The sequence below is a fragment of the Paenibacillus timonensis genome, from assembly GCF_022427145.1.
Taxonomy (GTDB): domain Bacteria; phylum Bacillota; class Bacilli; order Paenibacillales; family Paenibacillaceae; genus Fontibacillus; species Fontibacillus timonensis.
In genome coordinates this window covers 1-57671 of sequence record NZ_JAKSXN010000018.1, presented here as the reverse complement: position 1 = coordinate 57671, position 57671 = coordinate 1, and the positions used below count along the sequence as shown (strand labels likewise).

Below are 57671 nucleotides of genomic sequence, written 5' to 3'. Positions count from 1 at the left end.
GCGTGCCGACGTACGACACGTTTGCATTCGAACCGCTGATGCCCAAATTGAATACCGAAAATCCGGAAGTCAAAGAATACTTGCTGAAGGTCGCCGAGTTTTGGATTAAGGAAGTCGGAATCGACGGCTGGCGGCTGGACGTCGCTAACGAAGTGGACCATGCTTTCTGGCGCGATTTCCGCAAAACGGTGAAAGCCGCCAACCCGGACGCCTACATCTTGGGCGAAATTTGGCACGAGTCGTCCGGCTGGCTGCAAGGGGATCAATTCGACGCCGTCATGAACTACCCGTTCACCGAAGCGGTGCTTGATTTCGTCGTGCGCGGCACGTTGGATTCCGAAGGTTTCGCCAATGCGATCGGCAAGCAGCTGTCCCGGTATCCGCTCCAGGCGAGCGAAGTGGCCTTTAATTTGCTGGATAGCCACGACACGCCTCGCCTGCTGACGTTATGCGAAGGCAACAAAGCCCAAATGAAGCTGGCGGCCCTGTTCCAGTTTACATACAGCGGAACGCCTTGCATCTATTATGGTGACGAAGTGGGCCTCGACGGCGGTCAAGATCCGGATTGCCGCAAGTGTATGGAATGGGATGTGAAACGCCAGGATCGCGACTTGTTCGCGTTCTATCAGAAACTGATCGCGGTTCGCAAGCAGCTGGCTCCGCTGCGTACCGGAAGCTTGAAGTTCCTACTCGCGGAGAAGGAAGGCTCGAAGCTGGCTTATGAACGCGTACTGAACGGAGAAAAGGTGCTTGTCCTGCTGAACAATTACGATGCCGGACAGACCCTCGAGGTTCCTGCGGCCGGGCAGGCTTGGCGCGACGCCTTCAGCGGTCAAACCTACAATACATCGGGCGGCAAGCTCGCCGTTAAGCTTCCGGCTTACGGTTATGCCGTGTTGACCATGAATAACTAACCGATACGAACGCATATATAAGCTACCGAAAAAGTGCAGGGGTGACCCCTGCACTTTTTCTTTTTCCCCATGTGCCCGTTAATGTAATAATAGCGAACATCAGTTATTGTCGAAATTTGCATTTACGTCATATTAGTTTACATTTTTCAACACATCCTATTGTCCCTTCTGAATTAACGTGCTATATTCCGAATAAATATTTGCGATATATCGCTAAAACATCATGAGTACAGGGGGTAACTAACATTGAGTGTTATTTTAGTTCACGGGAGTGTTGAGACGAAAACGGATCCCCCTTACATGCTTGGCCTTGAAGCTGCAGCATTAACCGCATACCAGGAGCTGGCCCGCGGACATGACCGATTAACCGCTGCGGAGAAAGCTGTTAATGAACTGGAGAACAACCCGCTTTACAATGCAGGGCTCGGCTCCGTCCTGAACCGCGACGGTTATGTCGAGGTCGACGGCGCCATCATGGACGGCGTAACTGGAAAATTCGCTGCTGTGGCGGCAATGCAGGAGGTTAGGCATGCCGTCTCCGTTGCCCGTAAAGTGATGGAGGAAAGCCGGCATGTCGTGTTAGCCGGAACAGGAGCCACCTTATTTGCCAGGGAACACGGCTTCTCTGCAGATAATTGCATCACCGCGGTGCAGCTTGCCTCCTGGGAAACGGCAATCCATCTAAAGCGCAGCGGCAAAGAAGTCGAATTCAGCGCCTTCACCGGGCTGATCAAGGAATCCGATACGGTCGGCTGCGTCCTTCTTGACGATCATGGAGGGCTGGCCGCAGCCTCCTCGACGGGCGGCTCCTTCCTGAAGCTCCCCGGTCGAGTCGGAGACACTCCATACATCGGCGGGGGCATTTTCGCCTCAAGTTATTGTGCAGTGGTATGCACCGGACGCGGCGAGGCATTTATTTCAACCTTAACTGCGAAATTTGTCGAGGAAGAAATCAAATCAGGCTCACATCCCCAAGAGGCGGCAACAAAAGCGATCCATAGACTCCACCGGCTCACCGGCGAATTCGGCGGGATCCTGGTCGTCGACAGTTCTGGGCGGGCAGCAGCGGTGCACAATTGCGTCAGCTTTCCTGTCGCCATGATTCGCAACGGTATTCTCGAGCAGGTACCTTTAGTACAACTGCCAAGCCATAACACCGATACGTTCGAGACATCCGATGTGACCTGATCCCAATTTCCAAGGAGAGATGCCCGTGAGCAAAGTGGAGAAAGCCTCACTGACCGATCAGGTATACCGGCGGTTAAAAGACATGATTGTCTATGGGGAACTACAGGCGGGAGAAACGATACACGCCGGAGATTTAGCCGAGCAATTCCAAACCAGCAAAACACCGATTCGCGATGCAATCAACATCCTGAATCATGAAGGACTAGTCGAAATCATCCCCTTCAAGGGATGCCTCGTAAGCCAGGTCAATTTAAAGGATCTGGACGAGTTGATCTCGCTTAGGCTGATTCTGGAAGGCGGCGCGGCGGAACTGGCCGCTTCCTACGCCTCACGCCAAGCGATCGACAAGATGGAACAACTTGTCGGAGCTGACATCCCTCCGCAGTCCGGAATCAGCGAGGTCGATTATATGCGACTGAACTTCGATTTTCACGCCGCCGTGGCCGAAGCGAGCAATAATGGCAGGCTCAAAAAGCTGATCATCAACAATCTAGATAACATGCAGCGCGTGCTCTACTTGGATATGAAAATCGGCAGCACGAACACAATGAATGACGAACATCGCGAGATCGTCGAGATGATCAAGAACAAAGATCCGCAAGCGGCGAGAAAGCGAATGATCGAACACATACTGGGTACACGAAACCGCATTTTCTCGTCCCAGCACACTTAATGCTTCTATTTCGATATTGGAGGTGTGCGTCATGATATTGGAAGCGACTGGCCTGACCAAAAAATACAAAGGCTTAACCGCCGTCGATTCTTATCGTATCCAAATAAAGCCCGGACAGATTCATGGATTGATTGGCCCGAACGGTGCCGGGAAAACGACGGTATTCAACATGTTAACTTCTCTCGTCCAGCCAACCGAGGGAAAGGTCTTTTTCCAGGGTAACGATATCTCCGGCAAAAGACCGGACGAAATCGCCGCGCTTGGCCTGGCGCGAACGTTTCAAAACATTCGCCTGTTCAAAGGATTGACCGTCTTGGAAAACGTGATGGTCGCGGCTCAAATCCATAAGAGATCGGGGTTGTGGGCTACCCTGCTTCGCTTTCCCAGCTTTGCCTTGGAAGAGAAGAACATTCGCTCGGAGGCGGAAAATTTACTGGAGTCGGTCGGACTAGAAGACGTCCGCGACGTCAAGGCAGGAAGCCTTCCGTACGGTTCCCAACGCAAGCTGGAAATAGCCCGGGCTCTCGCCCTGCGCCCTTCTCTCCTGCTCTTGGACGAACCCGCCGCCGGGATGAACCACAGCGAATCGGCAGAGTTGACATCCTTAATTCGGGATATTCGCGACCGCTATGATTTAAGCATTTTGCTCATCGAGCACGATATCCCGTTCGTCATGAACCTTTGCGATCATCTCCAGGTACTGAGTTATGGCAAACTGATCGCCGAAGGCGACCCACAAACCGTTCGCTCCCATCCCGAAGTGATCGAAGCTTATTTAGGGAGGTCGGCCGAACATGCTTAAAGTGAGCGGCATTAACGTTTATTACGATCAGATCCATGCGTTGAAGGATGTTTCTCTGGAGGTGCGGCAAGGCGAGCTTGTTGCCCTGCTCGGAGCGAACGGTGCCGGCAAGACGACGACCCTGCGGTCCTTATCGGGGTTGCTGAAGCCTAAGTCGGGCAGCATCGAGTATAGGGGGAAGGAAATCTCCTCCATACCGGCCCATAAGATCGTTTCTATGGGAATGGCCCATTCCCCCGAGGGCAGGCAGGTTTTCTCCCAATTGACCGTATTGGAGAATTTACGGATGGGCGCTTATACGCGTCCCAAGTCCGATGACCTCTCGGCGGATATCGAATGGATCTACAGCCTTTTCCCCGTCCTCAAACAACGGGAGAAGCTGCCCGCGGGAGCTCTTAGCGGCGGAGAGCAGCAAATGTTGGCCATGGGCCGGGCGCTCATGAGCAAGCCCAGTCTGTTATTGCTCGACGAGCCCTCACTGGGACTGGCTCCAATCATGGTCGAGAAAATTTTCGAAGTCATCCAATTATTGAAAAAGAGCGATATCACCATACTGCTCGTTGAACAAAACGCCTATGAATCGCTGCTGATCGCCGACCGGGCCTACGTGCTCGAAACCGGCAGCATCAAGCTTGAAGGGCCTGCCGAAGAGCTGCTGCACAATTCGGAAATTCAAAAGGCTTATCTGGGGGGTTAAACCGATGGTCTATTCTGCGGATTACATTATACAACAATTGGTGAACGGCCTTGGACTAGGCAGCGTCTACGCCTTGATCGCCATCGGCTATACGCTGGTCTACGGGATTCTTCGGCTGATCAATTTCGCACATGGCGACTTGCTGATGATCGGCTCGTATGCGGCCATGGCCTTCACGTTGAACCTACTTCTCCCCTTCCCGGTGGCGATCCTCCTCTCCATTGCGGTGACGGTCATGATCGGCCTGGTCGTGGAGCGAGCGGCGTACAGGCCGCTGCGAAGCAAGCCGGAAGAAACGACGTTGGTCACTTCCTTTGCCGTTTCCATCCTGATTCAGAATCTTGCGACCATGATCCTGTCTCCACAGCCGCGGTCTTTCCAGGTCCCGGCTTACCTTTCCAAGATGGTAGAACTGGGCGGCATCGATTTTTCCGTCATGAATATCGCCATCATCGGTTTATCGGCCCTGCTGCTGATCGCCCTCACCATGTTTATCAAAAAGACGAAGCTCGGCATCGCCATGCGGGCTACCGCGGAAAATATGAACGCTTCGGTGCTGATGGGCGTCAACATCAACTCCATCGTCCGTACGGCTTTCATTATTGGAGCCGCGCTCGCGGCCGTCGCCGGCGTCATGAACGCGGGACGTTACGGACGCATCGAGCCCATGATGGGCTTTGTGCCCGGACTCAAAGCCTTTGTCGCAGCCGTCATCGGCGGCATCGGCAGTCTGCCCGGCGCGGCGATCGGGGGGCTCATCCTCGGCTTCGGAGAAATATTGTTCGTCGGGTTTTTGCCGCCGGAGCTGTCGGCCTACAAGGACGCCTTCGTCTTCTTGGCCCTGATCGTCGTGCTGTTAATCAAGCCGACCGGGATATTCGGCAAGGCCGAGGATAGGAGGGTCTAACCATGAACAAACCGCTTGGGCTTGAAGCAACCCGTCACACCCGACTGCCCGGCATGAGGGGGCCCCTCTTCGCCGTTAGTGTCGGACTCCTGATTCTTCTGCTCATCATCGCCAATTTCACGCTGAACGATTACTATTTACGGCTGATTAATTTGGTAGGCATCAATATCATTCTGGTCGTCAGTCTTAATTTGACGAACGGGTACACAGGCATCTTCTCTTTGGGACATGCCGGATTTATGGCCGTGGGCGCCTATACGACGGCGCTGCTGACCTACCCCCTGGCACGCAAGCCGCTTTTGTTCCCGCAAATGCCGGGGTGGCTGCAGCAAACCGAGCTGCCTTTCTTCATCTCCATGCTGATCGGCGGATTGATTGCCGTGATTTGTTCGTTTGTGATCGGATTTTCCGTTTTGAAGCTGCGCGGCCATTACCTGGCCGTATCCACCATGGGTTTCATGGTCATTATCAACGTGCTGGCCTCCAACTTGACGGATATTACCCGGGGGAAAAGCGGCATTTCCGGCCTCCCCAAAATGTCGAATATTTGGTGGGTCTACGCCCTCGTCGCAATAACGATTTACTTCGTATGGCGATTGCTTCACTCCTCCTATGGCCGCGCTATGCTGGCCATCCGGGAAGACGATTTGGCCGCGGAAGCGATGGGCGTCAAGGTGGTGCGGCATAAAATGCTCGCCTTTGCCGCGGGTGCCTTCTTCGCCGCCATCGGCGGCAGTTTGTATGGCCATCTGATTACAAGCATCAACCCAAGCATGTTCTCCTACTCCATGACCTTCAATTTGGTGCTCATGCTTGTCATCGGCGGCTCCGGGACCCTTCCTGGAGCGGTTCTCGGCGCTATCCTGGTTACGTTGATCCCTGAGCTTCTGCTGAACAAACTGGAGCGAGGCATCGAGCTATTCGGCTTTCAGCTTCCGCAAATGTACGGCATCAGCCAGGTGCTCATGTCCGCAGCGCTCATTATCACGATAATCCTCAGACCGAAAGGTCTTTTAGGAAAATAAACCGTCCATTCATGCGGGGGTGAATCCCATGTAAGGCTCATATAGAAACAAACGTTGGAAGTCGGCTATGTCCTCTTAAAAACCACAGATGGGAGAGAAAATCGCTTATGAAAAAAATGATCGCACTTTTAACGGTTATCATGCTTCTTTTATCCGCTTGCGGCAACGGGGGGAATAGTGCATCCTCCAATGGAGACAAAGGCAACGCGGCACCCGCAGCAGGAGAGGAAAGCAATGCTGCGAGCAGCGGGGGCGAAATCAAGATCGGCGCTTTGTTTAATGTGACCGGCGGACAAGCCTCCCTCGACGGCCCGTCGCTGGCCGGGTTCCAACTGGCTGCGGAGGAAATTAACGCGAATGGCGGCATTAATGGCAAACAAGTCAAGGTTGTCTCGATCGATGCCAAAACAGAAACTCTCTCGGCAGCCAACGGCATGCAGGAATTGATCGACGTACAGAAGGTACCGGTCGTCGCCGGATTCAGCGATACGACTTACGTTCTGGCCGCAGGGCCCATTGCCCAAGAGGCCGGTATTCCTTTCATTACGTCGGGCGCGACTTCCCCGTTGATTCCGGATCAAGTCGGCGACTTTATGTACATGGCCGCATTTGGCGATGACGCTCAATCTTATGCGATTTCGGATTACTCGATGGACAAGCTGGGCGCCAAGACGGTTTGGGTGTTGACCGACACGTCCTCCGACTTTACCGTCAACGTTTCGACCTTCTTTAAAGACCGCTTTACCTCCAAAGGCGGCGAAGTCGTTCTGGAAGACAAATACGACGGTGCGGCGGACACCGACTTCTCCGCACAAATTACACGGTTGAAGAGTCTACCCGTGCTGCCTGACGTTCTGATGGTATCCGCCCTTCCTGATAAAGCGGGGATCGTCGTCAAGCAAATCCGCGAAATGGGCATCGACACTCCGATCGTCAGCGCCGACGGCTTCGATACCCCGGCATTGGTCGAAATGGGCGGTACACCGCAAACGAATAACGTCTTCTTCGCCACCCACGTCGCGCTGGAAAACAGCGATGAACAGGTACAAAGCTTCGTGAAGGCTTATACCGACAAAACCGGGAACGCACCGGAAAATGGCTTTGCAGCACTCGGCTACGACACCATGTATCTGATCGCAGACGCAATCACGCGAGCTGGCAGCGAGGATCCTAAAGCGATTCGCGACGCTCTGAACGAAACCTCCGGATTTAAGGGTGTCACGGGAGAGATCGGTTACGGCTCCGGACGCGTTCCTGATAAGAGCGTGACCATTATTGAAGTCAAGGAAGGAAAATTCGAATTCCGCGAAAATATTACTCCGGAAAAATAAGAAAGAGGTGCATTAGCTATGGCGTTGATCGGAACTAAAATGACGGGCAACCAGTACAGAAACAGTAAGGTCGATAAAGTCATTTTCGGAGTGGGGGCCTTTGAAAATCATGGCTACCATATGCCGTTCGGTACGGATGCCCTAATCTCCAACATTCTAAGCGAGAAGCTGGCCGAGCGCGTGGAAGGCTTAATGGTGTTGCCGCCGATCAATTACGGACTCAGCGAGCACTACAACAAATTCCCGTTCACCGTCAGCTTGACCCCGGAAACGATCACGAACGTCATTAAAGATATTCTGAACGAAATTGTCCGCAACGGCATCACCAAGATCATCATCATGAATGGCCATGACGGCAATATCGCACCGATTGAATTGGCTGCCCGGGCGGTCAAAGTTCAGCACCCCCATGTGACGATCGCCAGTCTTAACGACTGGTGGGTGGCCGCCGGGAAAATGGTGCCGGAAGGCACGTTTGAGGTATGGAACGGACTGGGTCACGCCGGCGAAGGCGAAACTTCCATGGGTCTGGCCTTGTTCGAAGATTGGATGGAGATGGAGCATGCCAAGGGCGTCGTTCCGGAATTGCCGGAATTCGTAGAGATCAAGTGGCGCTTCGAGGAGCTTACCGATACCGGTGCCTCCGGAGATCCAAGCGTCGCGACCAAAGAAAAAGGCAAGCTGCTGGAAGAAGCCGTTCTGAACGTCCTGGAAAATTTCATTCGCGAAATGGACAAGAAGGATTGGAAGTACGGTTTAAACAACTAAGCCAAACCTAAGAAGGCCGTCCCTCGGCTGCTTCATCCGGGGGCGGCTTCTTTTCGTCTCTTCTTTGCCGGCCCATAATGCGCAAACGTTTGTTCATTTTTCGGGGTAATTTCCCCGCTAATAGACGGTATTCCGGGCTTCATGACGGCCTTCAACCTGTTTTCTCTATTTACTTTCGGCAATCTTTAGATTAATATTACAGTGTAAAGCAAACGGTTCCACAGAGGAGGTTTTTTATGGCTGTCACCATTAAGGATGTTGCCAAAAAGGCCGGAGTATCGCCCTCTACCGTGTCCCGGGTGCTGTCCAATCACCCCAGAATCAGCGCGGAAACCTCGCGCAAAGTGAAGCTCATTATGGACCAGCTTGGCTACCATCCAAACATTATGGCCAAGAGCTTGGTCTCTAAAACGACAAACAGTATTTGCATCATGCTGCCAAAGTCCGCCGAGGAATTGTTCTCCAACTTCTTCTTCATGGAACTGATCCGCGGCATCGTAACCCAAGCCAGCCGCCTGGGATATGATGTGCTCATCAGCTCTGGAGCTAATGAGAAGGAAGAGCTCGAAAGCGTCTCCAGACTCTTGAACGGACGCCGGGTGGACGGGGTCATCTTGCTGTATTCGCGGCAGAACGATCCCGTGATCGATTTTCTCCATGAAGGCGGTCACCCGTTCGTGCTGATCGGACGCAGCGAGGAATATCCTGATATTTTAACGGTGGATAATGATAATATCCAAGCGTCGTACGACGCCACGAAACATTTGATCGCGTTGGGACATGAACGGATCGGGTTCGTTAGCGGACCGCCCGAGCTGGTCGTCTCCAAAGACCGGTTGAAGGGCTATCAGGATGCGCTCAAAGATTCAGGCCTGGAGTGCCGGCCCGAATGGATTGTCGAAGGTGAGTTTTTACAGGACAGCGGCTATCGGGCCATGTCGTTCTTCATGAATCTACCGGACCGTCCGACGGCCCTGGTCATGATCGACGATGTCGTAGCGTTTGGCGTGCTTCGCGGCTTGCACGAACTGAAATACAAAGTGCCTGAAGATTTGTGCCTGGTCAGCTTCAACAATATCCCGCTGTCGGAGCTTTCGACGCCGCCGCTCAGCAGCATGGATATCGGCATCTACAATCTGGGCTACACCGCTTCCCAGGTGTTGATTCAATCGGTTCAAAACAGCAACGACAAGGTGTATCCGAGGCGTCAGATCATTCCGCACCGCCTGATCGTCCGCGATTCGTCCATGTATTCGGTCCCCAAGAAACCGTGAGGGCCGGAGGGGCATTTTGATGAAAATAAACGGAAGCTGAAGCTTCCTTTATTTTTCGCCTTTTGTTCAAACGTTTGCGCTAAAATATGCCTTAACCGGAGGTTGATCATGAATCCCATTCAAGCTTGTTTATTCGATCTCGACGGCGTCCTCGTCGATACCGCCAAGTACCATTATCTGGCCTGGAAGCGGCTGGCCGAGGAGCTCGGGTTCGAGTTCACCGAACAGGATAACGAGAAGCTGAAAGGCGTAAGCCGCATGGCTTCGCTCGATATTTTGCTCGGCATCGGCGGCCTTCAACTGGAAGACGACGTCAAGCAGGAACTGGCCGAACGCAAAAACAACTGGTACGTCGAGTACATCTCCCGGATGGACGCGTCGGAAATCTTGCCGGGGGCGCTTGAGTTCCTGCAGCAGTGCCGGGAGAACGGGCTGAAGACGGCGCTGGGATCCGCCAGCAAAAACGCGCCGATCATCTTGCAGAATACCGGTCTTACGCCGTACTTCGATGCCATCATCGACGGCACCCGCACCTCCAGCGCCAAGCCCGACCCCGAGGTATTCCTGCTCGGCGCCGCGGAAGTGGGCGTTGCTCCGGAAGCATGCGTCGTGTTCGAGGATGCCGAAGCCGGAATCGAAGCCGCCCGCCGGGCCGGCATGCGCTGCATCGGCATCGGATCGCCGGATACCCTTGGCGAGGCCGACCGGGTGGTCTCTTCGCTGGGCGACGTCTCGGTCACCATGCTGCAGCAGCTGGACGCCGAATAAGCGCGGGAAGCTCTCGGGCAACTTCGGGCAACGCGGCTCGGCAATCGTACAAATCAGGCGAGCCGATTGCGGCGAATAGCTCTCGTTCTTTTTTTGCATAAATAATCTATTAGAAAAGACTAAAGGAGCGGTTAGAGTGAAACAGTATTTGAAAGTGGATCCTTGGTCCATCCTTGAGGAATCCTTTGATCCGGTAAATCATGAAATTTCTGAAAGCATTTTCAGCATCGGCAACGGGTATATGGGCCAACGCGCGAATTTCGAGGAGCAGTATAGCGGCCCGTCCCTGCAAGGCAGCTATATGGCCGGCGTCTATTATCCGGACAAAACGCGGGTCGGCTGGTGGAAGAACGGCTATCCCGAATACTTCGCCAAAGTATTGAACAGCACCAACTGGATCGGCATCAACGTGTTCGTAGACGGCGTGGCGCTAGATTTGGCCGAGTGTCAAGTGAAGGATTTCGTCCGCGAGCTGAACATGAAAGAAGGGTATCTCTCCCGCCGCTTTACAGCCGTTATGAAAGACGGTAAAGAGCTGTCGGTGGAAGCGGTACGTTTCGTCAGCATCGTGCGCCATGAAATCGGGGCCATCCGCTATGCGGTAACGCCGCTGAATTTCAGCGGGGAGCTGCGTTTTGCGCCCTATCTCGATGGGGATGTGAAGAACAAAGACTCCAACTATGAGGAGAAATTCTGGCTCGAGGTGGAGAAAGCCGCCGCTGCCGATAACTCCTATTTGACCGTAAAAACCAAGAAGCTCGACTTCCACGTCACGTCGGTCATGGCGTTTGATGTGGAGCAAGGCGGGAAACGCCTGGAGCTGACTCCGGCGTTCCACGAGCAAGAGAAATTCGTTTCCGCCGAAGTTGCGGTTAACGCGTCTGCGAACGAGACGGTTACGTTGTTCAAATACGTTGCGAATGTGACCTCCCGCGATCACGGGTTGGGCGATCTGGTGAAAGCCGGAACGGAAGCGCTCCACTCGGCGAAGCAAGCCGGTTTCGATGCGTTGCGCCGCGAACAGGCCGAAGCTTGGGCCAAGAAATGGGAAATGAGCGACATCATCATTGACGGCGACGTATCGGCGCAGCAGGCGATCCGCTTTAATATTTTCCAATTGAACCAAACCTACAGCGGAGAAGACGACCGTCTGAACATCGGACCGAAGGGCTTCACCGGGGAAAAATACGGCGGCAGCACCTACTGGGATACGGAAGCGTATTGCCTGCCGTTCTACCTCAGCACGGCGGAGTCCGACATCGCCCGCAACTTGTTGATCTACCGCTATAAGCATTTGGAGAAAGCGAAGGAGAACGCCCGCAAGCTGGGCTTTACCAAAGGCGCGCTTTATCCGATGGTGACGATGAACGGCGAGGAATGCCACAACGAATGGGAAATCACGTTTGAAGAGATCCATCGCAACGGGGCGATCGCCTACGCGATTTTTAACTACGTAAATTATACAGGCGATAAATCCTACCTGGGCGAATATGGCCTCGAGGTGCTCGTGGAAATCTCCCGCTTCTGGGAGCAACGCGTGAACTTCTCGCAGGCGAAGCGCAAATACGTCATGCTCGGCGTAACCGGACCTAACGAATACGAGAACAACGTCAACAACAACTGGTATACGAACCGGATCGCGGTCTGGACAATGGAATATACGCTGGAAGTGCTGGGCGAGGTCAAAGCACAGGATTCCGCACACTATGCGGCACTGGTCGAAAAGCTGGGTCTTCAAGAGACGGAAACGAAGCAATGGCAGCACATCATCGACAACATGTATTACCCGTACGATGAAGAGCGCGGCGTGTTCCTGCAACAGGACGGCTTCCTCGACAAAGAGCTGATCGCCGTGAAGGATCTGGATCCGAAGCATCTGCCGATCAACCAAAACTGGTCTTGGGACCGGATCCTGCGTTCGTGCTTCATTAAGCAGGCTGACGTGCTGCAGGGTTTATTCTTCCTCGGCGACCGTTACGACCTGGACACGAAGAAACGCAACTTCGACTTCTACGAGCCGATGACCGTTCACGAGTCCTCCCTCTCCCCTTGCGTGCACGCGATCCTCGCCTGCGAGCTTGGGTATCAGGAGAAGGCGTACGAGATGTACCTGCGCACCGCGCGCCTCGACCTCGACAACTACAACAACGACACGGAAGACGGCTGCCATACGACCAGTATGGCCGGCACATGGATGGCGATCGTGCAAGGCTTCGGCGGCCTGCGCGTCCGTGAAGGCGAGCTGGTGCTGCGTCCGTTCATCCCGTCCCACTGGACTTCGTTCTCGTTCAAGGTGATGTTCCGCGGCTCCCTGCTGCAAGTGAACGCCACTGAGAACAGCATCATCGTCACGAACGAGTCGGATGCACCGGCGGCGATCCGCATCTACGACCAAAGCTACACGGTCGCGGCGAAAAGCCAAGTGCAAGCACAACGCCTGGAGCCTTCGGCGCTGAGCTAAACGATTGTAACAGCCCCCATCGGCTTGGCCGTGGGGGCTGTTTTTTTGTGCGAAGCGGGGCAAAGGCTCCGCAGGCGGCTAGCAGCGGGACGGGTGAACAGAGCGGAGCGCGAGCGCTGGCCTTAAAGGCGCCACTGCGGAGGCGGCGAGCGCCGCGAGACCAGGTTGCGAGTACGCAACGTGAATGAATGCCTCTAGCCACCTTGGCCGCGCCGGCCCGCGAGAAATAGCGGTAAAAAATCACCTTATTTCCGGTGATTGGGCTTGGTTTGAACAAATAGGGATAAAAAATGGCCTTATTTCGGTCCGGCAGGGGCAAAAACGCCCGTTTGGGGGGCTACTGCGGAGAAATAAGGCCATAAAATACCGCTATTTTGTTCAAAAGAGGCTTTTTTGCGGAAATAAGGGTATTTTTTACCCTTATTGTGTGGGGCGCCGCGGCATGGCGATGCCTGATGCGGCCCAGCCGCGGCGGCTGGCATGCGGACCCGCGCCAGCCGAACGCTGGCGCTGGAGCCGACGCGGCCGCCGGCGTCGGGCGCAGTGCCGCAGCCGGCCGCCGCGGCGCGGACCCGCGCCACGGGCTGCGCCGTGGCGCCACCCCAAGGGCCACGGGGCTCCCGCCCCTGGCCCTTGCGCGGTTACCGCGGGACGGCGAGTACCACGACGCCGACCCCGCGAACCTCCAGCCGTGCCCCGGCTGGAGGCCCCCCCGCTGCAGCGCCCGTAGCCGCTGCAGAGCTCCCGCTCGCGCCCGCCTCCAGCGCGAGCACGTGCTCGCCGCCGAACCGGACCTCCCACGGTCCGAGGGCGGGCAGCTCCAGCGACAACGCGCCGGGGTGCGCGTTGTAGAGCACGTACAGGTGGCGATCGGGGTCGCCGCCGGCGTGGTCGCGCAGCGTGTACGCCACCGCGTGGGGCGGCGCTGCCTCAAAGCGCAGATGCGCGCGGATCTCGTCCGCCGTTCGCAGGCGGAACGCGGGGTGCGCCTGGCGCAAGGCGATCAGGCTGCGCATATAGGACACGTCGTCCTGATGCGCCGCGCAGCGCTCCCAATCGAGCCAATTGGTCTCGATGGGCGATTTGTAGCTGTTCTCCACGCCGCCCTTCGTGCGCATGAATTCCTGCCCGGCGTGGAGGAACGGAATGCCTTGGCTCGTCAGCACGATCGCCGAGGCGAGCCGGTGCATCGCCCGGCGCTCTTCCTCCGAGGCGCCCGGCGTGGACAGCTTGATTTTGTCCCATAACGTATGGTTATCATGACACTCCACAAAATTCACCGATTGGACCGGCTCTGCCGCAAACTGCCGGAGCTCTGCCCCGTCATAGTCGATCCCCCCGGCCACGCCGCGCTTCACCCCGTCCTCGAAGCCTTCTCCGGCGCTGATGAACCCTTTGCGGTCAAAGATGAAGATATCCCCTTTCACCGCGTCCCGCAGCCCGTCGTTAAACATGCCGATGCCCGGCAGCTTTCCGGCGTTGTCCTGGTTGGCACGGCGCTCCTTAGGGAGCACCGTCTCCATCATCCACCCTTCGCCGATCGTCAGGATCGAAGGATCGGTCTCGTCCAAGCGGCGGCGGATCTCATTCATCGTCTCGGTATCGATAAGGCCCATCAGATCGAAGCGGAAGCCGTCGATATGAAATTCGCGGACCCAATGCAGGATCGAATCGACGATATATTTCGTCATCATCGGCCGTTCCGATGCGCACTCGTTGCCGCAAAACGCCCCGTCCGAGAAGGTCCGGTCGGCCTTGTACCGCAAATAATACCCCGGCACCAGTTTGGTGAAATGAATCAGATACCCATCGTATACGTGGTTGTACACCACGTCCATAATCACCCGGAGCCCGCGGGCATGCAGCGTCTGGACAAGTTGCTTCAGCTCGGCGATGCGTGCGGCCGGATCATAAGGGTCCGTGGCGTAGGAGCCTTCCGGCACGTTATAGTTCTGCGGATCGTACCCCCAGTTATAATGGGGTTGATCCAAGCGGCTTTCATCCACGCTCTCCGGAGAGTAATCGAAGACCGGCAGCAGCTGTACATGCGTCACGCCCAGCCCGGCGATATGATCAAGGCCCGTCGGAATGCCGTCCGGCCCCCGGGTTCCTTCTTCGGCCAGGCCCAGATACTTCCCCTTCTCGCGGATGCCGCTGTGAGGATGAATCGACAGATCGCGGACATGCAGCTCATAGATCACGGCGTCCACCGGCGATTCGAGCGGCGGCTTCGCATCGTTCTCCCACCCAGACGGATCGGTGCTCCGTAAATCGAGGATCGCCGCTTTCTCTCCGTTGACGCCAACCGCTTTCGCGTAAGGGTCGGCCGCCTCATTCCACTGCTCGCCGACTTTGACGCGATACGTATAGAACAAACCTCGGCAATCCTTCTTCACCGATAAGGTCCATGTCCCTTGCACATCCCGCTGCATCGGCAGCTCGTTTCCGGTCATGCCGTCCCCGGTTTCATACAGAACGACCTTCGCCTCGGAAGCGGTGGGGGCCCATAAACGGAACCGGGTTTGTTCCGGCGAATACACCGCTCCCAGATCATCGCCATCATAAACAAACTTCTCGTCGAACTCCGCGTCAAACACCGAGATTCCCCCGGTGACCGCCAAATCTCCGTAATCGATGGTGCCTTGGTATTCTTTTTGTACGGACAACGTCCTCACTCCAATCCCGTCAAATTCGGCAGCACGTCTTCCGTATAAGCCCGAAGAATTTCGCCCACGCTCCAAGCTTGAGTAAAGCAACCCCGCCCGGTGCAGGCAAAATCCCCGTCAAAAATCTCGGCGATGCCGCCGAGTCCGCCGTCATGCATATGATCCTCAAACGCGCTGCACATGTCCTTCGCCGTCAGTACGGCTTCCCGGCTGTAGCCGTTCACTTTGCAGTACGCTGTGATGAACCCGCCGAGCGGGAACGCCCAGGTCGTCCCCATATGATAGGCACCGTCCCGATCGATCAGCTTGCCGATGTAGCGGGGCTGGAAGCGCGGATCCCGGTCGGACAACGAACGAAGTCCATAAGGCGTGTACAAATGCTGATACACCGTCCCGACCACCGCCTTCTCCTGTTCGGGAGGCAGCATCGTGAACGGCAGCGATACCGCCCAAATCTGGTTTGGCCGGATCGAAGGGTCATCGCCGAATCCGCCGCCTTCTTGCGGCACGTCCACCACATCGTACAGACATTGGTCCACCTCGTTCCAGAAGCGGCGGCAGAACGATTCCCGTACCTTCCGTGCCAATTCATCATATGGCAGTTTTTCTCCAAAACGTTCCGCAAGCTGTGCCATGATCCGCAGTGCGTTGTACCACAGCGCATTGATTTCAACCGGTTTGCCGTGTCGCGGCGTAACCACCCATTCGCCGACCCGCACGTCCATCCAGGTGACCTGATCGAGACCCCCGCCGGCATGGATCAGTCCGTCCTCATCCATCCCGATGGAGAAATCGGTGCCGCCCTGGTAAGCGGCGATGATCTCCTTCAGCTTCGGATAAATTTTGTCGCGAATGAACCTGTAATCATCTTCCCCCCCGGTATGTTTCAAATATTCATAGACGGCGTGTACATACCACAAGGAGGCATCTACCGTGTTGTAAAGCGGCTCCTGGCCGTCGTCCGGGAACATGTTGGGAATGAGACCGCGCCGCACGTAATGGGCAAAAGACTCCAATATTTCGCGGGCTTCGTCGAATCGTTTGGTGGCCAGCGCCACCCCCTGGAATGCAATCATCGTATCCCGGCCCCAGTCGGTGAACCAAGGGTACCCCGCCAGAACGGTTTTCAACCCGGTAGATTCCCGGTCCACGATGAAATGATCCGCCGCCTCCACCAGGCGGTCGGCCAGCCGATCGCCATATCCGGCTGTTTGTACGAGATGCGCCATGCGCTCGCGATATTCGCGCACGATCGTAAAACCGTCCTTGCCGTCCCGCGTCAACGCCTCGGTGGAGCATTTCAGATAAATCCTCTTGCGCTCATAGGGTTCAACGGTCACCTGTATTTCATATGGCGTATAATGGTTGTCAATGCCTAGAAAACCGTTCCGGTTCTCGAACGGATAATAATGACCTTCTTCGATGACGTAATTGGGCGTCGCCATCGTTACCGGCAGCGTCGAACGGTCCAGGAACTCCCCTTCCGAGGCCAGAAACGAAATGGTCACTCCCGGATCCCGCTCGGGAATCAACCGCAGCAAACGGTCTTCGAGCCGCTTCTCGAACCGCAAATTTCCTTTCTCCGACACGTCGCCGGGCGAGCGGTAATTAAACAGCGGCACCAGCTTGACCTGCGCCGTCTCCTTGCCCCCGGTGATGTCATAACAAACCGCGACCGTATTGTGGCCGTACTCCAGCGCGATCGTTTTGACGATCCGCACGTCTTCGACCTGGTAGTCGTATTCCGGTACGGTGTCCAGCTTGAAGCGGCGCAGATAACGTTGGCCGTTTTTTTGCCAGTTGATGTATTGCTGGGAAGTCAGGTCGTAGCTGCGATCTCCGATGTCCACCTGCTCCTGTGAACGCGTAAACACCAGCATCCGGTTCACCGGTGCTTTGGCTGAAGCCACCAGATAACCATGCGACATCCGGTAACCTCCGCCCGGCACGGAATGGTTGGCATACCCGCCGATGCCGTTGCCGATCAGCCACTCCCGCTCGTTCCCTTCTTCAATCGTCCGCCAGGCGTTGCGTCCAAGGACGTAAGCCCGGTCGTTTGCGGCTCCCTTTGTCCGATGATCCATTAGCTCTTGATGCCGATCCCTATGATTTGCTGCTTCCATGCGACGGTTTCCCCTTTCGGTCATTTCGTTCTTGCTTCCACGCCAAGGAATTCATCCCAGTGTCCCCCTGGGTTCTGCTGTCATCCCTGGATCCTAGGCCGTTCCAAGTCCCTATTGTTACTATCCCTCCGCTATTCGTGACATACCTGGTTCAAAGCCAAAAAAAGCGCTCACAATTCGCCGGAGGTTAAACGTTTACTATCCCGTATGTGCTGGATTATACCATTGACGCCGGAAGCAGGTCAATCGTTTGCACAATCGGCTACTTCTCCCTAAGCGTCAAAAAAAACGAGACACAGAGAAGGGTTCCTCCCTGTGTCCCGCGTTTCTAGGTTAAGTCCATGTTCGAAAGGTGATCCGCAGCAACAGCCACGAATCGTTACGCGGCCTTCTTCCCGATATACTCCAGATCTTTAAGCATCAGCTTGGCGAAGCTCTCTTTGATCGTTATTCCGCTTTGGACGCTGACGGTCAGCTTCAGCGCTTTCAGCTTGATGTCGCGCTCCAGCGGAGTTTTGGCCTTCTGCAGCGAGGCGATTTGGGCTTGCAGGCTCGTTGCCGTGCCTTTGGTTTTGAAATAGCCGTGATCCTTGCCCAAATCCACCAGTTCATCCAAATGCGCAATATCGATCGTGACCTGGAACGTAAACTCTACCGACGCGGCATGCCCCGCCGCATCCGTTGCCTGGACCGTCAACTTGTGCGTGCCGACCTCCAGCGAGAACGGAACGATTTCCGCAACGCCCGTGATGCTGCGTCCGTCAAGACGGTACGCCGTTGACTTCGGACCGCTGATCGCATCATGGACCGCAACGGCGAAAGGAACGCCCGAGGCGACCTGAAGCACCTGGCTGTCTCCGGAGAACGTTACCTCAGGCGCCAGGCGATCCACATTGATGTACAGCGTCTTGGGCGTTTCCTCGTTCCCCGCCTGGTCCACGGAGCGGTATTCGATCGTGTATTTCCCGTCAGCAGACAGCACCAGCGGCTGAACATAACGAATCCACTCCCCGCCATTCACCCGGTACTCCGTCCGGTCCAGGCCGCTGCCGCCTTCATCCTTCGCGTAAAAAGCCACCGTCACTTCCGACAGGTTATAAACGTCCGTACCCTCAACCCCGGAGATATCGCTCTCCGTCACCGGAGCCGCCAAATCCGCTTCCGTCGCACTCGGCACGACATGGGCCAGGGCGAGCGGCTTCAGCTGGTAGGTCCCCCGGAATACCGAGGCGATACCGCTGATATCCACGCGTGTACCTGCCGGGTACAACGCCGTGAAAGAATCCATTGTCACTCCGGTTCTCCCGTCGAACCGTACCCGAGTCCCGCTACCGTCCTCATGGGCGGCGTTGAATTCAAAGGAACCGGCCGGCGTGGCGGCGACGATGTCCTGAACTCCCACGTTCTTTAAAGTGATCAGCTTCCCTTGGTTGGCGTCGGTCACCGCCTCCTGAACCAACGGCTGCGGAAGCGGGGACGTACCCCGCTTCTCGATCAGCACCGGATTCTCCAGCTCCACTTCCCCGTTATACAACGTTCGCGTGGCGCTGATGCGAATAAGGTCGCCGGCGTGATAACCCGCCGCCGTTTGGAAGACGTAAATGCCGGCCGTCTCATCCTGCACATAGAAGCCCTGGCCGCCGAACACGCCCGGCTCGGAAGTAATGACCCCCTGGATCGTTACGACCGTCCCTTCCGCCGCCCCGCGCGCCGCGGCGATCGTGCTCAACTCCGGCACCGGCGGGTGGTCGCCCGGCAGCGGCTCGGCATCCACGTTAGCGATTTCGATCGGCTTCGTGATCTCGTTCGCGCTGCCTTGCTTCAAGCGCAAATTGGCGCTAGAAGCCGTTACCCCCGGCTTCAACTGCACGGTCAGGTCCTTGGACGCATGCCCTTGGGCATCGCCCGTCAAGGAAAAGGCCGTGCTGTAATTGTAATCCGACCAGCTGCCGTCCGCATTCTTGAACCGGGCGATCTGCTCGCCGCCGGCCAGGTAGATACCTACACGCAAATCGGATTCCGTCTGTCCCGGCGTCAGACCGTCCGCCGTCACGCGGATCTGGAATTCCTGCTGGCTTGGCAGTTGCGCTTGATGCACGAAGCCAAACGTCGGCTCCGTTTCCGGCGCCTGCGACGATCCGTACGAACCCGGCTTAAAGGTGGCCGGATCGTACCATTTATACCCGGCGGCCGGATGCGACCACGGTTCCGGCTGCGGCTCGGTCGTAGCCGCCGGCTCCTCGTCTGTGTCCAACGCCGTCGGCGTATCCAGCACGAGTCCCGGCACCTCGTCAAAAGAGGTGTAGCTCTCGTCGTGCGCCAGCCATTTCACCGTCTGCACCAAGAACAATCCGTCGTCGACTTCTTTGAATCCGTCATACGTCGTTTTCTTTTGGCCGTTTTCTTCCCGCACGTACTTCGGCGTCGCGTCTTCCACCGGCGAAGAGTCGCCGATAAAAGCGGCTTTGCCGAGCCCCAGTTTGGCGATGGCCGCATAAGGACCTTCCGCCCGGCCGCCTCCGTCATAGACGCCTTCATCGACGGCGTTGGCCCAAGCCGGAACCCCGGTCGGTACATAGACAAGCCCTTTGGCTTTGTCCGGATCGAGAATCGCCACGGTCGACCCTGCATGCATCGCAACAGCGTTCACGCCGGCCGTGATGCCAAACGACTGCGACGGGCTGACGATATCCGTTGCATTGACGTCACCCAGGGCGTTATAACGGAAGCGAACGCCGAAGTTATCGGCTAACCAATCGGAGCTGCTCAGCCCTTGCATCGCGGGAGAGTTCGCCTCTTCGGCCGCCATCCCTTTGGCCGGATTTTCGTAAGCCCCGCGGCGGTAGCCGTTAAACACCTCTGAGGCGTCCCAGCGGTTCTTGTTGCGGTCGGCATTGTAATGGTCGGAGATGAAGAAAACGGCGCCGCCATTTTCCACATATTGCACCAATGCCTCCTGCTCGGCGGCCTTAAACGGGATGTTCGCCTCCGGGATCACGAACACATCGTAGGGCTGCAAAGCCCCGTAGGTGATAGCCGTTTCCCCATACGAGTAAGGGATCGGGCGATCCAGCGACTCTACCGTAAAGCCGGCGGCCCGCAGCCCCGCGGCAAAGTCGGAAAACCCGCCGTCAATCACCCAGTCCGCCGCGCCGGCGGTTTGGCCGTGGGCGTTGTCAAACAGCACCTTTTTACCGGTGCCGTCCGGAAGCTGCGGAGTTTCCCCCGGATCCGGCCCTTGACCAGGGTCCTCTCCCGGATCTTCGGGATCTTCCGGCTGAGACTGCGTTAAGGAAATCGCGGTTACGCTTTTTAGACCGGCAAAATTGTTGTATGCCGCAAGAGAACCCGTTACGGTCACCGGCTTCCCGATCAAATCGGGATTGCTTTGCAGGCCGAATTCGGCTCTTAAGCCGGAAGGGACCTGCACGTCGATGAGCTTGGCTTTGTCTTGCTCTCCTGCCTGATCGGCGATCAAAAAGTTGAAGTCGTTGCCGAAGGGAGCTTCGAAATCCGCAGTAAGCGATCCCGTCGCATGGCCAACAATGATGCCGGCCACTTCCACAGCTTCGCCGCTGTTCCCTTTGGCAATCGCTTCCGCCACGCTGAGCGAAGCGCCGGCGGCTTGCAGCGAAACCTCGCTGCCGTCCCTTGTTGCGGCAGGATCCGCGCTTGCCCCGGTCTGCGGAACGCCCGCTTCCAGTGCGTCGACCGCCCCTTCGCTGCCCGGCGCCTGTTCATCTGAACCCAGCGGCGGTATCCCTGCACCGTCCACTGCTCCTTCGGTTGCCTCCACCGCGGCTGCCGAATCGGCAGGCTGCGCTGCCGCCTGCGGTGCCCATCCCGGTAAAACGGTTACGACCAATGCGCCGGCCAAGAGTAGCCCCAGCCATTTGTTGCGCCAAGCGTTCGCGTTGCCCTTACCCATAAATCATCGATTCCTCCCTACACGCCTATTTTATTGGACTACCTCCTCATCATATTTATTATAAAATTGCAGATTATTTCCTGGCAGTAAAAATAATGTAAAATCGTTCCCGCGGTGCTCTGCGGAAAAAAGCGCATCCCTCTAAATCTGACGCCTTGATCCTCCGATAAATATCTCAGAACTAGTTCCTAGGAACTATCCTTTGACGATCTATGAATAACTGGACGGAGGCTGTATATGTACTGCACCTACTGTGGAAAAACCCTACACGAAGAAGACCGGTTTTGCGCAAACTGCGGCTCGCCGGCAAAAACGAACAACGATCCGGACCCCCTCCTGCGATCTCACCCCCTAGCCGATCCAATTCCCGAACGCGTGCGGGACACGGCCGAGTTTGGAGTCCCGGAAGAGGATTTGAGGCGATTTGTTGGACCGCGGGCAGAAGTTTATTTGCAGAAATGGAGAGAAGATAGCCGCTGGAATTGGCCGGCCTTTGTGTTTGGCGGATATTGGCTGCTATACCGGGGGATGTACTTATATCTGCTTCTTTATCTTGTGGCAGGCTCGCTTGCGATCAACATCGTCGGATCTCTTTTATATGCGGGATCGGGCAGTACCTTTTCGGGCGGAATGGCGGCAACCCTCGTTACCGTTTATCTAGCCATCAAGATCGGTTTGGCCATTACCGCGAATACGCTTTATCTGCAACATGCCAAACGCAAAATCAATGCACTCTACCAACGGTATCCTTTGGACAACGACATCCGCGAAGAAAAAATCGTCTTGGCCGGGGAAACCAGCCTGTACATCCCGATCGCTCTAGCCGTCCTTCCGTTGCTGATCGCCATCGTATTCGGAGCGTTCACCTACCTGCATTACTACCAGCAAGTCCAAACGGAAATCAGGCAGCTGCAGCCCTAAAAAGCGGGTTTCCGCCGCGCAAGGAAAAACGACACAGCGCTGCCCCAGTCCCCCCGTATACAGTGGTCTTATCCCGGGCTTTCCGGATCATCCCCTGGAATGGGAGGAAGTATTAACGAGATGAATCGTTCGCGGAAAATCGCTGTTTTTCTAACCGTCAGCCTGAGTTTGCTCGGACTGAGCGGGTGTGTGGCCTCCCCATCCCCGGAAGACGGGCCGGGGGAACTGAAGGCGGGACAACCGATGACGTTGTACGTTGCCACCGATCTCCATTACCTGAGCCCTCGCCTGCATGATGATGGCGAGGCTTTTCACACGTATATCCAGGCCGGCGACGGCAAGCTGCTGGATTACATCGACCCGCTCAGCGAAGCGTTTGCCGACGAAGTCGCTGCGAAGAAACCGGCTGCGCTGATCCTGAGCGGCGATCTGACCAATAACGGAGAGAAAGCAAGCCATGAGGACCTGGCCGCCAAGCTGAAGCGTATCGAGGCGGCAGGAACGCAGGTGTACGTCATTCCTGGAAACCATGACCTCTCGAATCCTTGGGCGCGTCGGTTCAAAGGCGACAGCCAGTACAAAACCGAAGCGATTACGCCGGAGCAGTTCGTCGAGATTTACGGCGCTTACGGTTATCAGGAGGCTCTTTCCAGGGATACCTCGACTTTAAGCTATTTGGTCAAGGCCTCTCCCGATCTTTGGCTGCTGATGCTCGACACAAGCCAATACGATCTGAACGAGTTCGTCGGCTTCCCTCAAACGGACGGGGAGATTCCGCCCGCCACCCTGGAATGGATCAAGAAGTGCACCCGGCTCGCCGGCGAGGATGGCGCCCGCATCGTAACGGTGATGCATCATAACCTGGTCGACCACAGCACGGTGCCCATCAAAGGTTTTACGCTCAACAACAGCAAAGAGGCCGTGCAGTTATTTGAACAGCTTCGGCTCAACCTCGTCTTGTCCGGCCATATCCACATCCAGGATATCCGGAAAACGGAACGCGGCCTGTACGATATTGCCACAAGCGCATTTAGCGTTTATCCTCATCAATACGGCGTGCTTCAATACGATCCGTCCGAGGGGACGATCGATTATGAATCTACCCCGGTCGACGTGGAGGCATGGGCCCGCAAACGGAACGAAACGGACGACCATCTCACCGGTTTCGCGGAATACAGCCGCCAGTTCTTTGCCGAGCACTCCTACAACAAGGCTTACGCCTCCTTGGAAAAGCTCGCCTTGCCCGAATCGGACAGGACGCGGATGGCGCGTACGATGTCGGACATCAACCTCCTGTATTTCGCGGGCACGGCCGCATCCGGGCCCGAACGCGAGCGCCTGTTGGCCTCTCCGGGTTACCGGTTATGGGAGAAGGCCGATTCGACCTTTTTGCAAGGCTACGTCCAAAGCATGCTTGAACCCAAGACACCGGAAAATACCAAGCTGCATCTGACGCTGCAAGGCGATTTGGAGCAGCCGTAAACCTTTCATACTGCTGCGCTCCACCTGCTTCATTACGCCAAAAAAAACGGGTACGCCCTCCTATTTCAAGGACCGTACCCGTTTTGCGTATACTCTTATGCCATTCCCGCCTTCTCCATCATCCCGCGGGCGATCCACACGCCGGCGGCTCCCGCTTGGGCCAGGCCGCGGGTAATCCCCGCGCCGTCGCCGCCGCAGAACAAGCCGCCGATTTCCGTTTCCAACGATTCGCTCAGCTTCGGCCGGGCCGAGTAAAACTTCGCTTCCACGCCGTAGAACAACGTATGCTCGGAGGCAATCCCCGGCGTCACCTTGTCGAGCGCTTCGACCATTTCGATCAAGCTTTTCATCATATTGTACGGCAGTACAAGGCCGAGGTCGCCCGGCACCGCTTCCTTCAGCGTGGGTTCAAGGAAGCCCTCGGAAATGCGAGCGGCCGTGGAGCGACGTCCGCGCAGGATATCGCCGTATTTTTGCACGATGACCCCGCCGTTCGACAGATCATTGGCCCGCTGGCAAATTTCCCGCGCGTACTCGTTGGGTTTATCGAACGGTTCGGTAAACCGATGCGAAACGAGCAGCGCGAAGTTGGTATTCCGCGAACCCAGCGCCGGATCCTTGAAGGAATGGCCGTTGGCCGCCATGACGCCGCTGTGGTTTTCGACCACGACATGTCCGGAAGGATTGCTGCAAAACGTACGGACCCGCGTACCGACCGACGTATTATAGATAAACTTCCCTTCATAGAGATGCTCGTTGATCTCCCGCATCACGACGTCGGAGGTTTCCACGCGGACCCCCACGTCCACCTGGTTGTTCGTCATCTTCAGCCGGCGCTTCTTGAGGATATCGGTCAGCCAGGCGGAGCCGTCCCGGCCCGGAGCCACCATCACCAAATCGGCTTCGTAGGTTTCGCCGTTTTTCAGCGTGATGCCGCGTACCTGGTGGCTCCCATCGATTTTTTCCGTGACCAGGTCCTCGACTTCCGCCTTGAACAACATATCGATGCGGGTATTCAGATATTCGTAAATCGATTTCAGGATTTCCAGGTTCTGCTCGGTCCCGAGGTGCCGTACCTGCGCCCGCAGCAGCTTGAGTCCCGCCGCGTATCCGCGTTGTTCGATCTCCCGTACGGCATCGGTCATCGGATCGGTGACGGCCGTCGTTGCCCCGTGCTCCAAATTGATCGAATCGACGTATTGGATCAAGTCCAGCACCTTGGACGGCGCGATATAATCGCTCAGCCAACCGCCGAATTCCGTCGTGATATTAAATTTCCCGTCGCTGTAGGCCCCCGCCCCGCCAAACCCGGCAGTGATCGAGCAAGCCGGAAGGCAGCCGGCGAATTCCTTGCGACCCGCCGCGGGCGGACAAAGCGTAATCTTCTCCTCCAAGATGGGACAACGGCGGCGGTAGATATCATGCCCCTTGTCCACCAGCAACACCTTCCAATGCGGCGCTTTGCGGGTCAGCTCGTAACAAGCGAAAATCCCGGCAGGGCCCGCTCCCACTACAATGACATCGTATTTGCTCATCTGTATCCTCCTGAAGTTATATGAATTCGTTAATCAACAAAAAAATTCCCGACCCCTCATAGGTATGCGAATGCACCCTATTCGTAGTCAGGAATTTGTGGTTCCTTGTAGAGACCCTCAATCCATATTATCGAGGATATACGAATTTGATAGTTTCGTTATGGATAAACTTGCTTTCGGAACAACCTGAGTATAAGTGGAATAAACGGATAAGTCAAGCAGGATTTTATTTTAATATTCGTATTTGAGTGATTATTAAGGTATTTCTTATTATCGAACTGCGCGTAGACTCTCAAAACACGAACATTAGTCATGAAAAATCGGTCGTTTTACCTTGTACAAAATTCGCGTTTATCCGAGGTTGTATTATATAATAGAGATAGTTTTAGGACTTTATATTTAAAAATTGAGGAGTAGATGCATCGAATGGACAGTGACAGGTATTTGGTATTAAATTTGGCGATGGTCGTGGTTCTTATCGCGTTAACGGCGTTTTTCGTCGCGGTAGAGTTTGCGATCGTCCGGGTCCGGGGCAGCCGGGTCGACCAGTTGATTGCGGAAGGACGGAAAGGAGCCGTCGCCGTCAAACAGGTCACCTCCAACCTGGACGGATTCTTATCGGCTTGCCAGCTCGGAATCACGATTACCGCGCTGGGGCTAGGATGGCTCGGAGAACCGACGGTGGAGAGCATGCTGCATCCCTTGTTCCTCAGCCTGGAGGTACCCGAGGCGGTTGGCAGCGCGCTTTCATTCATCATCGCGTTTGTTGTCATCACGTATTTTCACGTTGTGGTGGGCGAGTTGGCCCCCAAGACGGTTGCCATCCGCAAAGCCGAGGAGATTGCCATCGTTACGGCCAAACCTTTAATTTTATTTACGAAAGTCATGCGCCCTTTTATCTGGGCCTTGAACGGTTCGGCCAACCAACTGGTGCGCCTGTTCGGGGTCAAGCCGGCTTCCGAGCATGAAGAAGCGCATTCGGAGGAAGAACTGCAAATCATCATCAACGAAAGCTTCGAAAGCGGCAAAATCAATCAAAGCGAATTCGGCTATGTCAACCGGATATTCGCGTTTGATAATTTGCTCGCCAAGGAAATCATGGTACCGCGCACCGATATGGTGTGTTTATATACGGACAAGACGCGTCAGGAAAACCTGGAGATCATCCGGGAGCAGCAATATACCCGTTTTCCCGTCGTCGAAGGCAGCAAGGACAACGTCATCGGCATCGTGAATACGAAGCAGTTTTTCCTGGCCTATGAGGGCAATCCGGATTTGGATTTCGCCGCTTTGCTGCAGCCGGTGATGGCCGTTTCGGAAGTTACCCCGGTCAATGAACTGTTGAAAAAAATGCAGCAGGAAGGCACGCATCTGGCGATTCTGATCGATGAATACGGAGGAACGGCCGGCCTGGTCACGCTGGAGGACATTCTGGAGGAGCTCGTCGGAGAAATTCGCGACGAATTCGATAAGGAAGAGGAAGATCCGATCGTCCAGCTGGACGAGTCGCATGTGGTTGCCCTCGGTACGGTGACGGTCAACCAGATCAACGAAGTGCTGCTGGCGGACCTGAGCACGGAGGAAGTCGATACGATCGGCGGCTGGCTCTACGGCAGGAACCCGTCCATGGACGTTGGAGACACGCTGGAGCATGAGGATATGACCTTCAAGCTGCTGGAGAAGGAACCCCATCGATTCAAGAAACTCGAAATCATCAAACACGGCTCATAAAGCGAAAAAACGCGAGCGCAGAGGAAAGTTCTCTGCATGCTCGCGTTTTTTTTCGTTTCGCCCGGCGGTCCAATGAGTCCAAGCCGGAGTAAGCTATCCTGGGCCTTACCGCGGCAGGCGCCGCCGCAGTTCCGCCACTTCTTCGTCTCCGGGGGTTTCCTCACCATACCGCGTTCCATAATAGAGCCGGAGCAACGGATCGGCTGCGGACTCCAGATCCCTCCGGACCGCTTCCCCCGCCGTTTCGGTAACGCCTCTGCCCGCAGGCCGTTTTCGCTTTCCGGCTCTGGCCGCTTTGGCGGCTTCGTCCGGCCGCGCCGTTTCCCGTTTGATCTCCTGCACCATTTCCCGCGGGGTTAAATGGGGCTTCAGCGAGTACCCCCGCTCGCGTTCCTTCCGCAAAAACAACCGGTATAAAAAGCGCACCCGTTCCCGGTTATCCTTCATATCCTCCCAACGTTCGGGCGGCTTCCCGGGACGAATCAGGCGGGCGCCGACCTTGCGCCATCCCTGCAAAGCCGATTCCCAAGTAAACAAGCTCGTCTCCTCGTCGCGGTAAGCGGCTTGCTCCGGCGCGGCGCTTTCCCGGCGCAGCAAGGAGAGCAGGCGGTCGATCGCTTTGCGCCATATCCCGCTGGCGTTCTTGTACAGCCAATACAGCACGAAGCCAAGCAGCGCCGCCAGGAGCAGGCCGCCGAAAACATAAAATGCATAGTTCAGGATCTGTGCCAGCAGATCCGGTTCATGGGACTCCGCCGGCAGCATGGGCTCCAGCGGGGGGAGTTCCTCTTTCGGCTCCTCCAGCGGCGGAGGCGCGGGTTCCTGCGGTCGGGTTAACCAACGCACGATCGCTTTAAGCAGCCCCCACAGCAGGCCGCCGATCCAGCGGCCGGCGCCGGCCGCCAGCAACAAGGCGGCGGCGATGATGACGCCGACGAACAGGCGGTTATGGCGGCGGAGACCGGCGGGCAGCCGCTCGCCGGAATCGGCGGATTGCGAACTGTACCGCAAGTATTGGTGGTTGGTCATGAACAGCGCGGCGGCCAAGCTGAATGCGCCTGCCCAGGTGATCAGCGGGGCGGTCCCTTGAAGCGCCTCGATGCGCGGGTAGAAGATCCCCGCCAGGAAATAGAGGCCAAGTCCGGCCCAATAGAGCCGAAAACTCCCCTGGCGATTCCGGACCGTCATCCCTTGCAGCGAGCAAAACACGCCGGCGGCTAGCAGTGCGGCCGTTTGCAGCAGCGCTACGGCGGCGGCTTGCGTGGGGGGCTGGACGGCCGACGGTACGTCTCCGAAGCCGAGCGCTCCCGGGCCCCCTGCCCAGGCGAAGGCGGCCGCGGCGAAAGCCGCGCCGAACGCGAGGGCCGTTGCCCCGCGTTGCCATAGCTTGCGCAGGCGCGTGCCGAGCAGGACGCCGGCTAACGACAGCAGCGGCAGCAGGCCGAGCCCCGCGATCGGGAGCTCCGGCGGCCGAAGGAACGCCGCAAATAAAATCCAAGCCGGCAGCAGCAGGATGTATTCCATCAGGCAGGCCAGCCCTAATCGCAGCGTCTCTAAAAGGTAAGCGGATTCATTTTCCCCGTCATGTTGGTTATCGCTGTCATGTTTACGTTCCTCTGTGGTTTCGATATTCCGATGATCGGATGCGCCCCTGCCCTCCATTCCACAACCCTCCCGGTCTCCCATGAGGGCATCTTCCTTCTTCCCGTCCGGCCGGAAGATGCCTTCTTCATTAGCTCCATCATACCACAGCGTTGGGCACTGCGGGCGCCGTATGTCCCAAGCCGACTTGGCGGCATACCTCTCAAGGAATCGCCAGCAAAGAAATACCCCCGTTCCTCAAGCGGGAGGCGGGGGTAAAGGCGACTTTGGCGATCCGCAAAAGCCGCAATGGATTTAAACGACCGATGTTTCGCTGAAGCTGGTCCGTTCGACGAGCAAAGGGTTTTTTCGCGCTTCCGTCTCGAAGTCCATCATCTCCGAGAGGCCGTCGTACAGTGAATATCGGGGTTCCCACCAAAGGATGTCCCGGGCTTTGCCGTTATCCAATACGCTCTGTTCGATATCCCCTGCCTGGGCGGGCCGAAACTGCGGCTGCACGTTGCGCCCGGACATTTCCTTGAGCATACCAAGCGCCTCCAGGAGCGAGATGCCGTGTCCGCTGCTGATATTCAAGACTTGACTGCCCGCACATCGCAGCGCCAGCACATTTGCCTCCGCGACGTCTTTGACGTATACAAAGTCCCGCGTCTGCAAACCGTCCCCGTACACCTCCAGAGGGAGTCCCGCCACCAGCCGCTCCACAAAAGCCGTCAGCACCCCATCCTCACCGGTGCGGCGCTCTCGTATCCCGTAAACATTGGCGTATCGCAGGATGGCATAATTAAGCCCGTAGCGTTCGCTGAACGATTGGATATACATCTCCGACACCCGCTTAGAAACGCCGTAAAAAGACAATGGTTCCGTTCCGTGCGCCTCTTCGATCGGGAGATGATCCGGATTCCCGTACACGGCGGCCGATGAAGCGAACACGATCCGCCGCACCCCGAAGCGGACGCATTGCTGCAGCAGCCGGATCGTTCCCAGGATGTTCGTCTCGGCGTCGGCCGTCGGGTCATGCAAGGAGCGGCGAACGCTCGTTTGAGCGGCCAGGTGAATGACCGCATCCGGCCGTTCCTCGGCAAAAATAGCCTCCAGTTCCTCCGAAACGATATCCGTTGCATAAAAACGGACCGACTCGTCCATTTTCCTCGGTTTTCCGGCCTGGGCCGTATCGACGACAACCACCTGTTCTCCCTCCTCGACCAGCCGCTTGACCGTGTGACGGCCGATAAACCCCGCTCCTCCCGTGACTAGCACTTTCATCTTCTCGACTCCCCTATTCCCCAAAAATACCGGCGTTTGCCCCGTTTCAACCACCTTATGAAAGCCTAGTCCGGAATAGACTAGAAAAGTGCTGGAATTTCGTCATGTCCGCACGCATTCGCGCGCCAAGTGGGTTGGAGCGCAGGCAGCCTAATTCCGCGTATAGAATAACGATTCCACTAATATACTGCTATGAATCCCTTTAACGAGACCTAACTATTTTCGCTAGAGACGGAGAGGAAACGGCGAATGAAAATGAGATTACGCAAAAAAGTGGCGATCCCGGTGGTTCTTCTGCTCCTTGTGGCCGGCGGACTCCTAACAGCTTATTTGAAATACGAGCCGTCCCGGCATTTTCGGAACGCCGATATCCCGGTACTGGCCACGCCGGAACCGTCTGCGGGGATCGAGACGGGTTCGGCGAACGGGGCCGACAAAAGGGCGGAGCGTTCCGTGCAAACCGACGGCACGAGCACTGGGACCGCCGGAGAGGCCGCGGCGGCGAAGCCTGCACCGACGGAAGAAGTCCGCGGAGCCCGGGGCAGCTTTAACCTGCTGCTGCTTGCCACGGATGCCCGGGCAGAGGAAGCCTCGCGCACCGACGTGTTGATGTTGGCCCACGTCAATCCGGAGCAGAGCAAGGTAAGTCTTGTCTCGATCCCCCGCGACACCCGGGTCTTTCTTCCCGGCATCGGTTTGACCAAAATCAACCACGCACACGCGATGGCGGAAGCAGGCGGCCAAGGCGGCCACGCCGGAACTCTTGCCGCGATCCAGGCGGTCAGCAATTTATGCCGCTGCTCCATCAACTATTACGTCAAAACCAACTTCGACGGGTTCGAGCATTTCGTCGATACGATCGGCGGCGTAGATGTCGAGCTGGATGCTCCCGTCAAGCTGACCTACAATTACCGGACCCTGCCCGCCGGCAATCAGCATTGGAATGGCGAAACCACGCTTGATTTCGTCCGCGAGCGCAAATCGCTGGATGACGGCGATAATGCCCGGCAACGCAACCAGGCGCTGGTCGTTCAGGCAATCGCCCGCAAGCTGCTCGTTCCGGACAACCTGGCCCGGTTGCCCGAGCTGATCCGCCAAGTGAAAGAGGATATTCTGGATACCAATCTGACCGACGCCGATATGCTTAGCCTGGCCTGGATGGTTCGCGGCGTCGATCCCGGGGAGATGTATTTCGTGCAATTTCCGGGAAGCAGCGGCAAAGCGCATGATCCTCTGGTTGATGCCGAGCTGTACTACTGGATCCCGGATATGACGGCTTGGTCCGAGCTTTCCCGTCAGATCCTGGGGGATGAGGATGCGCCCGATGATTAGATCGGCCTTGCCCCGACCTAACGGCCGGCTTCGCCCGGTCGGAGGCGGCGGTGCCGGTGGTGGCGGTGGTGGTCCTCGCCGTCGCAACCGCCGGTTACTTCTACTCGTCCTGCTGTTGCTGGCCTTGGTTTGGGGTGTACTGCTGCGATGGGGACCTTCCTCTCCCTTCCCCGCCCCCACCTTCAACGTGAAGGAAGCCGGAGCTAAAGGGGATGGCATCACGGACGATACGGGTGTTTTTTTGCGCGTGCTGCGGCAAGCGGCCGCCACCGGACGGAGCACGACCGTCATCGTCCCCCCCGGAACGTACCTGCTCGCCCTGGACGAGCCGCTTCCGCTCCGCAGCGGCGTCACCCTCCGCGGCCTGGGCCGACCGGTGTTGAAGTTCCGTGCGATCACCGGAGCTCGTTACGGGTTCGAGGCCGTCTCGGTACAAGGCCGCCGGATCCGCATCGACGGCATCGTCATCGACGGCGGCGCAAGGCTGACCCGCGGCATCGGCATCCATAGCGGTTCGTCGGACGTGCAAATCGTAGGCAGCACGGTTCAGGATTTGAATCAACCGGCCGATCCTAAGCACCCGCTTTCGACCACCGTCGTCGCCGGCATCATGATCTATGGCGACACCACGAACATCGCGATCCTCGGCTGCACGCTGACCGAAATCTCCGCGCGGGAAGCTGCGCCGGTCGCCCGGGGAATTATGGCCTGGAGCGAACCTGGGCGTACCATTGCCCGCCGCGTCAGCATTACGGGCAACCTGATCTCCTATATCTCTCCGCGGGAGGATGCGGACGGCATTTATTTCGATCAGCCGCCCAGTCCCTCGCCTTTATCGGATTCCGTCATCTCGGACAACGTCATCCACCACGCCGCCAAACGCGGGATCAAAATCTCCGCCCCCGGCGTTGTCGTGAAGGACAACCGGATCCTCAACCCCTACTCTGGGGATAACCGCTATCTCTTAGCCCCCAAGGACCCGCTGCCGCAGGACATGTACGCGGCCATCTCCGTTTATGCCGGCGATGTGACCGTATCCGGCAATATCATCGGGGGACCCGGCAGCTACTATGCTGCCATCGAGGCGGACGTCGGCACGGCAAGCGGCGTCGTCATCGAACACAACGTCATCGAAAGCGGCGCGGGCCAACCCTTCCCCAACACGAGCGGAATCCGCCTCGGCCGGATTGGCGGCTTCCGGATCACCGGAAACGCGATCGGCGGCGCCGAAACCCCCATCCGTCTATCGGAGGAGGCCCGGTTAGCTCTCGACACCGGAGCGGGGACGATGACGGAGAATATGGCAAAGTAGCGGATAAGGAAACGGGGGTGGGTTGGAGCTGGCTGAGGGGTGTAGTGTGAAATGTTTTAGAGAGTAACTGGGGTTGCGTGTCTGGTGAGTCTACAGAGTCCTGTTGAGAGCTGGTGAGTGACTGGTAAGTCTAATGAGTGTCCTGTTGAGAGCCTGGTGAGTGTCTGGTGAGTGTCTAGTGAGTCTATTGCCCCGTTCAATGGCTGGTGAGTTCCTGGTAAGTTCCTGGTGAGTGTTGGTGAGTGCCTGATGAGTGCTGGTGAGTACTGGCGAGTGCTGGTGAGTGCCTGATGAGTCTATTGCCCCGTTCAATGGCTGGCGAGTTCCTGGTGAGTGCTGGTGAGTGCTGGTGATTGCCTGATGAGTGCCTGTCGAGCGCTTATCCCATCGTGAGCTATGAGAGTACCGCCTCGCCCTCCTTCCACTCAAAATGTTGTAATAAATACAACATTTCAAGTGCCAAACCGGCTAAAAACCCCAAAATGTTGCATTTAGTACAACATTTTGGGGCTGTTTGGCCTATGAGACCAAAATATGTTGCACTTTATGCAACATTTTGGCCTTAGATCTTTTAATACCTAAAAAAATGTTGTACAAAATACAACATTTTTGCTCGACGCAGCTTATAGACCGGGGCAAGGCCATGAGCGCCCGAGTTGAGCCGCCAAGCAAGCTCAGACTGCAGTGGGCTACGATGGCGGCAGGCCCGATGTCGGAGCCATCGCAGCGGCAGCCGAAGTTCCGCCGGATGCGGCGGAACTTGCCGTACCCATCGGTGCCGTTGCCATCAATGCTGTGCCCATCGGTGCCGTGGCCATCGTTGCCGTGCCCATTGGTGCCGCTGCCACATCCGTCACTCCGGCTGCCTCCACGCCTTTGGCTTGTTCCCGTTGGACGACGACCCGGATCGTCTGGAACAGGATCTTGAGGTCGAGCAGCAGCGAATATCTTTTGATATACATCAGGTCGTAACGCAGCTTGTCGGACGGCGTGGTCGCATACCCCGCCATGACTTGGGCATAGCCGGTTAACCCCGGTTTCACCATCAGCCGGTAGGTGTAATGCGGCAGTTCCTCCTTGAAGCGATGAATGAAGAACGCCCGCTCCGGCCTCGGACCGACCAGGCTCATATGACCGAGCAGCACGTTAAATAGCTGCGGCAACTCGTCGATGCGGGTGGCGCGTATCCATTGGCCCAGCCGGGTCACCCGCGCATCATTCCGCCCGGCCAGCACAGGGCCGGTTGCCGTTTCCGCCCCGTCCACCATGCTGCGGAACTTATACAGCGGGAATGGTTTCTCCTGCAAGCCGACGCGCTCCTGGACATACAGTGCCTTCCCCCGCGACGTCAGCGGGATCAAGACGAACATCGCCAGCATGACAGGGGACGCCGCCAGCAGCAGGAGCGAAGACGCTGCCAGATCGAACAGACGCTTGAACAACCGCTCCGGCAGCGTCAACTGCGGCGGCATAAGCGAGTAAACAAGCAAATCGCCAATTTGCTGCGGTTCGGCGTCGGCCAAATAAAGCTCGTAAAAATCGGGAACGATGACCACTTCCATCTTCCGCAGTCCGGCGGTCCTTACCCACTCCGCTTTCGTTTCGGGGGCTAACCCCGGCCCGACGAGCAGCGTCTCCATCCCCTCCCACGCTTGCTCCGGCAGCGCTGCGCCAATCCCACGGCCGTCCGTTCGAACGATCCGTTCGACGCGGAACCAGGGTTTCCCCTGCTCCAGCATGCTGCGCAGCACCTCGTCGCCCGGAGATTCGCCGCCGATGACGGCCAGCGTTCTTTTGCGGCTGAACCCTTTGCTTTGGACATAAAACAGCAGTAGGCGCAATCCGAACGACAGCAGCAGTTGGGCCGCAAAGGCGATGAGCAGCAGGCTTGGGGTCAAGCTGAACATTTTACTCGCATAACCGAACACGATGAGCTCCGCGGTGACGAACAGCTGGGCCAACAGCAGATTCCACAGGAATTGGGCCGGTTTCCGCCGTCCAGCCAGATCGTACAGATTAAAAAAATAATACGTCATCACCGTAAACATCCCCAGCCACGGCGCGCTGCGGAACGGGGTATCCCCCAGGACGGCGGGGGAGCTCCAATCCCCCTGCGGTAGGAGTCCGGCCGCGAGCCGGTAACTGGCATAGATCACCAGCAGGTCAAGCAGCAGGAGCACCGCCTTCATGCCGTTATTCCGATACAGCTTGATCATACGCTTCCCCCTCCTCCGCGTCCCTCAGGCGCGGCCTTCCCCAATGAGCTTCCGCTGGCTCAATAACCCCAAGCCCCGCATAGATCGCCGCCACATCGCGGCGGATCTGCACTAAATCGTACAGCCCCGCCAGCTTGCGGCTGTACTCGCCCATCCGCCGCCGCAGCCCGGCGTCCTGCTGCAGTCGCCCGAGGGCATCGGCGGCGGCCGACACGTCCCCGACCGGAACGAGATAACCGTTCCGGCCAGGGACAACCAGGTCGCGGCTGCCGCGCACCGCCGTCGCCACCAGCGGCCGCCCGGCGGCCAGGCCCTCGAGCAGCGCCTTAGGCAGGCCCTCCCGCCGGGACAAGAGCGCCAGGGCATCGGCGGCTTGCAGCAGCTGCGGTACGTCGCGGCGGTAACCGAGGAAGCGAACCGCCCCCGCCACGCCGTGCTCCGCGGCGAGCTGCCGGTAACGCGCTTCCTCCCGGCCCACCCCGGCCAGCAGCAGCACGGCGGGGATGCCCCGGCGGCGCAACTCACCGATGGCACCGATCAGTTGCTCCTGATTTTTGTTGCGATTCAGCTCCGCAATGCAAAGAACGGCGAAATCGTCCGGGGCTAAGCCGAAATCGCGGCGCAATTGCTCGCGCTCGTTGCCCTCCCGGGCCGCGTACAAAGACAGGTCAACGCCAACCCCGGGGACATAGACCGATCGCCCCCGCACCGGAAAAACATCCGCCCGCCGTTCATCCTCCCGGTTGATCGTAACGAGGACATCGGTCCACCGCGCCAGAAACCGCTCCAGCGGATAAACCAACAGCCAGTTAAACCAAGGAGCCCCTTCGAAAAAGTGAAACCCGTGCGCGGTATAGACGATTTTGGGGTACGGCCGACCCGCCAGCCGGGCGGCCAACCGGCAGACCACGCTCGCGTTGGGCGTATGCACATGGATCAGGTCGTACCGCTCCCGTTTCAGCCAACCTATGAGCTCCCGCATAGCCCGAAGGTTCCCGGGAGCCAGCGGGTTGCGGCTAAACGGCAGGTCCCGACACGTAAACTCGGCGGCGTCCACCTCGTCCCGGCCGTGATCCGGGGCAGCGTAGGCATGGACCGTGAACCCGGCATCCCGCAAGTCGCTCATAAAAGGCAAATGAAACGCCGCCAAGTGGGCGTAGACCGTGGCGATATAGGCTGCTTTTCGCGTTCGCGTCATCCCTCATGCGCCTCCTTGGGCAACGCCCGGGCTGCGGGCAGCTCCCTTCCGGACGCCTGCTCGTAAAGCTCGATCCATTTCCCGGCGACGCGGGACATGGCATAGTTCGCGGCGGCATGTTCCCGGCCGCGCTGCCCCATCGCTCGCCGGTCCTCCGGCGGCAGGGCCATCACCCGCTCCATCGCGCGGGCCAGCGCTGCCGGCTCCTCCGGCGGCACGAGGTAGCCGTTCACGCCGTCCAGCACCACCTCGGCGTTGCCGCCTACCGCGGTGGCAACGATCGGCAGCCGGCCGGCGCACGCCTCCAGCAGTACGATCGGTAAGCCCTCCCATTTCGAGGAGAGCACGAATCCGTCGGCGGCGTGCAGCAGTTCCGGCATATCGGTGCGAATCCCGAGGAACCGCACCCTGCCGGACAAGCCCAGCTCCTCAGCTTGCCGCTCGATCCGCGGCCGTTCCGGCCCGATCCCGGCGATCCAGAGGACGCTGTCCGGGAAGCTCTGCCATGCCTCGGCAAAAGCGAACAGCATGGCAGGGTAATCCTTCTCCGGGACGAAACGCCCGGCGGCCAGCCAAACGAACGGCTCCCGCCGGATCCGCGCGCTTTTCGCCGCTTCCCCAGCACCAGCGTCGTCCCCTCCCTCTACCTCGCGCCCCACTTCGCCAGACTCCGGCTCACAACGGACCTTCTCCCCCTTCACACCCAGCTCGGCCCGCAACTCCAGGCGACCCCGTTCGTCCCCGCCAAAACGGCTGAGGTCGATGCCGTTCTCCATCAGCCGGATTTTGCGGGCCGGAGAGATTCGGCGCTCGGTATAGCCGCGTACCGCTTCCCGGCTGACATTGGTCAGCAGGTCGCCGAGCGGATCGGTAAGCCGGTACAGCATCTCCCGCCGCCAGCCCCCCTCGTTGATGTTATGGGCGGTGCACACCAAATACGGAATACGCACGAACAACCGCGTGACGCGGGCCAAAATGTTTGCATGCACCAGATGGCTGTGGACCACGTCGGGCCGCATCTGCCGAATTAGCCTGGCCAGGCGAAATAAGGCCCGAGGATCCGGCACTCCCTTTTTCATGCCGAGACTCACCACGTCAACCCCCAGCTCCTGAAGCTCCTCCAAATAGGCAACCGGCGGAATCATCGTCGCCAAACGCACTTCGCAGCCCCTGGCCCGCAACTCTCGGCACAGCAGCAGCACCTGGTTTTCCGCCCCCGCGTAATCAAATCCGGTGATCAAAAACAAGAGCTTCACGTTTTATCCCCACTCCTTCCCGTTGCTTTACCGGCATCAGCGCCAAAGCCGTCATTGCCATCACCATATATTCGTAGTTGTAGCCAAAGTCCCCGCTGGCCAAGGCGTAACCCACCGTCTGAACCAGCAGGATGGCCAGCACCGGCGTTCGTTGATAAGCGGCCCATAAGGAGAACAACAAAGCAAACGTCCATAGGGTCAGTCCCGCGAATCCCCCTTCCGCAGCGATCTCCAGCACCAGATTATGCGGAAAATCCCGGGCCAACGGGGGCGTGACGCTGCCTAGCCCGGCGCCGAGAAACGGCGAGGCTTCCAGCTTCTCCAATGCCCTTGTCTGCAAATCCAATCGGCCGATGTAGTTATCATCGCCTTGCAGCTGATTCCGATCGAACAGGACCATGAACCGGCTGTTTTCCACCCAGGTCGCCAGTTGCTCCGCATACGCCGAAGCCGTACCTCCCGCGACGATCAACAGAAATAACAGCGGGACGGCCAATCGCGACAGCTTTCCAAGTGTACGCTCCCGAAATTTGCGGATGAACCAGACGCCGAAATATAGTGCATTGGCCAGCAAGAAAGCAGCCAGCGGTCCCCTGGATTGCGTGGCCAACGCCGAAGTCAGCGCGACGCCCAGCGACAGGAGCCTGACCGGCAGCGGAATCCGCGGCGCCCACAGGCAGACCGTCACGGTAATCAGCGAAGTCCGGGCGTTAAAGATCGGATTTCCGCCGGGGAGTGTCAGACGGCCTGGATATTCCTCGTTATAAACGCCCATGAGCAGGTGCAGGAGCGCATAGGCGAAGCCGGCCCAGGCCACGACGGTCCAAGAGAATCGGCCGTATTTACGGTAGACGAGGTAGACATACAGTGCCGGAATGACGCCATGGGCCAGCAGGATGACCTCTTTCATGAGCCCGTTCGACTCGGAAGGGGCCCAGGTGAGCGAAATCAAAGCATAGGCGAGAAAGATCCCCCATAACCAGCCCCCTTGATCCCGCAGCGTCTCGAGAACGATAGACGGCTTAAGCAGCAAAGCGGCGCCCACGGGCAGCAACGGCGCCCCGATTAACAAGATTAACGATTCGCCGGGAACGGCCAACTTGTAGAAGTAGGCAAAAAAATCGAAATAAATGCAAAACGCAAACAGGTAAGCGGCGTCTACCTTCATTTTTAGCGACAGCAGGCATTGAAGCGTGAAAAATACGGCGGCCGCAACAAGCAGCGCGATCCACAGCAGACTGATCTCCGCCATCATCCGGACTCGCCACCTCTTTCCCGCCTCCGGGCAATCCGCTGCATATAAGCTGCCCGAGCCGCCTCTTTGACGGTGACGTCCAAATGACGCACGTGCTCCCGATCCACCCGCCGCCCACGCCAGTCGCGAGCGAAGCTTTCGATGGCGGAGAGGTGGCGAACCACGCTCTCCGGCTCGCCCGGTAGCTCTAGAAAGAACGGAACCGGCTCGGGGAAATCCGTCTCGCGGTAAGCGGCGATGACCGGTAAGCCATTGGCCAAATATTCGCGGACTTTCAACGGCGAGGCCTCCTCCATGCCTTTCCGGTACAGCGCCAGCGTGCCGATGGCGAGATCGGCCCGGTCAAGCAGCGGCTGATAGCGATCGCGCGTCAACTGGCCGTGAAACGCCATGTTCGCCGGCACCTGCAGGCCAGCCGCTTCCAATTCGCCGCGCTCCGGCCCGATGATGTCGAACCGCCAGTCCGGTTTGACGGCGGCCAACCGCGCGATCTCATCCAGGCCCTGCCAGGCCTGGCCCGGCGAGCTGATAAACACGAACCGGACGTGACTCTCGTCCGAACGTGCACCTGCGGCCGCCGGAAGATCCGCCGCCGCCGAGACGTGCACGGTCCTAACTTCGCCCGGATCCACGACGCGGCCGAAGGCTTCTGCCTCCGCCACGCGTCCCTCCGAAAACTGCTCCAACGGAATGCCGTTGCCGATGACCACGTAGCTCTTCGCGTAGCGGCGGAAGCCGTCCGCCCGGGCCAGTTCGCCGCTGACGAACACGAAGCCCCCGGCGGCTTCCAGCACGAGGCGGCGCGTCAGCAAGTGGTACATGCGGCGGAGGCTCAGGCCGCGTCCTTCCAACGCCAACTCGGCCACATCGTTCGTATTGATCTCCAGCACGGACGGGTACTCGCGGAGCAGCCGGGGCAAGGAGGGATAATACAAGTCGAAGCGATGATAGACGACGTCCGGCTGCCAGGCTCGCACCTGGCCGATTAACGCCTTAAAACGGGGAGTCCGGCCCAGCCTGCCGCGGTATACCTCGCGGAAGACGGGCAACCCGCCGGTTTCCGCCTCCATCCATGCGGCGGCATTTTCGCGGCTAAACAAGAATAGCGCCGTCTCATGGCCTAATGCCTGCCAGCTAAGCGCCTGGCTGATGATTTTTTTAAACACGCCGCTCTCCGGCCCTTCATTCCAGTGGATCAGATAGGCGATTTTCACACGTACTCCCCCTTACGGCTGGTTCTGCCCCAGCAGCTCCAGCACCAGCTTGCGGTAAACGGACCGGTCCGACGATTTCACGAGTTGGCTGTTGTGCCAGAGCATCGTGAAGTCGCCGTTATGTTTGCGGCATTCCAGATACAGCCTGCGGATCATATCATAGGCTTGTTCGGGGCCGAGCCCCATATATTCGGGATGCAGGATCGTCTGATCCATGACGATCAACGGACGTTCGCGGAGCGCCAACTCCCGGCGGGTCTTCAGGTTAAACACCGGGAATTCGTAGCAAACGCCGCAGCGGAAGCCCGCCCGGTCGGCATAGCTGAGCGTGCTGTCATAGTCCAGGCCGGCATCCTCCCAGAACTGCCACGTATCCGGCGCCCGCCATCGCAAGTAATGCTGTCGCCCGCCCCAAACCGCCTGGCGGATTCCGTTGGTTTCGGCGATCTGCCGCAGCTTTTCAAATTGCCTGCGGATGCGCGCCGGATTCAAAAACGTATGATAACCCGGATGCAGCCCGATCTCATGGCCCCGGACATGAATTTCCCGCAGGAGCCGCTGGATTGCGGGGTCGTCGATGGAATAGTTGCCGTCAAGTCCCGATTTGGCCCGATGCTCCTCGGTAATGAAATAAAAGGCGCTGCGCAGCCCGGCTTGTTCGCTTAACTCCATCAGCCAGTCGAACGTGTTGTACGGATCGCGGTCCAGCGCGCGCCGGGATCGGAGAAGCACTCCGGCTTTTTTGCGGGCGGATTCGATATCCCTTCGGCGGACAAGGTCCATCATCATATCGCGAATCATGCGCAGCCGGCTGCGACCATAAACGTAGAACGGATAATCTACGTCATGGCTGAGGACGACGGACGGTTCCCGCTTCCTGCGAGACAGCCCTGGCCAAAGCTTGTGCAGCAATTCCCACAGGAGCTCTACATACTCGTTGACGATCGGACGATGCAGGAAGGACTCGCGCCAAGCCAGGGAACGGCGTCCTGGAAACCGCCCGTGCCGGTCCCGCTCCCGAAACGCGACCTCTTCATACCTGGTCAGCATAAAGAAACAACTGCCAAACACGTCGAGACCGAGATAATAACCTCCCTCATCCTCTTCGGTTAACAACTCGAGGTAGCGGCCGGTTCGGCCCCTCGCCCCGTAGATCACCGGCAGGGGTTCCCCTTCCGGTCCCCCCGCAGGCGGCGCAAATCGATCCAGCGGCAGCTTAGGCAAGGAGGCCGGGGTAAGCCATAATCGGTCGGGCGTCTGCAAAAGCACGTCCGGCATACGGAGCCGGTGGACCGAAGAACCGTCCCTTTCCCCTGCCGCGTCCGCAGCCAACGCCAATTCGACATGCTCTCCGTCCCGGTAAACGATGGTATAGTCCAGACCAAGGAACTCGCCCAGGATTACGCGGTAGATGTATTCTCTCTCGGCGGCCCTTGCTGGAGGTGAAAAAATCGTCAGCATCCCGTCATCCTCGCTCCTTGCCCAGTAGTGATATCTCCGCGGAAGCTTCTGCGGAGGCTTCTGCGGAGGCTTCATCAGCGGTTTCCAGGGAGGACTCCCCCTCGCTGCCCATTCCCTTGTATTTCCGCACCGAATGCCATGAGAGCCCCAGATGCAGCGCATAACCCAGCGTAGACGCGGCGCTGAACAACCCGATCGCGACTTCCGCCGACTGCTGCGTATGCCAAGCGAAATACAGGGAGCCCAGGATAAGCGCCGTTCGAATGATCTCCCGGTACAAGTGCAGGTCCTGACGCTCCATGACGTCGATCGTGGAGCCGACGGAATTGGCCACGAATTGGCTCAGGTACATGATCGACAAGATGCGGATAAAGCTGCCCGACCGGGCCCACTCCTCTCCGAACAGGAAGGAGAACATGTATGGACCGACGGCTACGATGGCGAAAATGACCAGCGCGCCGAACAGGAAGACGTTGCGGACCGTTTTGCGGAACAAAGGATAAAGTCTGCGGGGATTGTTGATCATGGAGTCGGCGGATTCCGCCAAATACACGTTGCGGACGGAGGTCATAATCAGCGTCATCGGGGAGCCGAGAATACGCTGGCAAAGCGCGAACCATCCGGCTACCTGCGGGCCGTAGAACGAAGCGAGCAGGATCGTCGGCACGTACAGCACGACGCTGTTCAGCAGTCCGGCGGCCATCGACAGGAACGGAAACCGCCGATACCGGTAGGCGCTCTCCTTCAGATCGGCCCAATCCGAGGTGATGGCCTGGCTTTTGACATCCCGTCGCCACAGCCTCCACTGCGGCAGCAAACCGCCGAAGCGGCCGATGATGTCGCCGATGATCAGCCCCAGCGGACCGAGATTGAACAAGCTAAGCCCGATTTGCGAAGAGACCTGGCTGAGGCTTTGCGTATATTTCGTCCGCGCCAGCGGTTTGAAGTATTTTTTGCGAATCGACCAGTAGTTCAGGATTTGGTAAAACCCGGCTCCGAACAGGCTAACGATAAAAAACAGGTAATAGTGCGGTAAATACGACTCGTGCAGCCAAGCCGACAGCGGCTCCTCCAAGATATGAATTCCGATGCCGCTCGCGATGCTGACCCCGATACAGATACGCAGGGACAAGCTCAGCACGGTGGAGGCGGTACGGTCGTCTTCCGGCAGGGTAATGGCGTTCTCATAGGAAAAAGAAATCACCATCAGCAAAATCCCGATGATCGACAGGTACATGGAGTACGTGCCATATTCGGTCGGCGAATAGAGGCGTGTTAATACCGGCAGTGTCGCCATCACGATCACCTGGCTGATCATCGTTCCGCTGGCCAGGACGGCCACGTTCCGCAGGAACCCGTCATTCATGAGCCTCCGTACCAGGCCGGGCAGGCTCCGAATCCGCAGCAGTTTCCCGAGTTGCCTGAGATAGCGGATGATTGGGGAGGAGAGTTTTTTCATCATGTTTGGCATAATCGTCCTTTGAAAAATAGATTAACCCATCAGCCTGCGAATGTGCCCCGCGATATGTTCCTGCACGTCCGCGCCGATCTGCGGCCAAATGGGCAGGGACAGCACCTCCTGCGACAGCCGGTCCGCCAGCGGAAACGTCAAGCCGCGATCGGCATAGACGGGGAGCCGGTGCACCGGCAACGGGTAGTACACGATGCTGCTGATGCCGACTTCGGACAACCCCGCCTGAAGCGCATCCCGCCGGCCGTTCAGCACGCGTAAGGTATATTGGTGGAACACCTGTTTATCGCCGGTCGGAACCTCGCCCGGAAGCATCAGCCCGGGGATGTCCCGCAGCAGCTCATGATAACGCGCCGCGGCCTGGCGGCGGCCTTCGTTCCATGCTTCAATGTAGGGCAGCTTGACCCGCAGGATCGCCGCCTGGATCTCGTCAAGCCGGGAGTTGAAGCCGACCCGCTCGTTGATGTATTTGCGCTTCGAGCCGTGCGTCCGCAGCATCGCCGCAGCCTCGGCCAACTCCGGATCGTCCGTGACCAGCAGTCCGCCGTCGCCGTAGGCCCCAAGGTTCTTTGATGGAAAGAAGGAGTAGCATCCCATCTCCCCGATCGTCCCGGCTTTTCGTCCCCCCGCCTCCGCGCCAAAAGCCTGGGCCGTATCCTCAATGACGATCAACCCGTGGCGGCGAGCCTGCTCCATTAGCCGGTCCATGTCCAGCGGGCGGCCGAACAGGTGCACGGGGATGATTGCCTTTGTGCGCGGCGTAATGACTGCCTCCAGGCCGTCCAGGTCCAGATTGTAGGTCAGCGGATTGACGTCGGCATACACCGGCTCCGCCCCCACGCGGCTGATCGCCTCCGCCGTGGCGAAGAACGTAAACGGCGTCGTGACCACCTCGTCGCCAGGCCCGATCCCGGCCGCCAGCAAAGCAATGACCAGCGCGTCCGTACCGGAATTCAGCGCAATCGCATGCTTCGTTCCCAGGTACTCGGCAACCTCTTGCTCCAGCCGCTTCACCTGGCTGCCCATGATGAACGCCGCCTCGTCCAGCACGCCTTCGATCGCCTGGAGGATCTGCGGTTTCAGCTCCGCGATCTCCCGCTTCAAATCCAGCAGAGGAATCGCCGATTGCTTCCCGGCCGCGGTCGCCGTCCCCGATTCCCCCGGACTCCCGGCGATACCGTTTGATTGTTGTCCTCCGATCCGTAATGGCTCCATGTCCCTCACCCTTCCTTCGTCATCGCTACGGCGTCCTGTTCCAACCGGTATTCCCGGCCGCAGTCGCCGCACCGTCCCGCCCCGCCGCTAAAGCCCAACGTCTTCCCGCAGCGGCACACCCAGCCGATGCGCCGTCCGGGTACCCCGGCGATCAGCGCATAGGGCTGCACATCGCGGGTCACGACGGCCCCGGCCGCGATCAAGGCCCATTCGCCGATCGTGACTCCGCAGACGATGGTCGCGTTCGCCCCGATCGACGCGCCGCGCCCGACCCGCGTCCTGAGATAATCCTCGCTGCGGTTGCGCGGGAATGCCGCGCGTGGGGTCCGCACATTGGTAAAAACCATGCTTGGCCCGCAGAACACTTCGTCCTCCAAAATGACGCCCTCGTAGACGGAAACGTTGTTTTGGATCTTGACTCCATTGCCGATGCGGACGCGGTTAGCGACGTAGACGTTTTGCCCTAAGCTGCACCGGCTGCCGATAACCGCATCCGATGACACGTGAGCAAAATGCCAGATTTTCGTCTCTTCCCCAACCTGCGCACCCGGATCGACAACCGCGGTTTCGTGAATAAATCCGTATCCGTTCATGTGATTAACTCCTCATAAGGTTAATGGGTGAGGGATGTTGTAAAAAGCGCAACATTTTATAGCTGAACGTGCGGCGCACGTGGCGTAATGTTCCATAAAGTACAACCATTTCGCAGCTCCACGCCGTTTTCGAGCTGAAATGTTGTACCCAATGCAACATTCCGCCTGTTCCCCGGCGGTTCCCCCGGTCTCTCCCGCCGATCCATCCATCCATCCGCCGGCGGCAAGCCAGGCGGGCGGCACACCTACAGCAAGTAATACCGCTCCGGCTTAACCTGGTCCTTCATCGCGTTCCGGGTGTCGAGCAGGCTGCGGCTGGCGCGTCCGATCAGCTCGTAGTCGAAGCCTGAATGATCGGTCGTGATCACCGCGATATCGGCTTCCTTCAGACGCTGCTCGGTCAATTCCTCGCACGTATAGGCGAGGCCGCGGTGCCTGAACTCCGCAATATGCGTGTCGCTGGTCCATACGGTGGCGCCCCGCTCCTCCAACAGCCCGATCATTTTCAGCACCGGCGATTCGCGGTAATCGTCGATGTCCTTTTTGTACGCGACGCCCAGCAAATAGACGGTCGAGCCGCTCAGCGACTTGCGGTCGCCGTTTAAGATGTCGCCAATCCGCCGCACGACGAACTCCGGCATCGCATTGTTGATCTCCCCCGCCAACTCGATCAAGCGGGTATGGTAACCGTACTCCCGCGCCTTCCAGGTCAAGTAAAACGGATCGACGGGAATGCAATGTCCGCCGAGCCCCGGCCCCGGATAAAAAGTCATGAATCCATAGGGCTTGGACTTCGCCGCTTCGATCACTTCCCACACGTTGATCCCCATCCGGCTGCAGAGAACGGCCATCTCATTCGCCAAGGCGATGTTAATATGGCGGAACGTGTTCTCGTAAATTTTCTCCATTTCCGCGACGGCCGGACTGGATACGACGTGCACGTCGCCGTTCAGGACCTGGCGGTACAGCGCCTCGGCCACCTCCGAGCATGCCGGCGTGACGCCGCCGACGACTTTTGGCGTATTTTTCGTGTTGTAGGTTTTATTGCCGGGGTCCACCCGCTCCGGGGAATACGCCAGGAAAAAATCAACACCGCAACGCAACCCCGTTGCCTCGAGGATCGGCCGCACCAGTTCCTCCGTCGTCCCGGGGTACGTGGTGCTTTCCAGCACGACCAGCATCCCCGGGTGCAAAAACCGGGCGATTTCCCGCGTGGAATTCTCCACGTAGCTCGTATCCGGCTGCTGATAAATATCGAGCGGCGTTGGGACGCAGATCGCCACGGCATCCACTTCGCGCAAAAACGCGTACTCCGCGGTAGCCCGCAGCCGTCCGTCTTCCACCATCCCGCGCAAATCCTCGTCCACGACGTCGCCTATGTAGTTATGGCCCCGGTTTAGCATCTCGATCTTCCGGCTTTGCACGTCAAATCCGATGACGCGGTAACCGGCCTTCGCTTTTTCGACGGCCAGCGGCAGCCCCACATACCCCAATCCAATCACGCCGATCACCGCGGTTTTGTCCTTTAGCTTGCGCAGCAGCTCGGCCTGCCCGCTCCCGGAATTCTCCGTGTTTTCCATCCATCTGCTTTGCCTTTGCATTCCGCTATGCATGACGTACCGCCTCCTTCCTATCCAAGGGTATGGGCAGGTTCACCGCTGCCCCCTCCGGTCATGTCCAGCGCCAGCTTCACGGCGCGAATGCCGTCCTCCAGCGTGATTTCCGGTTCCCGGTCCTCCTGAACGGCTTGGACCAGATCGGCGATGATGCACTGGTGTCCCGGCACGCCGTAAGGATCCTCGTCCACCCTGCGAATCAACGCTTCCGTCTCTTCCCGCGACATCGAGGCGCATACCCAATGCCGGATCCAGTTGGCCGTCTTTCCGCCGATCACGGCGTAACCCTCCTCCCCGAACACGGAGATGCTCTCCTCGAGGTTATGCCCGTACACCGTGGTGGCGGCTTCGATCACGCCCAGCGCGCCGCTGTCCAGCCGGATCGCCGCGATCGCCACATCCTCCGATTCGATCTGCTTCAGCCGCGTCGCCGTCAGCGACTTGACCTCCGCGACCGGACCAAACAGCCATTGCAGCAAATCCAGGCCATGAATCGCCTGATTGAGCAGCACGCCGCCGTCCATCGCTTTCGTGCCGCGCCAGGCCGCCTGGTCGTAATAGGCTTGGCTGCGGTTCCAGCGAACGGTCATGTTGACATGGCTCAGCTTGCCGAATCGCTGCTCCGCCAGCGCCGCCCGAAGCGCCCGCATCGCCGGTCGGTACCGGTTCGGGTGAACCACCGTAGCCTTTACGCCGCTTAAACGGACGGCGTGCCGCAGCTGCTCCGCCTCCGTTAGATCTAAGGTCACCGGCTTCTCCAGCACAAGATGCTTGCCTGCCCGCAGCGCTTCAAGCGCCAGTGCCCCGTGAAGCCCGCTAGGCGCGCAGATGCACACCGCGTCAATGTCCGGCTGCTCCGCCAGCATCGTGCCGAGGTCCGGATAGGAGGCGGCCGAGGTGATCGCCCGCAACTCCGCCAGCCGGTCCGGATTGGGATCGCACACGGCCGCAAGCCGGGCTCCTTCCGTTTTTTTGATCGCGTCGACATGCTTGTAAGCAATATGCCCGCAGCCGACGATGGCGAAATTCATCATTTGGCCGCCCTCCCTTTATATTTCTTCTCGATCCGGACCAGGGCGTCGCCAAGCTCCGAATAATCGTCCGGCAGGTGCCGGCGCGCCTGCCGGCTTTTTTTGTTGCGAAGATGCCGCGCATCCAGGATCAGTGCCAAGCTGAGTCCCGCGAACAAGCCCACGAAGCCGGCGAGCGCGAGGTTCAGCGCTTTGCGCGGGCTGACCGGCGTCTTGGTCTCCTCCAGGCTGGCGGAGTCAAGAATCGAAACGTTCGCGGCGGCCACGATCTCCTTGGATTTGGCGATGAACGTTTCGGCGAAGGCGTTGGCAATCGCTACCGCCTGCTTCGGATCGTCTCCCGTATAAGACAGCAGGATGACCAGGGTTCCGGGATCGGTGCGGACCTTGATCTTTTTCAGCATCTGAATGACCGTGTCAGGGGTGGATACCTTCTTTTTGACCTCGGCGGCGATATAGCGGCTTTGGATCGTATCCTCGTAGGTTTTGGTCAGCATCTGGCTGGCCAGAAATTCGTTGTAGGTACTCGATTCCGGATTCGAGGCGATATTGGCAACCAGACTCACGTTGGCCCGGTAGGATGGAGTTACCACTTCGTTCAGAAGCACAGCCAGTCCGACGCAAGCCGCCAGGACGATCAAAAATGCCAGAACATGCCGCCGGACGGCGTTCCACACGGCTACCATATCCATAGTCGTTCACCTCATTCGATTAATGCCTGCAAGCTTCGGTTCTCGGTAAATTCCACGGATTCCGCAGGTATGACCGGTGCCGGTTTCTCCGCCCCCGCCAATACCCGCTCCCCAAGCTCTTCCATATTCAAGCTGATCATTCCGTATTGCTCGGCCAAATGGCGGTAGTGGCGTACTACCGCTTCCAGCGATCGAAACCCCGTTTCTTCCGCCGCGTTGTACGGATGAAGCCAGAGATGGTACACCTGACCCTGCCGGGCGGCCTGAGTCATGCCGTCCTTGATGCGCTTCAATCGAAGCGGCTCCAGCCGCCTGAGCGTTTCAGGCGGTGTCCGGAAGAAGAAGCTGGCCGGCAGATCGATCGGCAGCTTGGGCGAGATCGAATCCACCGGATAAGTGTGGTGCCCGGTCAGGTTCAGGTAGCTGTCGGCCAGCCGAAGCGCCCGGCGCAGAAAATGATCGGAAACGGAATATCCGCCGCGGTACAGCGGGTGGCGGGGATTCCCCCGGTACGTCTTGAACCCGAGCTCCGGCAGTCTGCGCATATACTGGCGACGCAACTGGTTGCGCGGAAGCACCAGACTTTGCAGGGAGATTCCCCTTTGTTCCGCCGCCGCTACCGCCGCCTGCAGGTCGCTGTAAAACTCGTCGACGGTCTGCCCCTTCTCCATGCAGTAAAAATGCGAAAACGTATGCGATCCAATCGCTTGACCCGGGGTCTGGCGGATCTGCTCGATCAGCGTCGGGGCAAAGAAATAAGGATCATCCGCCTCCCCCTCGCCGATAGAGCCGGATTCGATTTCGCTGTAGGGCGAAAGCGTGGGATCGGCGTACCCTGGTTTGAGCGATGGCAGACCCGACAGCAGCTCACGCCGGTCCGCAAAAAACAACAGCCCCACCGTCGCCCAAGTCGCATGCACGCCGAACTCCCGGAACAACTCTAGCAGGCCGGGAATCCTCTCCCTTTCTCGCAACCATTTCGCTCCGTACTCCGCCTTGGTATAAAGGTCCCGGACTCCCCAATATAACTCGAAGTCAAGCGAAACGACCAGGATTCCCGCTTTCTCCGCCAATTTGAATCACCTCTTCTCGGGTCAAACTGTGACATCTACCGTCTACCAAGTTGGTTGCTATATAGTCTTATATTCAGGGTCTTGCCAATTTAGTAGCTTGAATTTAAAAAAATCGCTTCGCGTAGGATGAACCTCTACTGAACCACCACATTCGCATTGGTTAACGAGGAGGTTTTCACTTTGAAGGAAGACGCCGTAATCCGGTTCCCCGTGCAGAAAATATTCTTTTGGGTATACCCGCGCAGGTACGTCGTCAAGTCGATCCCGCCGCCCCGCGGCATGCGGATCACGTTGTTTTCGATTCGCCCATTCTCGGCGTTTTGCCAAGTCCAGATTCCGCGTTCGCCGTTTTGCAGATCATTGCTCCCAATCACGAAATCGCGGATGTTCCCGAGACGAATCGCCGTTGTTCCCTTGATCTCGCTTTGGCTGCCCATGACGACGGAGTTGCCTTGAATGGCCACGTTTTCGACGGTCACGCCAGCCCCGACTTCGATCGCCGCATAAAAGCTGCCGTTGCCGGCGATTTGGTTGCCCTCTACGACGCTGTCTCCTCCGTAGATGCTGATCGCCGCATACATGTCCGGCGCCAGCCGGCCTTTTTCCACGCCCATATAGTAGTTGTTGCCCAGGTAAGGATTGTTGATCGCATTGCCGCGCACGGTGACCCCTTTGGCAAACACCTTGACCGCCCGCTTGGCGCAATAATCGAAGCGGTTGCCGACGATCAGACTGCCGACCGACGTACCTCGGTTCTCCTCCATCGCCGGGTCCTCATAATAGATGCCGTCGCCGTCGTCGGCCGGGCCGATATGATGAATGGAGCAGCCGGTGATCGATACCTGCCGAGCGGCCCGTTCCCTGCTGGCCCAGGTTGTCGTGACGTAAATTCCCCGGGCGACAAGACCGGTTCCTCCCACGTTTCGAGCGACAACGTCAGCGATCTCGGATCCCTGAATGGCAATCGACTCCGTGTTGCCGAGCACCACGATGCCGGACACGACGCCCGCATAATAATCGCTGCGCCGGTCACTGCTATGCGTGGCCCCTTGGACGAGCAACCCTTGAGCCGTAACCCTCGCACTCCCTCCGGCAATCGTCAGCGCCCGGTTCACCCGCCGATTGCCGTCAAGAACAAGGCCAGTTAACAGGATGTCCTTGCCCGTCACCCGCACCAACTCCCAGCCAAAACTGCTGGACGAGGCGCGGATGACCGAGGCGCGGCCTTCTCCCTTGACCGTGGTGTTGCCGCCAACTTGCAAGGTTTTGGCCGGATTGACCAAGTAGACCCCCTTGGGGAAATAAACGGTATCTCCGGTTGCCGCCGCCTGGTTGAGCGCCCTTTGAATGGCCGCGGTGTCGTCCGTCACTCCGTTGCCTTTCGCCCCAAAATTCGTTACCGATATCATGGTCTTCCCTCCTATGCGTTCGTTTGCTTATATATAATGCCAAGTCTCTCCGGAGGGAGCGGCATATGCCTTGGTCCGCGCCGCGTCTATTGCGCATATTCGGCTGGACAAGATCATAGGCTGGCTGTAAGGCGCGGTATGCCTTAAAAAGAAACCCGAGGTAATCAATATGAACAATCGCGATTTATGGGAAAAATGGGCGGAATTCCACACCCAAAAATGGGGTTGCAGCGCACGCGTCGTCCGTTGGGAAGCCTCCAATTCGGCGGCGCGGGGGGAGGGATTGTTTTTCTTCAACCGGAAAGGCCACTTGTATTTGCCGCCTTTGAATCCTTACCACCCCTTCGCCTTCCATCCGACACCGACGGATAAGCCTTATAAGTTAAACCGGCAATGGCACGAAGCCGCCAAGGCGATGATTCCGGATTTGCTAAAGACCCAGCGCAGCGCCAGCTTCGTTTTCCCGCCCGATATTGCCGACATCCGTCCCTTTTTGTGGAGCGGTTTTAAAGCAGAGGTGAAATATACGTACGTCGTGGAGCTCCCCTACGCCCTCGAGCAGGCCAGCACGGAGATCCGCGCAAAAATCAAAAAGGCGGCTGCCGCCGGCTACCGGACGGCGTTGTCGCGGAATATGGCCGAGGTGCATCAATGCCTACAGGGCACGGAGTCGCGGCAGGGCTTCAGCCACCGGCTCACGCTGCAGGACCTTGAGCGGGTCCAGGACCTGCTGGGGGATCAAGCCTTTCGGGCCTATGTCTGTTATGCGCCATCGGGAGAACCGGTCAGCGCCAGCGTAGTGGTTGCGCTGGACGGCCGGCGCGCGTTCGGATGGATCGCCGCCAGCAAAACGGAGCATCTGAACCGGGGCGTGGTTCAACAATCGCAAAGCTTTGCCCTGCAGGACTTGGCGGACGCCGGCTTTGCCGAATTCGATTTCGCCGGGGCCAATCTCCCCACCGTCGCCTACTCCAAGACCAACTGGGGAGGCCGAGTCACGCCTTATTATCTCGTCCGGCCTCCGGGGGTGAAGGAGATTTTCCGGGCAGGGCGGGATTGGTTGCGGTTTGCCCGGGGCAACCAACCCACTTGACGCATGAAACGTTTCGCCTGATTTCCCCCTTCCCATTTACTAAAAAATAGATATAATAGACATAAGCATTGGTTCGTTATAACGAACATTCTAGCGAATGGCGGTTGCCCTCCGGCAGGGATTGAATACCTGCTGCAGCTTGAATGGGCCGAACCGAGTCGCAAGGAAGGGAAAGGATGGGGACCATTGAAAAGGGTGAGGAATCGGGGCTACCGCAAATATGCCATAGCCGTTTACGCCGCTTCCATCCTGGCCGGGGTGGTGTGGCATGCAGGACAGGCCAACGCCGCAGCAGATACCCTGAAGCTGCGGATTGGAACGGAATTGAGCAGCGAGCTTCCGATGAGCAATTTAAAACCCGGGGACCGGGTCGAGCGGACGTTTACGGTCGCCAACGACGGCACCGCCGCTTTCGACTACAAGGTGCGGACGCGCTTTGTCTCGGGGGATACGGAGTTCTTCGATGTCCTTCAGTTGACCGTTAAAGACGGGGACACCGTCATCTATGACGGCGCGCTGCATCAAGAGCAGCAGGACATCGCTTTGGGCCGCCTCGCGGCGGGCGGGGAGAATGAATTCGATTTAAGCGTCATTTTCCCGGAGGAGGCCGGCAATGAGTATCAAGGCAAGGCGGCGACGATCGCGTTCGCCTTTTCCGCTTATGCCGAAGAACCGCCTTCGAACGGCGGCGGAGGGGGCTCCAATCCTCCGGGCGGCGGGCCGTCCCAGCCGAATGATCCGACTCCCGTGAGCGGAGGCAACCCTCCAGGCAACCCGGGAGTGAGCCCGGAACAACCAGGCGAGCTGCCTCCGGGAACCCCCTCCGGGGAGGAGCCCGATTCCTCCACGCCGGAGCAGCCGGATGAACCGGATCTGGCGCCTCAAGACCCTACGCAAACACCGCCGGCCGATCCCGGTCCGGGACCGGGCGATAGCGGCCAGGGCATGATGGAGGAGCTGCCGCAAACGGCGAATCCTTGGTTTAACCTGATTCTGATCAGTTTGTTTGCCACAGTCGGAACCGGCATGTTCCTCCGAAAATCCGGGCGGGAATAATCGATGCGGCGCAAACGTCCGTTACTGCGAATGGCTGCATGGCTGATGTTTTCCGTCTCCTTGATAGTGTTGGCCTACTCCACGTTTCAGGCGATCCGCGCTCCTCTGGACGCACAGCAAGCCCTGCGGCAATGGGATGAGCTGCAGCGGGAAACGGAAGGCAGCAGCGCGGCGCGGGCAGCAGACGAAAATCCGCTGTCCCCTGCGTTGGCCGGAAAGCTTCGGCAAACGGGGGGCGACGGAGGTTCGGCGGCGCCTGCGGGAGCGGCGGCGGACGGCGAGCTTCTCGGCGAAATCGCCTTCCCTTCCCTCGATCAGCGCTATGCGATCGTAGAGGGAACCGGGAACGGGCCGCTTAAGCTGGGAGCAGGGCATGTTCCCGGCAGCCCGCTCCCCGGCGAAGACGGCAACAGCGTGCTCGCCGGCCATCGGGATACTGTCTTCCGCAGCCTCGGCAAGCTGAAAGCGGGCGACCGGATCAAGGTCGAGACATCCTCGGGGCGTTTCGCCTATGAGGTAACGGGGCGAAGAATCGTCGACGAGGACGACGCCGATGCGGTTCAGGCCTCCACCGAGCCGCTGCTGACGCTGATTACCTGCTACCCGTTCACCTATGTCGGGCCAGCCCCGGAACGATTCCTGCTTACGGCCAAATTAATAGAAGAAGCGCCGGATCCTTGACCGGCGCTTCTTCTTGCATATATGGCGATTTATACTGCGGGAATCTCCATCCACTCCACGCCGTTGCCGTTTTGCCGCAGCAGCTCGGCCGTTTCCGCCAGCTTCTCCCCTTGGTGGCAGGAGATGATCAGGTAGTCGGTATCGGTCGCCCCCGCCTCCAGTTCGATTTCCAGCATCCGGATCATCGAAGCGGTTTTGTCCAGCACCATCCGAGCCAGGGTCTCCAACAACAGCGTGAGCTGGTCGGAGGACGCATGCGGCTCGATGCGGATCGGCTCCCTTGGTCCGTCGGCCAAACGCGCATTGCAGGCGAACCCCGCTGCCAGGCCGCTGCGCAGCGCATGCTCGGCCACGGTCGCCGCATAGCGGATGCCCAGCTCGATGCGCTCCGGTTCGACGACCGTTCTCCACATCGAATCGCTGGTCTCCAGGTTCAGGCAGATCATCAGCCGGTGGTCGGCCGTATAATCGCGTTTATGTACCTGGAGCTCGCCGGTGCGGGCGGTCGCCTTCCAGTTGATGTTTCCGAGCGGATCCCCGGGCCGGTACTCGCGAATGCCCGCCGTCAGGAATGGATCCTCCACGATCCAGCGCCGGACGGGCAGTTCCCCCAGCCAGCTGTGGTTCGGCAGCGGCAGCTCCTGCAGCTCCAGAATCCGCGGGTAAACGAGCAGCTCAAGGTCCAGAGGGAATCGCTTGACCTCGGCGTTCAGCCCCAGCGGGTCGCCCGTCGTCATCGTTGCCGACTCGAGCCGATATTGCCCCCGGCGCGAGCAGACCACTTCGTGGCGTCGGGTGATTTGCCGGTACGACCGCAAGTAAAACAAGCTGCTGTGGTTCTGGTAGATCTCCCCGGCATGGATATTCAAATTGCTCTGCCGCCCGAACGTCAGGCCGGCGGCAATGCTCGATTCGAGCCGCAACCACGGCAGCGGCAGCAGCTTGGCGTTGGCGATGACCTCGACCATCTCGACGGTATCCCCTTCGAACACCGCCCGTTCGGTGAAATAGCGTCGATATTGAATACCTTTAAGCGCCCGCCAGCGGTACACGAACGCCAGCAGCACGATAATCAGCGCGGCGCTGACAAGGAGCCATGGAAGCTGCATCGACATCGGTTCGTCCCCCTAATTTCCCTTTGCCGCCGGCACCGTTTCGGCCGGAACCTCCACCTGCTCGAGCGCTTGGCGCACCACCTCGGCGCCGGGTTGGTCCGCGCCGCGCAGCCCGTGGCGCAGAAGCAGCCGATGCGCCAGCACCGGCGCGGCCACCGCCTTGATGTCGTCCGGCGTCACGTAATCGCGGCCCTGGAGCAGCGCAAACCCTTGCGAGGCGCGCAGCAAGCTCATGCTCGCCCGCGGGCTTGCTCCCAGCTTGACCTCCGGATGCTTCCGGGTCGCCTCGGTGATTGCCACAATGTAGGCGAGCAGGTCCTCCTCCACGCGGACGGACCGCGCGAACCGCTGCGCTTCCGCCACTTCCGCGGCCGAGGCGGCCGGACCCAGCTCGGCCAACGGCTGGCGCTCCTTGAAGCGCCGAAGGATGGACACGCCCTCGTCGGACGTCGGGTATCCCATGGCGATCCGCATCAGGAAGCGGTCCAATTGGGCCTCCGGCAACGGGAACGTCCCCTGTTGGTCGACCGGGTTTTGCGTCGCCATGACCAAGAACGGCGCCGCCAACTCATGCGTCACCCCGTCGATCGTCACCTGCCGCTCCTCCATGCACTCCAGCAGACTGGATTGCGTCCGCGGCGTCGCCCGGTTGATCTCGTCGGCTAGCAACACGTGGGTGAACACCGGCCCGGAGCGGAACTCGAATTCCCCGGTTTTTTGGTTGTAGAAGTTAATGCCGCTCAAATCCGAAGGCAGCAGGTCCGGCGTAAATTGAATCCGCTTGAAATCGCCGCCGAGCGATTTGGCCAGCGCTTTGGCCAAAAGCGTTTTTCCGGTGCCCGGCACGTCCTCCAGCAGCACATGCCCGTTCCCGAGCAAGGCGGCGAGCAGCAGGTCGACCACTTCCTCCTTCCCGACCACCACCTCGCCGATATTGCGGCGAATCCGCCCGATAATCTCTATCGCTTCCCGCAGTTCCATAGGTATAACCACCTTTATCGCAAAATTAGGAGTCCGTTTGTTACCGCTTTCCTTTTGCTATTGGCCAAGGCGATCAAGCCCGCAGCCACTCGCTCAAGTCCACCACCGAACGCATGGCGTATTCCTGCCGGACCGGCTCGCCGTCTTGCAGCACGACCAGGCAAGGGACGCTGGCGATCTGCCACCGCTCCCGCAGCCTCGGGGTATAGTTGATGTTCAGTTTGGACACCGGAATGCAAGGGCCGGACGCCAGGACGATCTCCAGCATCTTTTCCGCCAATTGGCAGGTTCCGCAGAGAGCCGTTACGAAAAACAAAGCCTCTCTGCCGGTTGCCCTTTCCGCTTGCTCCGTCTCCATCCTCTTCTCCATTCGCTCCAGCCATTCCTGCTCCGTGATTTCGCGTAGGGGCACGGGCTCCCACCTCCCTTGTCATTCTCCTGACTCCTATCATAGCATAGGAAAACGGCCCTTTCGCCAAAAAAGCGAAAAGGCCGCCGAGGATCCGGCTTTACGCCGGTCGTCTGGTAAATACGTAGAAGGTGACGCCGAACTTATCGGTGACGATGCCGTACGCCGGGCTGAAATAGATCGGCTGCAGCGGCCGGTGCACCTCGCCTCCTTGCTTCAGGGCGTCAAACAACCGCTGCGCGTGCTCGGCCGTGTCCACCGTGAGGCACACAGTCACCTGGTTGCCGACGCTGTGCGGCTCGTCCGGAAACTTGTCCGACACGTACATCTCGGCGTCTCCCAGCTTCAACACCGAATGGGAAATCCGTTTCTGCAGTTCCTCGCTCATCGGCTCCTTGGGCTCCGGCATTTCACCGAAGGTTTGCTTAAAGACCACCTTCGCCTCCAGCGCTTGTTCATAGAAAGCAATCGCCTCCGCCGCTTCTCCATTCATCGCAATCAACGGGCTAGCCAATAAAATCATGTTCGATCCGCTCCTTTATATTCATCAATTCCCCGCACGCCGAGGCGCCGGATTAAGTCCGTTTACTGGACTTTGATCTCAGTGTAGCCCATAATAGTGACAACTATTGTCATAAATAATAAAATTCATGAACGGAGCTACGAAGACATGTCCAAATCGAAACGGCTCATGGAGCTGATGATGACCGTAAACCGCAAACGGAAATTTACCGTCAAGGAATTGGCCGATGAATTCGGGGTCTCCTCCCGCACGATCCTGCGGGATTTGCAGGAGCTTAGCGAGCTCGGCGTCCCCTTATATTCCGAGGTTGGGCCGCATGGCGGATACCAAGTGCTTAACGAGCGCGTGCTCCCTCCGATCGCGTTTACGGAGGAGGAGGCGGTGTCGATCTTCTTCGCCAGCCACGCCCTGCGCCATTACGAGTTTCTCCCGTTCGAAACGGAAGCCTCCTCGGCGCTCGGCAAGTTCTATCACTACATGTCCAGCGACGTGCGGGACCGTATCGACCAAATGAAAAACCGGGTCGACTTCGTGACTCCTGCGCGTCAATCGGCTTTTCCTTATCTGGGCTTGCTGCTGGAAGGAGCCATTCGGCAACAGGTCCTTCGCATCGAATACGAATCGCGCCGCGGCGTCTCAACCTGCCGGCAGATCCAACCGGTCGGCATCTTCGCCAGCGGCGGCTTATGGTATTGCCCCGCCTATTGCTTCGAGCGCCGCGACTTCCGCATGTTCCGCTGCGACCGCATCGCCGCAGCCGAAGCAGCCGAGGGACCCGGCGCTCCGGCGCCGCTCGATTTGCGCCACATCCACCTCGGCAACTGGGAGGAGCACCTCGGCCGCAAGCCGGCGCTGCTGGACTGCGTTGTCGAGCTTAGCCGGCTGGGCGTTGAGGCCTGCGAGGGCCAGCTCATCCACCGCCGCCTGAAGCTGCACGTCCGCGAGGACGGCTCTGGCCGGTTGGTGGGGCCGATCCCTGCCAGCGAGCTCCCATACTTGTCGGCGTTCTTCATCGGCCTCGGCCAGGATGCCACCGTACTGGGCCCACCGGAGCTGTTGGACACGATGAGGCGGACATTGACCGAGCTGTTGGAGAAGTATTCGTAGGCTCTACCCGCTTGCTGGCCTGCACCGCTGGCTCTGCATCGTTGGCCTGTAACACTGACCCTGCGCCGCCAGCCTGCAGCACTGACCCTACCCCGGCCTGCCCCGCGATCGCATTCGCCAAGTGGAAAACCTCCACTTATTTCACCCATTTATCGCCGTTTTGCCCCCATTAGATGGAAAACCGAGTCAATTTCATAATTCGTATCCCTTGATGTAGCTGGTTTTTTTGGACATAGAAAAAGGAGTACCTCCCCAAATCTCGAAGTAATAGGCGACAAAACCAAATTCGAGAGAAGAAGCGGG

General features: G+C 58.4%; 46 protein-coding genes, 1 pseudogene and 1 riboswitch (1 of these 48 running past the window's edge). Of the genes and pseudogenes, 22 read left to right on the top strand and 25 right to left on the bottom strand.

Features of this window, described 5'->3' with window-relative positions; translation table 11 throughout:
* The 12 genes from MJ257_RS09190 to MJ257_RS09135 form a co-directional block, all read left to right on the top strand.
* Window positions 1-914: the 3' portion of an alpha-glycosidase gene (locus MJ257_RS09190; RefSeq protein WP_240268971.1), read on the top strand. Its footprint begins 832 nt before the window's first position; 914 of the gene's 1746 nt are visible here — the last part of the coding sequence; its start codon lies beyond the left edge, outside the window; the stop codon is at window positions 912-914.
* Between the two features lie 246 nt (window positions 915-1160).
* Window positions 1161-2102 carry an isoaspartyl peptidase/L-asparaginase family protein gene (locus tag MJ257_RS09185; protein ID WP_240268970.1) on the top strand — a complete coding sequence of 314 codons (942 nt, stop codon included), beginning with the start codon at window positions 1161-1163 and terminating at the stop codon, window positions 2100-2102.
* A 25-nt stretch (window positions 2103-2127) separates the two neighbouring features.
* A complete protein-coding gene (locus MJ257_RS09180; RefSeq protein WP_240268969.1) occupies window positions 2128-2775 on the top strand; it encodes a GntR family transcriptional regulator in 648 nt (215 codons plus the stop codon).
* A gap of 31 nt (window positions 2776-2806) precedes the next feature.
* The gene (locus MJ257_RS09175) at window positions 2807-3577 is read left to right on the top strand and encodes an ABC transporter ATP-binding protein (protein WP_240268968.1); all 771 of its coding nucleotides are present in this window, start codon (window positions 2807-2809) and stop codon (window positions 3575-3577) included.
* A complete protein-coding gene (locus MJ257_RS09170) occupies window positions 3570-4274 on the top strand; it encodes an ABC transporter ATP-binding protein (RefSeq protein ID WP_240268967.1) in 705 nt (234 codons plus the stop codon). Before MJ257_RS09175 ends, MJ257_RS09170 begins: the two co-directional genes overlap by 8 nt.
* A 4-nt stretch (window positions 4275-4278) precedes the next feature.
* Window positions 4279-5181: a branched-chain amino acid ABC transporter permease gene (locus MJ257_RS09165; RefSeq protein WP_240268966.1), complete on the top strand. Its 903-nt coding sequence runs from the start codon at window positions 4279-4281 to the stop codon at window positions 5179-5181.
* Window positions 5182-5183: 2 nt separating this feature from the next.
* Complete coding sequence (locus tag MJ257_RS09160) at window positions 5184-6206, top strand: branched-chain amino acid ABC transporter permease (RefSeq protein WP_240268965.1); 1023 nt, start codon at window positions 5184-5186, stop codon at window positions 6204-6206.
* A gap of 140 nt (window positions 6207-6346) precedes the next feature.
* Entirely contained in the window at window positions 6347-7537 is a 1191-nt protein-coding gene (locus MJ257_RS09155) for an ABC transporter substrate-binding protein (protein ID WP_240268964.1), read from the top strand.
* A gap of 24 nt (window positions 7538-7561) precedes the next feature.
* Window positions 7562-8305 (top strand): creatininase family protein, encoded by a 744-nt coding sequence (locus tag MJ257_RS09150; protein WP_240268963.1) that lies wholly within the window; start codon window positions 7562-7564, stop codon window positions 8303-8305.
* A gap of 236 nt (window positions 8306-8541) precedes the next feature.
* A complete protein-coding gene (locus MJ257_RS09145; protein ID WP_240268962.1) occupies window positions 8542-9579 on the top strand; it encodes a LacI family DNA-binding transcriptional regulator in 1038 nt (345 codons plus the stop codon).
* A 108-nt stretch (window positions 9580-9687) separates the two neighbouring features.
* Entirely contained in the window at window positions 9688-10347 is a 660-nt protein-coding gene (gene pgmB / locus MJ257_RS09140) for a beta-phosphoglucomutase (protein WP_240268961.1), read from the top strand.
* A gap of 136 nt (window positions 10348-10483) precedes the next feature.
* Window positions 10484-12808, top strand: coding sequence for a glycoside hydrolase family 65 protein (locus tag MJ257_RS09135; RefSeq protein WP_240268960.1), 2325 nt, complete (start codon window positions 10484-10486; stop codon window positions 12806-12808).
* Between the two features lie 296 nt (window positions 12809-13104).
* Here the strand turns inward: MJ257_RS09135 and MJ257_RS09130 are convergent, their stop codons facing one another.
* The 4 genes from MJ257_RS09130 to MJ257_RS09115 all read right to left on the bottom strand — a co-directional run bounded on the left by MJ257_RS09130 (window position 13105) and on the right by MJ257_RS09115 (window position 21525).
* Window positions 13105-13389, bottom strand: coding sequence for a hypothetical protein (locus tag MJ257_RS09130; protein ID WP_240268959.1), 285 nt, complete (start codon window positions 13387-13389; stop codon window positions 13105-13107).
* Between the two features lie 60 nt (window positions 13390-13449).
* Complete coding sequence (gene pulA / locus MJ257_RS09125) at window positions 13450-15474, bottom strand: type I pullulanase (RefSeq protein WP_240268958.1); 2025 nt, start codon at window positions 15472-15474, stop codon at window positions 13450-13452.
* A 5-nt stretch (window positions 15475-15479) separates the two neighbouring features.
* The gene (locus tag MJ257_RS09120) at window positions 15480-17558 is read right to left on the bottom strand and encodes an amylo-alpha-1,6-glucosidase (RefSeq protein WP_240268957.1); all 2079 of its coding nucleotides are present in this window, start codon (window positions 17556-17558) and stop codon (window positions 15480-15482) included.
* 418 nt (window positions 17559-17976) lie between these two features.
* On the bottom strand, window positions 17977-21525 hold the full coding sequence (locus tag MJ257_RS09115) for a DUF6359 domain-containing protein (RefSeq protein ID WP_240268956.1): 3549 nt from the start codon (window positions 21523-21525) through the stop codon (window positions 17977-17979).
* Window positions 21526-21762: 237 nt separating this feature from the next.
* Here MJ257_RS09115 and MJ257_RS25065 point away from each other — a divergent pair.
* The 3 genes and pseudogenes from MJ257_RS25065 to MJ257_RS09105 all read left to right on the top strand — a co-directional run.
* A pseudogene (locus tag MJ257_RS25065) lies at window positions 21763-21825 on the top strand (zinc-ribbon domain-containing protein); the annotation flags it as partial.
* Between the two features lie 150 nt (window positions 21826-21975).
* Entirely contained in the window at window positions 21976-22446 is a 471-nt protein-coding gene (locus tag MJ257_RS09110; RefSeq protein ID WP_240268955.1) for a DUF2628 domain-containing protein, read from the top strand.
* 120 nt (window positions 22447-22566) lie between these two features.
* Window positions 22567-23928, top strand: coding sequence for a metallophosphoesterase (locus MJ257_RS09105; RefSeq protein WP_240268954.1), 1362 nt, complete (start codon window positions 22567-22569; stop codon window positions 23926-23928).
* Window positions 23929-24023: 95 nt separating this feature from the next.
* On the opposite strand, the gene MJ257_RS09100 is transcribed toward MJ257_RS09105, so the two are convergent.
* Entirely contained in the window at window positions 24024-25463 is a 1440-nt protein-coding gene (locus tag MJ257_RS09100; protein ID WP_240268953.1) for an NAD(P)/FAD-dependent oxidoreductase, read from the bottom strand.
* Window positions 25464-25527: 64 nt separating this feature from the next.
* Window positions 25528-25627, bottom strand: a riboswitch (purine riboswitch).
* A 262-nt stretch (window positions 25628-25889) separates the two neighbouring features.
* Between MJ257_RS09100 and MJ257_RS09095 the strand changes: the two genes are divergently transcribed.
* Window positions 25890-27194, top strand: coding sequence for a hemolysin family protein (locus tag MJ257_RS09095; protein WP_240268952.1), 1305 nt, complete (start codon window positions 25890-25892; stop codon window positions 27192-27194).
* A 105-nt stretch (window positions 27195-27299) separates the two neighbouring features.
* Here the strand turns inward: MJ257_RS09095 and MJ257_RS09090 are convergent, their stop codons facing one another.
* A complete protein-coding gene (locus tag MJ257_RS09090) occupies window positions 27300-28856 on the bottom strand; it encodes a hypothetical protein (protein WP_240268951.1) in 1557 nt (518 codons plus the stop codon).
* A gap of 234 nt (window positions 28857-29090) precedes the next feature.
* Complete coding sequence (locus MJ257_RS09085; RefSeq protein ID WP_240268950.1) at window positions 29091-30059, bottom strand: NAD-dependent epimerase/dehydratase family protein; 969 nt, start codon at window positions 30057-30059, stop codon at window positions 29091-29093.
* Window positions 30060-30308: 249 nt separating this feature from the next.
* On the opposite strand from MJ257_RS09085, the gene MJ257_RS09080 reads away from it, so the two are divergent.
* Together MJ257_RS09080 and MJ257_RS09075 are read left to right on the top strand one after the other, a co-directional pair.
* Window positions 30309-31391: an LCP family protein gene (locus tag MJ257_RS09080; protein ID WP_240268949.1), complete on the top strand. Its 1083-nt coding sequence runs from the start codon at window positions 30309-30311 to the stop codon at window positions 31389-31391.
* Entirely contained in the window at window positions 31384-32703 is a 1320-nt protein-coding gene (locus MJ257_RS09075) for a glycosyl hydrolase family 28-related protein (protein WP_240268948.1), read from the top strand. Before MJ257_RS09080 ends, MJ257_RS09075 begins: the two co-directional genes overlap by 8 nt.
* Before the next feature lie 689 nt (window positions 32704-33392).
* On the opposite strand, the gene MJ257_RS09070 is transcribed toward MJ257_RS09075, so the two are convergent.
* The 14 genes from MJ257_RS09070 to MJ257_RS09005 all read right to left on the bottom strand — a co-directional run bounded on the left by MJ257_RS09070 (window position 33393) and on the right by MJ257_RS09005 (window position 50403).
* Window positions 33393-34919: a sugar transferase gene (locus MJ257_RS09070; RefSeq protein ID WP_240268947.1), complete on the bottom strand. Its 1527-nt coding sequence runs from the start codon at window positions 34917-34919 to the stop codon at window positions 33393-33395.
* Window positions 34897-36117 (bottom strand): glycosyltransferase family 4 protein, encoded by a 1221-nt coding sequence (locus tag MJ257_RS09065; protein ID WP_240268946.1) that lies wholly within the window; start codon window positions 36115-36117, stop codon window positions 34897-34899. The genes MJ257_RS09070 and MJ257_RS09065 overlap by 23 nt, the downstream gene beginning before the upstream one ends.
* Entirely contained in the window at window positions 36114-37373 is a 1260-nt protein-coding gene (locus MJ257_RS09060) for a glycosyltransferase (protein ID WP_240268945.1), read from the bottom strand. The genes MJ257_RS09065 and MJ257_RS09060 overlap by 4 nt, the downstream gene beginning before the upstream one ends.
* Window positions 37342-38625 carry an O-antigen ligase family protein gene (locus MJ257_RS09055; protein WP_240268944.1) on the bottom strand — a complete coding sequence of 428 codons (1284 nt, stop codon included), beginning with the start codon at window positions 38623-38625 and terminating at the stop codon, window positions 37342-37344. Before MJ257_RS09055 ends, MJ257_RS09060 begins: the two co-directional genes overlap by 32 nt.
* A complete protein-coding gene (locus MJ257_RS09050; RefSeq protein ID WP_240268943.1) occupies window positions 38625-39842 on the bottom strand; it encodes a glycosyltransferase in 1218 nt (405 codons plus the stop codon). The genes MJ257_RS09055 and MJ257_RS09050 overlap by 1 nt, the downstream gene beginning before the upstream one ends.
* A gap of 12 nt (window positions 39843-39854) precedes the next feature.
* The gene (locus MJ257_RS09045) at window positions 39855-41303 is read right to left on the bottom strand and encodes a polysaccharide deacetylase family protein (RefSeq protein ID WP_240268942.1); all 1449 of its coding nucleotides are present in this window, start codon (window positions 41301-41303) and stop codon (window positions 39855-39857) included.
* A gap of 4 nt (window positions 41304-41307) precedes the next feature.
* Window positions 41308-42765 carry a lipopolysaccharide biosynthesis protein gene (locus tag MJ257_RS09040; RefSeq protein WP_240268941.1) on the bottom strand — a complete coding sequence of 486 codons (1458 nt, stop codon included), beginning with the start codon at window positions 42763-42765 and terminating at the stop codon, window positions 41308-41310.
* A gap of 30 nt (window positions 42766-42795) precedes the next feature.
* Window positions 42796-43989, bottom strand: a complete 1194-nt coding sequence (locus MJ257_RS09035; protein ID WP_240268940.1) for a DegT/DnrJ/EryC1/StrS family aminotransferase — start codon at window positions 43987-43989, stop codon at window positions 42796-42798.
* Window positions 43990-43994: 5 nt separating this feature from the next.
* A complete protein-coding gene (locus MJ257_RS09030; RefSeq protein WP_178019958.1) occupies window positions 43995-44582 on the bottom strand; it encodes an acyltransferase in 588 nt (195 codons plus the stop codon).
* 245 nt (window positions 44583-44827) lie between these two features.
* Complete coding sequence (locus MJ257_RS09025; RefSeq protein WP_240268995.1) at window positions 44828-46162, bottom strand: nucleotide sugar dehydrogenase; 1335 nt, start codon at window positions 46160-46162, stop codon at window positions 44828-44830.
* 50 nt (window positions 46163-46212) lie between these two features.
* Window positions 46213-47232 carry a Gfo/Idh/MocA family protein gene (locus tag MJ257_RS09020; RefSeq protein WP_240268939.1) on the bottom strand — a complete coding sequence of 340 codons (1020 nt, stop codon included), beginning with the start codon at window positions 47230-47232 and terminating at the stop codon, window positions 46213-46215.
* A complete protein-coding gene (locus MJ257_RS09015) occupies window positions 47229-47921 on the bottom strand; it encodes a YveK family protein (protein WP_240268938.1) in 693 nt (230 codons plus the stop codon). Before MJ257_RS09015 ends, MJ257_RS09020 begins: the two co-directional genes overlap by 4 nt.
* A gap of 11 nt (window positions 47922-47932) precedes the next feature.
* Window positions 47933-48994 (bottom strand): polysaccharide deacetylase family protein, encoded by a 1062-nt coding sequence (locus MJ257_RS09010; protein WP_240268937.1) that lies wholly within the window; start codon window positions 48992-48994, stop codon window positions 47933-47935.
* 134 nt (window positions 48995-49128) lie between these two features.
* Window positions 49129-50403 (bottom strand): glycosyl hydrolase family 28-related protein, encoded by a 1275-nt coding sequence (locus tag MJ257_RS09005; RefSeq protein ID WP_240268936.1) that lies wholly within the window; start codon window positions 50401-50403, stop codon window positions 49129-49131.
* A 169-nt stretch (window positions 50404-50572) separates the two neighbouring features.
* Between MJ257_RS09005 and MJ257_RS09000 the strand changes: the two genes are divergently transcribed.
* From MJ257_RS09000 to srtD, 3 genes are all read left to right on the top strand, one after another.
* Window positions 50573-51496: a GNAT family N-acetyltransferase gene (locus MJ257_RS09000; RefSeq protein ID WP_240268935.1), complete on the top strand. Its 924-nt coding sequence runs from the start codon at window positions 50573-50575 to the stop codon at window positions 51494-51496.
* A 195-nt stretch (window positions 51497-51691) separates the two neighbouring features.
* Window positions 51692-52552: a M73 family metallopeptidase gene (locus tag MJ257_RS08995; RefSeq protein WP_240268934.1), complete on the top strand. Its 861-nt coding sequence runs from the start codon at window positions 51692-51694 to the stop codon at window positions 52550-52552.
* Between the two features lie 30 nt (window positions 52553-52582).
* Window positions 52583-53233, top strand: coding sequence for a class D sortase, LPxTATN-specific (gene srtD / locus MJ257_RS08990; RefSeq protein WP_240268933.1), 651 nt, complete (start codon window positions 52583-52585; stop codon window positions 53231-53233).
* A 29-nt stretch (window positions 53234-53262) separates the two neighbouring features.
* On the opposite strand, the gene MJ257_RS08985 is transcribed toward srtD, so the two are convergent.
* From MJ257_RS08985 to MJ257_RS08970, 4 genes are all read right to left on the bottom strand, one after another.
* Window positions 53263-54348, bottom strand: a complete 1086-nt coding sequence (locus MJ257_RS08985) for a DUF58 domain-containing protein (RefSeq protein WP_240268932.1) — start codon at window positions 54346-54348, stop codon at window positions 53263-53265.
* A 12-nt stretch (window positions 54349-54360) separates the two neighbouring features.
* Entirely contained in the window at window positions 54361-55329 is a 969-nt protein-coding gene (locus MJ257_RS08980) for an AAA family ATPase (protein WP_240268931.1), read from the bottom strand.
* A gap of 73 nt (window positions 55330-55402) precedes the next feature.
* The gene (locus MJ257_RS08975) at window positions 55403-55741 is read right to left on the bottom strand and encodes a thioredoxin family protein (RefSeq protein ID WP_240268930.1); all 339 of its coding nucleotides are present in this window, start codon (window positions 55739-55741) and stop codon (window positions 55403-55405) included.
* Window positions 55742-55838: 97 nt separating this feature from the next.
* On the bottom strand, window positions 55839-56261 hold the full coding sequence (locus MJ257_RS08970; protein WP_240268929.1) for a VOC family protein: 423 nt from the start codon (window positions 56259-56261) through the stop codon (window positions 55839-55841).
* Between the two features lie 147 nt (window positions 56262-56408).
* Here MJ257_RS08970 and MJ257_RS08965 point away from each other — a divergent pair, with 147 nt between their 5' ends.
* A complete protein-coding gene (locus tag MJ257_RS08965) occupies window positions 56409-57368 on the top strand; it encodes a helix-turn-helix transcriptional regulator (RefSeq protein ID WP_240268928.1) in 960 nt (319 codons plus the stop codon).
* Window positions 57369-57671 lie beyond the last annotated feature (303 nt).

Excerpts from the sequence above, each read along its gene's own strand:
- MJ257_RS09175 (WP_240268968.1), top strand. The coding sequence starts at position 2,807 with ATGATATTGGAAGCGACTGGCCTGACCAAAAAATACAAAGGCTTAACC.
- MJ257_RS09170 (WP_240268967.1), top strand. The coding sequence starts at position 3,570 with ATGCTTAAAGTGAGCGGCATTAACGTTTATTACGATCAGATCCATGCG.
- MJ257_RS09165 (WP_240268966.1), top strand. The coding sequence starts at position 4,279 with ATGGTCTATTCTGCGGATTACATTATACAACAATTGGTGAACGGCCTT.
- MJ257_RS09160 (WP_240268965.1), top strand. The coding sequence starts at position 5,184 with ATGAACAAACCGCTTGGGCTTGAAGCAACCCGTCACACCCGACTGCCC.
- MJ257_RS09155 (WP_240268964.1), top strand. The coding sequence starts at position 6,347 with ATGCTTCTTTTATCCGCTTGCGGCAACGGGGGGAATAGTGCATCCTCC.
- MJ257_RS09145 (WP_240268962.1), top strand. The coding sequence starts at position 8,542 with ATGGCTGTCACCATTAAGGATGTTGCCAAAAAGGCCGGAGTATCGCCC.
- pgmB (WP_240268961.1), top strand. The coding sequence starts at position 9,688 with ATGAATCCCATTCAAGCTTGTTTATTCGATCTCGACGGCGTCCTCGTC.
- MJ257_RS09120 (WP_240268957.1), bottom strand. The coding sequence starts at position 17,558 with ATGGATCATCGGACAAAGGGAGCCGCAAACGACCGGGCTTACGTCCTT.
- MJ257_RS09115 (WP_240268956.1), bottom strand. The coding sequence starts at position 21,525 with ATGGGTAAGGGCAACGCGAACGCTTGGCGCAACAAATGGCTGGGGCTA.
- MJ257_RS09105 (WP_240268954.1), top strand. The coding sequence starts at position 22,567 with ATGAATCGTTCGCGGAAAATCGCTGTTTTTCTAACCGTCAGCCTGAGT.
- MJ257_RS09100 (WP_240268953.1), bottom strand. The coding sequence starts at position 25,463 with ATGAGCAAATACGATGTCATTGTAGTGGGAGCGGGCCCTGCCGGGATT.
- MJ257_RS09095 (WP_240268952.1), top strand. The coding sequence starts at position 25,890 with ATGGACAGTGACAGGTATTTGGTATTAAATTTGGCGATGGTCGTGGTT.
- MJ257_RS09090 (WP_240268951.1), bottom strand. The coding sequence starts at position 28,856 with ATGGAGGGCAGGGGCGCATCCGATCATCGGAATATCGAAACCACAGAG.
- MJ257_RS09085 (WP_240268950.1), bottom strand. The coding sequence starts at position 30,059 with ATGAAAGTGCTAGTCACGGGAGGAGCGGGGTTTATCGGCCGTCACACG.
- MJ257_RS09080 (WP_240268949.1), top strand. The coding sequence starts at position 30,309 with ATGAAAATGAGATTACGCAAAAAAGTGGCGATCCCGGTGGTTCTTCTG.
- MJ257_RS09075 (WP_240268948.1), top strand. The coding sequence starts at position 31,384 with ATGATTAGATCGGCCTTGCCCCGACCTAACGGCCGGCTTCGCCCGGTC.
- MJ257_RS09070 (WP_240268947.1), bottom strand. The coding sequence starts at position 34,919 with ATGATCAAGCTGTATCGGAATAACGGCATGAAGGCGGTGCTCCTGCTG.
- MJ257_RS09065 (WP_240268946.1), bottom strand. The coding sequence starts at position 36,117 with ATGACGCGAACGCGAAAAGCAGCCTATATCGCCACGGTCTACGCCCAC.
- MJ257_RS09055 (WP_240268944.1), bottom strand. The coding sequence starts at position 38,625 with ATGGCGGAGATCAGTCTGCTGTGGATCGCGCTGCTTGTTGCGGCCGCC.
- MJ257_RS09045 (WP_240268942.1), bottom strand. The coding sequence starts at position 41,303 with ATGCTGACGATTTTTTCACCTCCAGCAAGGGCCGCCGAGAGAGAATAC.
- MJ257_RS09040 (WP_240268941.1), bottom strand. The coding sequence starts at position 42,765 with ATGATGAAAAAACTCTCCTCCCCAATCATCCGCTATCTCAGGCAACTC.
- MJ257_RS09035 (WP_240268940.1), bottom strand. The coding sequence starts at position 43,989 with ATGGAGCCATTACGGATCGGAGGACAACAATCAAACGGTATCGCCGGG.
- MJ257_RS09030 (WP_178019958.1), bottom strand. The coding sequence starts at position 44,582 with ATGAACGGATACGGATTTATTCACGAAACCGCGGTTGTCGATCCGGGT.
- MJ257_RS09025 (WP_240268995.1), bottom strand. The coding sequence starts at position 46,162 with ATGGAAAACACGGAGAATTCCGGGAGCGGGCAGGCCGAGCTGCTGCGC.
- MJ257_RS09020 (WP_240268939.1), bottom strand. The coding sequence starts at position 47,232 with ATGATGAATTTCGCCATCGTCGGCTGCGGGCATATTGCTTACAAGCAT.
- MJ257_RS09015 (WP_240268938.1), bottom strand. The coding sequence starts at position 47,921 with ATGGATATGGTAGCCGTGTGGAACGCCGTCCGGCGGCATGTTCTGGCA.
- MJ257_RS09005 (WP_240268936.1), bottom strand. The coding sequence starts at position 50,403 with ATGATATCGGTAACGAATTTTGGGGCGAAAGGCAACGGAGTGACGGAC.
- MJ257_RS09000 (WP_240268935.1), top strand. The coding sequence starts at position 50,573 with ATGAACAATCGCGATTTATGGGAAAAATGGGCGGAATTCCACACCCAA.
- srtD (WP_240268933.1), top strand. The coding sequence starts at position 52,583 with ATGGCTGCATGGCTGATGTTTTCCGTCTCCTTGATAGTGTTGGCCTAC.
- MJ257_RS08985 (WP_240268932.1), bottom strand. The coding sequence starts at position 54,348 with ATGTCGATGCAGCTTCCATGGCTCCTTGTCAGCGCCGCGCTGATTATC.
- MJ257_RS08980 (WP_240268931.1), bottom strand. The coding sequence starts at position 55,329 with ATGGAACTGCGGGAAGCGATAGAGATTATCGGGCGGATTCGCCGCAAT.
- MJ257_RS08970 (WP_240268929.1), bottom strand. The coding sequence starts at position 56,261 with ATGATTTTATTGGCTAGCCCGTTGATTGCGATGAATGGAGAAGCGGCG.
- MJ257_RS08965 (WP_240268928.1), top strand. The coding sequence starts at position 56,409 with ATGTCCAAATCGAAACGGCTCATGGAGCTGATGATGACCGTAAACCGC.